The sequence below is a fragment of the Streptomyces sp. ISL-43 genome, from assembly GCF_018614195.1.
GTDB lineage: Bacteria > Actinomycetota > Actinomycetes > Streptomycetales > Streptomycetaceae > Streptomyces.
This window is the reverse complement of sequence record NZ_JAGGOT010000017.1, coordinates 1-57,671: the sequence shown is the minus strand read 5'-3', so window position 1 is coordinate 57,671 and position 57,671 is coordinate 1. Positions and strand designations below refer to the sequence as shown.

General features: G+C 72.3%; 49 protein-coding genes (1 of these 49 running past the window's edge). 31 read left to right on the top strand and 18 right to left on the bottom strand.

From position 1 onward, the window contains the following. The 6 genes from J7F03_RS10750 to J7F03_RS10725 all read left to right on the top strand — a co-directional run. Positions 1 to 690: the 3' portion of a formimidoylglutamate deiminase gene (locus tag J7F03_RS10750; protein WP_214948477.1), read on the top strand. Its footprint begins 651 nt before the window's first position; 690 of the gene's 1,341 nt are visible here — the last part of the coding sequence; the start codon falls outside the window, past its left edge; the stop codon is at positions 688 to 690. A gap of 31 nt (positions 691 to 721) precedes the next feature. Continuing rightward, entirely contained in the window at positions 722 to 1,900 is a 1,179-nt protein-coding gene (hutI, locus tag J7F03_RS10745) for an imidazolonepropionase (protein ID WP_214948476.1), read from the top strand. 163 nt (positions 1,901 to 2,063) lie between these two features. Further along, a complete protein-coding gene (locus tag J7F03_RS10740) occupies positions 2,064 to 2,741 on the top strand; it encodes an LPXTG cell wall anchor domain-containing protein (RefSeq protein ID WP_214948475.1) in 678 nt (225 codons plus the stop codon). A 17-nt stretch (positions 2,742 to 2,758) separates the two neighbouring features. After that, complete coding sequence (locus J7F03_RS10735; protein ID WP_214948474.1) at positions 2,759 to 3,838, top strand: DUF916 domain-containing protein; 1,080 nt, start codon at positions 2,759 to 2,761, stop codon at positions 3,836 to 3,838. Beyond that, the gene (locus J7F03_RS10730) at positions 3,835 to 5,034 is read left to right on the top strand and encodes a hypothetical protein (protein WP_308379344.1); all 1,200 of its coding nucleotides are present in this window, start codon (positions 3,835 to 3,837) and stop codon (positions 5,032 to 5,034) included. Before J7F03_RS10735 ends, J7F03_RS10730 begins: the two co-directional genes overlap by 4 nt. Before the next feature lie 14 nt (positions 5,035 to 5,048). Continuing rightward, positions 5,049 to 6,266 (top strand): hypothetical protein, encoded by a 1,218-nt coding sequence (locus J7F03_RS10725; protein WP_214948473.1) that lies wholly within the window; start codon positions 5,049 to 5,051, stop codon positions 6,264 to 6,266. Positions 6,267 to 6,340: 74 nt separating this feature from the next. Here the strand turns inward: J7F03_RS10725 and J7F03_RS10720 are convergent, their stop codons facing one another. Continuing rightward, positions 6,341 to 7,858, bottom strand: coding sequence for a peptide MFS transporter (locus tag J7F03_RS10720; RefSeq protein ID WP_214948472.1), 1,518 nt, complete (start codon positions 7,856 to 7,858; stop codon positions 6,341 to 6,343). Positions 7,859 to 8,347: 489 nt separating this feature from the next. On the opposite strand from J7F03_RS10720, the gene J7F03_RS10715 reads away from it, so the two are divergent. Continuing rightward, positions 8,348 to 9,025 (top strand): response regulator transcription factor, encoded by a 678-nt coding sequence (locus J7F03_RS10715; RefSeq protein WP_007264490.1) that lies wholly within the window; start codon positions 8,348 to 8,350, stop codon positions 9,023 to 9,025. A gap of 38 nt (positions 9,026 to 9,063) precedes the next feature. After that, the gene (locus J7F03_RS10710) at positions 9,064 to 10,329 is read left to right on the top strand and encodes an ATP-binding protein (RefSeq protein WP_214948471.1); all 1,266 of its coding nucleotides are present in this window, start codon (positions 9,064 to 9,066) and stop codon (positions 10,327 to 10,329) included. A gap of 9 nt (positions 10,330 to 10,338) precedes the next feature. Here the strand turns inward: J7F03_RS10710 and J7F03_RS10705 are convergent, their stop codons facing one another. Continuing rightward, the gene (locus tag J7F03_RS10705; RefSeq protein WP_214948470.1) at positions 10,339 to 10,869 is read right to left on the bottom strand and encodes a GtrA family protein; all 531 of its coding nucleotides are present in this window, start codon (positions 10,867 to 10,869) and stop codon (positions 10,339 to 10,341) included. Positions 10,870 to 11,084: 215 nt separating this feature from the next. On the opposite strand from J7F03_RS10705, the gene J7F03_RS10700 reads away from it, so the two are divergent. The 4 genes from J7F03_RS10700 to J7F03_RS10685 all read left to right on the top strand — a co-directional run bounded on the left by J7F03_RS10700 (position 11,085) and on the right by J7F03_RS10685 (position 15,196). Next, positions 11,085 to 12,224, top strand: a complete 1,140-nt coding sequence (locus J7F03_RS10700) for a 5-(carboxyamino)imidazole ribonucleotide synthase (RefSeq protein ID WP_214948469.1) — start codon at positions 11,085 to 11,087, stop codon at positions 12,222 to 12,224. Further along, entirely contained in the window at positions 12,221 to 12,757 is a 537-nt protein-coding gene (gene purE, locus J7F03_RS10695) for a 5-(carboxyamino)imidazole ribonucleotide mutase (protein ID WP_214948468.1), read from the top strand. The genes J7F03_RS10700 and purE overlap by 4 nt, the downstream gene beginning before the upstream one ends. Then, complete coding sequence (locus J7F03_RS10690) at positions 12,754 to 13,959, top strand: dipeptidase (protein ID WP_308379341.1); 1,206 nt, start codon at positions 12,754 to 12,756, stop codon at positions 13,957 to 13,959. The genes purE and J7F03_RS10690 overlap by 4 nt, the downstream gene beginning before the upstream one ends. Positions 13,960 to 14,107: 148 nt before the next feature. Beyond that, on the top strand, positions 14,108 to 15,196 hold the full coding sequence (locus J7F03_RS10685) for a membrane dipeptidase (RefSeq protein WP_214948467.1): 1,089 nt from the start codon (positions 14,108 to 14,110) through the stop codon (positions 15,194 to 15,196). Here J7F03_RS10685 and J7F03_RS10680 read toward each other — a convergent pair. Both J7F03_RS10680 and J7F03_RS10675 read right to left on the bottom strand, forming a co-directional pair. Beyond that, positions 15,193 to 16,527 carry a glycosyltransferase family 87 protein gene (locus tag J7F03_RS10680; protein WP_214948466.1) on the bottom strand — a complete coding sequence of 445 codons (1,335 nt, stop codon included), beginning with the start codon at positions 16,525 to 16,527 and terminating at the stop codon, positions 15,193 to 15,195. The genes J7F03_RS10685 and J7F03_RS10680 overlap by 4 nt on opposite strands. Positions 16,528 to 16,679: 152 nt before the next feature. Continuing rightward, positions 16,680 to 18,023, bottom strand: coding sequence for a UDP-glucose/GDP-mannose dehydrogenase family protein (locus tag J7F03_RS10675; protein WP_214948465.1), 1,344 nt, complete (start codon positions 18,021 to 18,023; stop codon positions 16,680 to 16,682). A 227-nt stretch (positions 18,024 to 18,250) separates the two neighbouring features. Here J7F03_RS10675 and J7F03_RS10670 point away from each other — a divergent pair, with 227 nt between their 5' ends. Both J7F03_RS10670 and J7F03_RS10665 read left to right on the top strand, forming a co-directional pair. Next, on the top strand, positions 18,251 to 19,423 hold the full coding sequence (locus J7F03_RS10670) for an acyl-CoA dehydrogenase family protein (RefSeq protein ID WP_214948464.1): 1,173 nt from the start codon (positions 18,251 to 18,253) through the stop codon (positions 19,421 to 19,423). A gap of 113 nt (positions 19,424 to 19,536) precedes the next feature. Beyond that, complete coding sequence (locus J7F03_RS10665; RefSeq protein ID WP_214948463.1) at positions 19,537 to 20,619, top strand: NDP-sugar synthase; 1,083 nt, start codon at positions 19,537 to 19,539, stop codon at positions 20,617 to 20,619. Positions 20,620 to 20,672: 53 nt separating this feature from the next. Here J7F03_RS10665 and J7F03_RS10660 read toward each other — a convergent pair whose 3' ends face one another. Continuing rightward, positions 20,673 to 22,049 (bottom strand): LCP family protein, encoded by a 1,377-nt coding sequence (locus J7F03_RS10660; protein WP_214948462.1) that lies wholly within the window; start codon positions 22,047 to 22,049, stop codon positions 20,673 to 20,675. Positions 22,050 to 22,155: 106 nt separating this feature from the next. On the opposite strand from J7F03_RS10660, the gene J7F03_RS10655 reads away from it, so the two are divergent. Continuing rightward, positions 22,156 to 22,695: an acyl-CoA thioesterase gene (locus tag J7F03_RS10655; protein WP_214948461.1), complete on the top strand. Its 540-nt coding sequence runs from the start codon at positions 22,156 to 22,158 to the stop codon at positions 22,693 to 22,695. A 38-nt stretch (positions 22,696 to 22,733) separates the two neighbouring features. On the opposite strand, the gene J7F03_RS10650 is transcribed toward J7F03_RS10655, so the two are convergent. Next, positions 22,734 to 24,236, bottom strand: a complete 1,503-nt coding sequence (locus J7F03_RS10650; RefSeq protein ID WP_214948460.1) for an LCP family protein — start codon at positions 24,234 to 24,236, stop codon at positions 22,734 to 22,736. A 176-nt stretch (positions 24,237 to 24,412) separates the two neighbouring features. On the opposite strand from J7F03_RS10650, the gene J7F03_RS10645 reads away from it, so the two are divergent. After that, entirely contained in the window at positions 24,413 to 25,438 is a 1,026-nt protein-coding gene (locus tag J7F03_RS10645) for a glycosyltransferase family 2 protein (RefSeq protein WP_214948459.1), read from the top strand. A 96-nt stretch (positions 25,439 to 25,534) separates the two neighbouring features. Here J7F03_RS10645 and J7F03_RS10640 read toward each other — a convergent pair whose 3' ends face one another. The 4 genes from J7F03_RS10640 to J7F03_RS10625 form a co-directional block, all read right to left on the bottom strand. Then, complete coding sequence (locus J7F03_RS10640; protein ID WP_374104302.1) at positions 25,535 to 27,202, bottom strand: LCP family protein; 1,668 nt, start codon at positions 27,200 to 27,202, stop codon at positions 25,535 to 25,537. 101 nt (positions 27,203 to 27,303) lie between these two features. After that, on the bottom strand, positions 27,304 to 29,034 hold the full coding sequence (locus J7F03_RS10635; protein WP_214948458.1) for an LCP family protein: 1,731 nt from the start codon (positions 29,032 to 29,034) through the stop codon (positions 27,304 to 27,306). Between the two features lie 221 nt (positions 29,035 to 29,255). Continuing rightward, a complete protein-coding gene (locus tag J7F03_RS10630; protein ID WP_214948457.1) occupies positions 29,256 to 30,518 on the bottom strand; it encodes an LCP family protein in 1,263 nt (420 codons plus the stop codon). A 177-nt stretch (positions 30,519 to 30,695) separates the two neighbouring features. Next, positions 30,696 to 31,445 carry a TIGR03089 family protein gene (locus J7F03_RS10625; RefSeq protein WP_214948456.1) on the bottom strand — a complete coding sequence of 250 codons (750 nt, stop codon included), beginning with the start codon at positions 31,443 to 31,445 and terminating at the stop codon, positions 30,696 to 30,698. A 138-nt stretch (positions 31,446 to 31,583) separates the two neighbouring features. Between J7F03_RS10625 and J7F03_RS10620 the strand changes: the two genes are divergently transcribed. Next, a complete protein-coding gene (locus tag J7F03_RS10620) occupies positions 31,584 to 32,978 on the top strand; it encodes a peptidoglycan recognition protein (protein ID WP_214948455.1) in 1,395 nt (464 codons plus the stop codon). Between the two features lie 138 nt (positions 32,979 to 33,116). Then, complete coding sequence (locus J7F03_RS10615) at positions 33,117 to 34,139, top strand: DNA-3-methyladenine glycosylase (protein ID WP_214948454.1); 1,023 nt, start codon at positions 33,117 to 33,119, stop codon at positions 34,137 to 34,139. Positions 34,140 to 34,172: 33 nt separating this feature from the next. Here J7F03_RS10615 and J7F03_RS10610 read toward each other — a convergent pair whose 3' ends face one another. The 3 genes from J7F03_RS10610 to J7F03_RS10600 are packed head-to-tail and all read right to left on the bottom strand — an operon-like array spanning position 34,173 to position 37,043. Beyond that, a complete protein-coding gene (locus tag J7F03_RS10610) occupies positions 34,173 to 35,492 on the bottom strand; it encodes a coenzyme F420-0:L-glutamate ligase (RefSeq protein WP_214948453.1) in 1,320 nt (439 codons plus the stop codon). After that, positions 35,489 to 36,460 carry a 2-phospho-L-lactate transferase gene (cofD, locus tag J7F03_RS10605; RefSeq protein WP_214948452.1) on the bottom strand — a complete coding sequence of 324 codons (972 nt, stop codon included), beginning with the start codon at positions 36,458 to 36,460 and terminating at the stop codon, positions 35,489 to 35,491. Before cofD ends, J7F03_RS10610 begins: the two co-directional genes overlap by 4 nt. Positions 36,461 to 36,503: 43 nt before the next feature. Further along, positions 36,504 to 37,043 carry a cysteine dioxygenase family protein gene (locus tag J7F03_RS10600; protein WP_251071720.1) on the bottom strand — a complete coding sequence of 180 codons (540 nt, stop codon included), beginning with the start codon at positions 37,041 to 37,043 and terminating at the stop codon, positions 36,504 to 36,506. A gap of 660 nt (positions 37,044 to 37,703) precedes the next feature. Here J7F03_RS10600 and J7F03_RS10595 point away from each other — a divergent pair. The 4 genes from J7F03_RS10595 (at position 37,704) to J7F03_RS10580 (ending at position 43,933) form a co-directional block, all read left to right on the top strand. Then, complete coding sequence (locus J7F03_RS10595) at positions 37,704 to 37,967, top strand: WhiB family transcriptional regulator (RefSeq protein ID WP_112450237.1); 264 nt, start codon at positions 37,704 to 37,706, stop codon at positions 37,965 to 37,967. A 289-nt stretch (positions 37,968 to 38,256) separates the two neighbouring features. Then, the gene (locus J7F03_RS10590) at positions 38,257 to 41,952 is read left to right on the top strand and encodes a glycosyltransferase family 2 protein (protein WP_214948451.1); all 3,696 of its coding nucleotides are present in this window, start codon (positions 38,257 to 38,259) and stop codon (positions 41,950 to 41,952) included. Beyond that, the gene (locus J7F03_RS10585; RefSeq protein ID WP_214948450.1) at positions 41,949 to 43,430 is read left to right on the top strand and encodes a DUF5719 family protein; all 1,482 of its coding nucleotides are present in this window, start codon (positions 41,949 to 41,951) and stop codon (positions 43,428 to 43,430) included. The genes J7F03_RS10590 and J7F03_RS10585 overlap by 4 nt, the downstream gene beginning before the upstream one ends. Positions 43,431 to 43,507: 77 nt before the next feature. Next, a complete protein-coding gene (locus tag J7F03_RS10580; RefSeq protein ID WP_214948449.1) occupies positions 43,508 to 43,933 on the top strand; it encodes a hypothetical protein in 426 nt (141 codons plus the stop codon). 18 nt (positions 43,934 to 43,951) lie between these two features. Here the strand turns inward: J7F03_RS10580 and J7F03_RS10575 are convergent, their stop codons facing one another. Then, complete coding sequence (locus J7F03_RS10575) at positions 43,952 to 44,449, bottom strand: metallopeptidase family protein (protein WP_374104301.1); 498 nt, start codon at positions 44,447 to 44,449, stop codon at positions 43,952 to 43,954. 112 nt (positions 44,450 to 44,561) lie between these two features. On the opposite strand from J7F03_RS10575, the gene J7F03_RS10570 reads away from it, so the two are divergent. From J7F03_RS10570 to J7F03_RS10545, 6 genes are all read left to right on the top strand, one after another. Continuing rightward, positions 44,562 to 44,942 carry a DUF3499 domain-containing protein gene (locus tag J7F03_RS10570; protein WP_214948483.1) on the top strand — a complete coding sequence of 127 codons (381 nt, stop codon included), beginning with the start codon at positions 44,562 to 44,564 and terminating at the stop codon, positions 44,940 to 44,942. Positions 44,943 to 45,020: 78 nt separating this feature from the next. Then, a complete protein-coding gene (locus J7F03_RS10565) occupies positions 45,021 to 46,391 on the top strand; it encodes a phosphomannomutase/phosphoglucomutase (protein ID WP_214948447.1) in 1,371 nt (456 codons plus the stop codon). Between the two features lie 127 nt (positions 46,392 to 46,518). Next, a complete protein-coding gene (locus tag J7F03_RS10560) occupies positions 46,519 to 46,707 on the top strand; it encodes a Trm112 family protein (RefSeq protein WP_214948446.1) in 189 nt (62 codons plus the stop codon). An 82-nt stretch (positions 46,708 to 46,789) separates the two neighbouring features. Next, positions 46,790 to 47,923, top strand: coding sequence for an SIS domain-containing protein (locus tag J7F03_RS10555; protein WP_214948445.1), 1,134 nt, complete (start codon positions 46,790 to 46,792; stop codon positions 47,921 to 47,923). Between the two features lie 39 nt (positions 47,924 to 47,962). Then, a complete protein-coding gene (gene manA, locus J7F03_RS10550; protein ID WP_214948444.1) occupies positions 47,963 to 49,135 on the top strand; it encodes a mannose-6-phosphate isomerase, class I in 1,173 nt (390 codons plus the stop codon). 93 nt (positions 49,136 to 49,228) lie between these two features. Then, positions 49,229 to 50,173 carry a cation diffusion facilitator family transporter gene (locus tag J7F03_RS10545; protein WP_214948443.1) on the top strand — a complete coding sequence of 315 codons (945 nt, stop codon included), beginning with the start codon at positions 49,229 to 49,231 and terminating at the stop codon, positions 50,171 to 50,173. A gap of 66 nt (positions 50,174 to 50,239) precedes the next feature. On the opposite strand, the gene J7F03_RS10540 is transcribed toward J7F03_RS10545, so the two are convergent. Continuing rightward, positions 50,240 to 50,533 carry a hypothetical protein gene (locus tag J7F03_RS10540; RefSeq protein WP_214948442.1) on the bottom strand — a complete coding sequence of 98 codons (294 nt, stop codon included), beginning with the start codon at positions 50,531 to 50,533 and terminating at the stop codon, positions 50,240 to 50,242. Between the two features lie 74 nt (positions 50,534 to 50,607). Further along, on the bottom strand, positions 50,608 to 52,677 hold the full coding sequence (locus J7F03_RS10535; protein WP_214948441.1) for a fructose-specific PTS transporter subunit EIIC: 2,070 nt from the start codon (positions 52,675 to 52,677) through the stop codon (positions 50,608 to 50,610). Between the two features lie 352 nt (positions 52,678 to 53,029). Between J7F03_RS10535 and ahcY the strand changes: the two genes are divergently transcribed. After that, entirely contained in the window at positions 53,030 to 54,481 is a 1,452-nt protein-coding gene (gene ahcY, locus J7F03_RS10530) for an adenosylhomocysteinase (protein WP_214948440.1), read from the top strand. 91 nt (positions 54,482 to 54,572) lie between these two features. Then, a complete protein-coding gene (locus J7F03_RS10525) occupies positions 54,573 to 55,196 on the top strand; it encodes a hypothetical protein (RefSeq protein WP_214948439.1) in 624 nt (207 codons plus the stop codon). On the opposite strand, the gene J7F03_RS10520 is transcribed toward J7F03_RS10525, so the two are convergent. Then, positions 55,197 to 56,168 carry an RDD family protein gene (locus J7F03_RS10520; protein WP_214948438.1) on the bottom strand — a complete coding sequence of 324 codons (972 nt, stop codon included), beginning with the start codon at positions 56,166 to 56,168 and terminating at the stop codon, positions 55,197 to 55,199. A gap of 125 nt (positions 56,169 to 56,293) precedes the next feature. Between J7F03_RS10520 and J7F03_RS10515 the strand changes: the two genes are divergently transcribed. Continuing rightward, complete coding sequence (locus tag J7F03_RS10515; RefSeq protein ID WP_214948437.1) at positions 56,294 to 57,301, top strand: stage II sporulation protein M; 1,008 nt, start codon at positions 56,294 to 56,296, stop codon at positions 57,299 to 57,301. Between the two features lie 178 nt (positions 57,302 to 57,479). Here J7F03_RS10515 and J7F03_RS10510 read toward each other — a convergent pair. Next, positions 57,480 to 57,671, bottom strand: a 192-nt coding sequence (locus tag J7F03_RS10510) for a hypothetical protein (RefSeq protein WP_214948436.1), incomplete at its 5' end; no start/stop codon positions are given.

The following is a 57,671-nucleotide window of genomic DNA, read 5'->3' as shown; positions in this document are numbered from 1 at the left end:
GCGGGCTGGGCCGAGGAGCGCCGGGCCCCGCTCCACGTCCACCTCTCGGAGCAGACCGCCGAGAACGACGCCTGCCAGGCCGCCCACGGGCGTACGCCGACACAGCTGCTCGCTGACCACGGCGTGCTCGGCCCCCGCACCACCGGCGTGCACAACACGCACCTCACCGACGCCGACATCGCCCTCCTCGGCGGCACCACCACCGGCACCTGCATGTGCCCCACCACCGAACGCGACCTCGCCGACGGCATCGGCCCGGCCACCCGCCTCCAGCGCGCGGGCAGCCCGCTCTCGCTCGGCAGCGACAGCCACGCCGTGATCGACCTGCTCGAAGAGGCCCGCGCGATGGAGCTGAACGAGCGGCTCAGCAGCCGTACGCGCGGCCACTGGACGGCGAACGCCCTGCTGACCGCCGCCACCGCCGACGGCCACGCGGCCCTCGGCCGGCCCGACGCGGGGCGGCTGGAGGCGGGCGCGCTCGCGGACTTCACCACCGTGGCGCTGGACTCCGTACGCACGGCGGGCCCGCTGCCGCGGCTCGGCGCGGAGACGGCCGTCTTCGCCGCCACGGCCGCGGACATCCGCCACACGGTGGTCGGCGGCCGCCACATCGTTCGCGACGGCCACCACACCCTGGTCGGCGACGTGGCCGCGGCACTGGCCGCGTCGATCGCAGCCGTCCGAGGCTGACGCCGTCGTTCCCCCCTCCGAGAGGAACCCCGTGACCACCACCGTCATCACCAACATCGGCAGCCTCGTCACCAACGACCCCGCCCTCGGCGACGGCACCCCCCTCGGCCTCATCGAGAACGCGGCGGTCGTCATCGACGGCGACCGCATCGCCTGGGTCGGCCCCGCCGACAAGGCGCCGGCGGCGGACGAGACGTACGACGCCGACGGCCGCGCCGCGATCCCCGGCTTCGTCGACTCCCACTCCCACCTGGTCTTCGCGGGCGACCGCACCGCCGAGTTCAACGCCCGCATGTCCGGCCGCGCCTACTCCGCCGGAGGCATCCGCACCACCGTCGCCGCCACCCGCGCCGCCTCCGACGCGGAGTTGGAGGCCAACCTGGTGCGCCACCTCGACGAGGCCCGCCGCCAGGGCACCACCACCTTCGAGACCAAGTCGGGCTACGGCCTCACCGTCGCCGACGAGGCCCGCGCCCTGCGCATCGCCGCCGCGCACACCGAGGAGGTCACCTACCTCGGTGCGCACATCGTCTCCCCGGACTACGCGGACGACCCGGCCGGCTACGTGGACCTCGTCACCGGCGAGATGCTGACCGCCTGTGCCCCGTACGCCCGCTGGGTGGACGTCTTCTGCGAGAAGGGCGCCTTCGACGGGGAGCAGGCCCGCGCGATCCTGACCGCCGGCGCGGCCGCCGGGCTGATCCCGCGCGTCCACGCCAACCAGCTCTCCCACGGCCCCGGCGTACAGCTCGCCGTGGAGCTGGAGGCCGCCTCCGCCGACCACTGCACCCATCTCACGGACGCCGACGTGGACGCCCTCGCGCAGGCCGCGGCGACCACGGTGGCCACCCTGCTGCCGGGCGCCGAGTTCTCCACGCGCGCCCAGTGGCCCGACGCCCGCAGGCTCATCGACGCGGGCGCCACCGTCGCCCTGTCCACGGACTGCAACCCGGGATCCTCCTACACGAGTTCGATGCCGTTCTGCATCGCCCTCGCCGTCCGCGACATGCGGATGACCCCGGGCGAGGCCCTGTGGTCCGCCACCGCCGGCGGCGCCCGCGCGCTGCGCCGGAGCGACATCGGCGCCGTCACCCCGGGGGCCCGCGCGGACCTGGTCCTGCTCGACGCCCCCAGCCACGTCCACCTGGCCTACCGCCCCGGTGTCCCGCTGGTCTCCGCCGTCTGGCAGAAGGGCCGCAAAGCGGTCTGAACCGTACTGAATCAGGACAGCGTCGGAGCGAACCGCGCCCCCTGGGCGGGTCGTTGATCCGGCGCTGTCCTTTGTCTTCCCTCCGTAAGGCCCCGGGCGTACCTTGCACCAATCTGATGTGCCGTCAGTAACTTGTGGCCCAAGGTTCGAGGGGAAGACGAAGGTGTCCGACCGGAAACGCTCCACCGCGCTCGCGCTGGCCTCCGCGCTGGCGGGAACGGCGGTACTGCTGGCCGCCCCCGCAGCCCAAGCCGCCGTGATCGACGTCCAGTACGACTGCAAGACCCCCATCGGGGACAAGTCCGCGGTCTCGCCCATCGACATCAAGGCCGTGAAGGAAGGCAGCGGCTACAAGCTGACGATGACCTTCCAGAAGGGCGTCTCCTCCAGCCCCATCGAACTCGGCAAGGGCGCGATGGCCCCCAGCGCCGTCATCCTCGTCGACGGCGCGGAGAAGGCCTCCGTCCCGGTCTCCGGCCCGCCCAACCCCGAGGCCGTGCCCGCCGAGACGCCCATCAAGATCACCGACCTCTCGGGCACCTACACGCCCAAGAAGAGCGGCAAGGTCACCTTCACCGCGGGTGTCCTCACGATCAAGGCGATGGGCACCACCACCACCTGCACCCCGGGCAACAGCCCCAAGGCGTCCCTCGAAATGGACGTGGAGGGCCCCGCGGGCACCACCGCGCAGTCCGGCTCCGCCCCCACCGACGGCACGCTCCCGCAGACCGGTCCCGAGGACTCCGCCATCGCGCTCGGCACCCTCGGCGCCACCGTGCTGCTCTCCGGCGCCGCCGGTGTGCTCTGGCTGACCCGGCGCGGCCAGCGGGCCCGGTCCTGAACGGAGCACCCCCGGTCATGCCCGCGCTCAACGCTTCCGGCGCCTTCAGCCGGCTCACCCGCCGCGACCCCGGCACGCCCGGCCGCCCCGGCAGCCGCGGGCGGCTCGGCGCGCTCCTGCTCGCCGCCGCCGCTGCCGCCCTGCTCCACGGCGCGGCGGCCTCCCCGGCCGCGGCCGACGAGCCCGGCTGGACGGCCGAGCCCGTCGCCGGCGGCGCGCCCGCCGCGGCGCCCAAGCCCGGGGCCCGCCCGTACTTCTACCTCGCGGGGACCTCCGGCACGGTGCTGGAGGACCGCCTCGCCCTGGACAACACCAGCGACCAGGAGCACACCGTCACTCTGCGCGGGGCCGACGCCTACAACACGGCGGGCGGCGCCTTCGCGGTGCGCTCCGCCAAGGAGTCCACCGGCGCGGGCCTGTGGATCAGCTTCGGTTCGGGCACCACCGTCAAGGTCCCGGCGCACACCCGCGCGGTGGTCCCCTTCACCGTCACCGTGCCGCCCGGCTCGCCGCCCGGAGACCACCCGGCCGCCGTCGTCGCCACCGAGGCCGGCCGCGAGGTGGGCGTACGGGTCCACCTGCGGGTCGGCGGCCCGGCGCTGGCGGCGCTCACGGTCGAGGACGTCTCCGTACACGGCAAGGGTGCGTCCGCGCGCGTGGCCTACACCCTGGTCAACCGGGGCAACGTGGCCCTCGCGCCCGAGCTGTCCATCCGCGCCGAGGGCACCTTCGGCGAGGTCGCGGGCCGCGGCGCCCGCACCCTGCCCGTCGAGGTGCTGCCCGGCCAGCGGGTGGAGCTGAGCGAACCCTGGCCCGGCGCCCCGGTCTTCGACCGGGTCGCACTGACCCTCACGGTCACCGCCCCCGGCGGGGCCCGCGCCACGGGGAGCGCCTCGGCGTGGTTCGTGCCCTGGGGGATCGCGGGCCGGACCGGGCTGGGACTGGTCGGCCTCGGCGGGACCGCGGGGGCCGCGCTGCTGCTCGTACGCAAACGGCGGACCCGGGCCGACGACCGGCACGGGCCGCCGCCGCACGGAAACGCCGGACCCGAACAAGCCCCAGCACCGGACCACGAGTTGACGGGAGCATCCAGGTGAGCGCCAAGGCCGGACGCGGCGGCAGGTTCAGGGCCCTCGTCGCGGCGGGATGCGCGGGGCTGGCGGGGCTCGCGGTGTGCGGGCTGGCGCTGTTCCCGGCGGCCCCGGCCGCCGCGGACGACGGGGCCAAGCCCGCCGTGGCGCTCTCGCTCAAGGAGGCCGTCAAGGGCACCGAACTGTCCGTCACCGGCACCGGCTGGCGGCCCAAGACCATGGTGATGCTGCTGGTCTGCGGGCAGAACATGATCGGCGGCACCAACAGCTGCGCCAACGCCGACGGCATCGCCGTCTCGGTCGCCGACGACGGGCACTTCTCCGCCCAGCTCCCGGTGGTCGCCCCGCCCAAGCCCTGCCCCTGCGTCGTCAACGTCACCTCCGTCAACGGGGACCAGTCCACCGTCGCGGCCCCGCTGAAGATCACCGACCACCCGGTGGCCGAGCTGCCCGCCGAGGGCGGCACCGCCCGCCTCGCGATGCTGACCGGGGTCCGCCTCAAGGGTGAGGACGGGGTGCTGACCTGGTTCGGCGCCCCGCCCGGCCGCAAGTTCACGGTGACCGTCGGCAATCTCGGCTCCGCGCCGGTCAAGGACCCGGTCTTCCAGCTCGGCACCGCCCACGGGGTGTTCGCGCCGATCTGGGAGGAGGTCCGCTGGAAGGGCACGATCCCGCCCGGCGGCAAGGCGGAGATCGCCCTCGACGCGGCGCTGTCCGCGGGCGCCCACGGCGACTACACGCTCTCCCTCAAGTACGGCGAGACGGTCGTGGCCACGCAGCCCTGGGGCGTGGACCGCCCGTACGGGGTGCTGCTGTTCTGGTGCCTGCTGCTCGTGGTGATCCCGGCCGCGATCTTCCGGATCGGCATGGCCGTCGTCGACAAGGTCCGCCCGCGCGAGCCGGCGGGCGGCCGCCACCGGGGCCCCCGGATGCCCGACGCGGCGGCGGCGGTGACCGCCCGGCTGCCGAGGATCGCGGCCGTACGGGGACCCGCGCGGGGCCCCGTACGAGGTCCCGCGCCGGCCCGACCCGTACCGGCGGCCGAACCCCCTCAGACCACCACGGCGGTACTGCCGTGGTTCACCCCGGACAGCGCGCCGGGGACACCAGCACCATCCGAATCACCAGCACCACAGGCACCACCGGCACCACAGACGTCCGCACCGTCTGAGAACAGTCCGACGACGAAGGGACAATCGTGAGGACCCAACGGAGGGTGAGCGTGGCCGCGGTCGCGCTGCTGTTCGGCGGCGCGGGCATCCTGCTGGCGGCTAGCCCCGCCCAGGCGGCCGATGTCTCCTACAAGGTGAAGTGCGTTCCGCCGGCGGGCGGTGGCGGCCCGGTCGAGGGCACGACCACGGCCTCGGTCACCGCCCCCGCCACCGCCAAGGTGGGCGACGAGGTCGAGGTGGTCTGGAAGACCGTCAAGCCGGCCTCGAACAACACCGACCTGATGGACCTGCCCAAGGACAGCATCAAGCCGATCGGCTACGCGAAGATCGGCGGGGCGCAGGCCGGCGAGCTGAAGATGGAGGGGACGCGGACCAACCCGCCGATCCCCAAGAAGTCGCCGATGACCATCTCCGACATGAAGGCCAAGCTCAAGCTGACCAAGGCCGGGGACGTCACCATCTCGCCCGGCAAGTACGACGTGGACTTCAGCGGCCTGCTCACCCACTGCACTCCGCAGGAGGAGGTCGGGGTCGGCGTCACCATCAAGGTCACCGAGGGCGGCGGCGGGACCACCGGGAACACCACCGGTACCCCGGCCACCACCGGTAACACCACCAGCGGGAGCGGCGGTCAGACCGACTTCCCGGGCAAGGCCGTCGAGGTCGCCTACGACTGCGGCGCCTTCCTCCCCGGGGGCATCAAGACCCCGGTGACGATCAACGCCAAGAAGAACGGCGGCAACTACGACCTGACCGTCAAGACCGCCAAGGGGGCGATGAAGAGCCCGGCGGCCCTGCCGGCGGGGGCCCTCAAGCCCTCGATGAACATCAAGATCGGCGGCGGTGACAGCGGCACGGTCAAGGTCACCGGTCCCGCCAACGCCGCGGCGATCGGCGCGGGCGACCCGGTCACGCTGAGCGATATGACCGGCACCTACAAGCCGGGCAAGACCGGCAAGGCGACGCTGAGCCCCGACCAGATGACGATCGACGTCGTCATGGCCCCGGGGGCCACCCCGATCGTGGTGCCCTGCACCGCGACCAGCACCGGGGTTTCCCTGGAGCTGGACACCACCGCTCAGGAGGGCGGCGCCGGCTCGCCCGGAGCCACGGGCAACACCTCCTCGGGCAACCTCGCCGAGACCGGAGCGGAGGACGAGGGCGGCATCAAGGCCCTGGCCCTGGTCGCCGGCACGGTGATCCTGCTCGGCGCGGCGGTGTTCACCTTCACCCCGTGGCGCCGCCTGCGCGGCACGAGGTAACGGGTAGGCACGGAGAAACGGAACGGCCCGGCACACCTTGCGGTGTGCCGGGCCGTTCCACGAGGCCGGACGCGTCAGTGGACGTCGCCCATCAGCGTCTGGACCTTCTTGCGGTACATGTAGATCGCGAAGCCGGCCAGCGCCGCCAGCGCGGCCTGCGCGGCGATGATGGTGGTCCCGTTCAGGTCCACCCCGGCGATCGAGAGCAGACCGGTGGTGCAGTCACCGGCGGTGACGGCCAGGAACCAGACACCCATCATCTGGCTCGCGTACTTCTGCGGAGCCATCTTGGTGGTGACGGACAGACCCACCGGGGACAGGCAGAGCTCGGCGATCGTCTGGATCATGTAGATCGAGACGAGCCACATCGGGCTGACCTTGCCGCCGTCGCCCGACATGCCCATCGGCACGACGAAGACGAAGAACGAGCCGCCGACCAGGACCAGCGCCATCGCGAACTTCACGATGGTCGACGGCTCCTGGTTCTTGCGCGCCAGCCAGACCCACAGCCAGGCGAAGACCGGGGCGAGGGACATCACGAAGAGCGGGTTCAGCGACTGGAACCAGGTCGACGGGAAGCCGAAGCCGAGCAGGGTGTTCGCGGAGTTGGTCTCGGCGAACGCGGACAGGGTGGAACCACCCTGGTCGTAGATCATCCAGAAGACCGCGGCGGCCACGAAGAACCAGATGTAGCCGGTCATCTTCGACTGCTCGACGGTGCTCAGGTCCTTGTCGCGCTTGATGCGGACGAGGACACCGATCGGGATGAGCAGACCGGCGACGGTCAGCGGGACCATGGCCCAGTTCAGCGTGAACAGACCGGCGAAGGCGACGACCGCGTAGAAGAGGGCGATGATGCCGACGGCCGCGGCCACCTTGACGATGATCGCGCTGCGCTCCTGGGCGGAGAGCGGGTTCGGGACCTCGCTGCTCTTCGCGCTCAGGTGCTTGGTTCCCAGCAGGAACTGCGTCAGACCCAGCGCCATGCCCACACCGGCCATGGCGAAGCCCAGGTGCCAGTTGACCTGCTGGCCGACCGTGCCGATCGCGAGCGGCGCGACGAAGGCACCGAGGTTGATGCCCACGTAGAAGAGCGTGAAGCCGCCGTCACGGCGCGGGTCCGTCGGGCCGTCGTAGAGGTGGCCGACCATCGTGGAGATGTTGGCCTTCAGCAGGCCGGAGCCGACCGCCACGAGCGCCAGACCGACGAAGAACATCGCCTGGCCGGGGATGGCGAGCGCGAAGTGGCCCGCCATGATCACGCCACCGGCGACGGTGACCGTCTTGCGGGCACCCCAGACGCGGTCGCCGAACCAGCCGCCGGGCAGGGCCATGAGGTAGACCATGGCCACGTAGACGGAGTAGATCGCCGTCGCGACGGCGGTCCGCATGGCCAGGCCGCCGGCCTGGCTGCCTTCCGCCGCGTCGGGGCCGCCCGACAGGATGTACACGACGAGAAGGGCGCGCATGCCGTAGTAGGAGAAGCGCTCCCACATCTCGGTCATGAACAGAGTGGCCAGGCCACGGGGGTGTCCGAAGAAGGTCTTTTCGGTGGACGGATCCGCCGAGTCCCTCGTCAGGCTGGAAGCCATGGTCGATCCTTGCTTGCTCGGGACGCGTGGCTTCGTGAGCTCAACGGCGCCCGGGACGAGTGGCCGGTACCGGCTGCGGGTGTCCCGACCCCACGCCCGGGGGTCTCGCTCCGTCGAAGCGGAGGCGAAGGAACATCCGTAACCGGGATCCACGCCCTGCCGCGCTTCTTCGCGCGAAGGGCCCGGCCCATAGGTCATTCACTGTCATCAGGCCCGGAACGGGCGTGCGACAACAATGCCCGTCCGATCAGGACAGAAATAGAGACTTTCGGCTTGTTTTGGCTCGAAAGTCTCTGAGGTAGTGCATGAGGCGTCTCGACACCATACGACACGACAGTGCCGCATATGAAAGTACTTGAGAGATGGATCACAGGCTACCGTGGAACCATCTGGGTACATTCGAAGGCGCTTAGTAGTTCATAAGCCCAGTTCGGCAGGGGTCTGCGGGCGGGCCTCTCCTTTCCCCTCCTGCGGACTACCATCACCCACATGACGCGTGTACTGCTCGCCGAGGACGACGCATCCATCTCGGAACCCCTGGCCCGCGCCCTGCGCCGGGAAGGGTACGAGGTCGAGGTCCGGGAGGACGGCCCCACGGCCCTGGACGCGGGACTGCAGGGCGGCGTCGACCTCGTCGTCCTGGACCTCGGCCTGCCGGGCATGGACGGCCTGGAGGTCGCCCGCCGGCTGCGCGCCGAGGGCCACGGCTTCCCGATCCTGGTCCTGACCGCCCGAGCCGACGAGGTCGACACGGTCGTCGGCCTGGACGCCGGCGCCGACGACTATGTGACCAAGCCCTTCCGCCTCGCCGAACTGCTCGCCCGGGTCCGGGCCCTGCTGCGGCGCGGCGCCACCGAGGCCTCCCAGGCCCCCGCCACCCACGGGGTGCGGATCGACGTCGAGTCGCACCGCGCGTGGATGGGCGAGGAGGAGCTCCAGCTCACGGCCAAGGAGTTCGACCTGCTGCGGGTCCTCGTCCGCGACGCGGGCCGGGTCGTCACCCGCGACCAGCTGATGCGCGAGGTCTGGGACACCACCTGGTGGTCCTCCACCAAGACCCTCGACATGCACATCTCCTGGCTGCGCAAGAAGCTCGGCGACGACGCGGCCAACCCCCGCTACATCGCCACCGTCCGGGGCGTCGGCTTCCGCTTCGAGAAGAGCTGAGCCGCTTTCCCCGCCCCCTTTGGGGCATTCTCTAAGCCATGCGCCGCCGTCTGATCAACTCCACGCTCGCCGTGGTGCTCGTCGTCATCGCCGTCTTCGGCGTCTCCCTCGTCATCGTGGAGACCCGCACCATCACCAGCAGCGCCCAGGACCGCATCGAGTCCGAGGCGCTGCGGCTGGTGGGCATCGTCGAGGGCAGCGTCCTGGAGAAGCGGCCCGTCGACGCCGGGGCACTGGCCGAGCAGCTCGACAGCGGCCGGTACGCGCGGATCACGATCCCCGGCCGTCCGACGATCGAGATCGGCCGGCAGATCGAGGACAGCGTCATCCGGGGCACGGCGCGCGGTGAACAGGGCGAGGTCGCGGTCGTCGAGGAGCCCCGCTCCACCGTCACCAAGGAGGTCGGGCGGACCCTGGCCGTGGTCGGCGCCGTCGCACTGCTCGCCGTCGTGGCGGCCGTCCTGCTCGCCGTACGCCAGGCCAACCGGCTGGCCTCCCCGCTCACCGACCTCGCCGAGACGGCCGAGCGCCTGGGATCGGGCGACCCGCGGCCCCGGCACAAGCGGTACGGGGTCCCCGAGCTGGACCGGGTCGCGGACGTACTGGACTCCAGCGCCGAGCGGATCGGGCGCATGCTCACCGCCGAGCGGCGCCTGGCCGCGGACGCCTCGCACCAGCTGCGGACCCCGCTGGCGGCCCTGTCGATGCGGCTGGAGGAGATCACCGTCACCGACGACCTGGAGACCGTACGGGAGGAGGCCACGATCGCCCTCACCCAGGTGGAGCGGCTCACCGACGTCGTGGAGCGGCTGCTGACGAACTCCCGGGACCCCCGCACGGGCTCGGCGGTCCCCTTCGACCTGGACGAGGTCGTCAAACAGCAGCTGGAGGAGTGGCGGCCCGCCTACCGCAGCGCGGGCCGGGCCGTCGTGCGCTCGGGGAAGACCGGCATCCGCGCCGTGGGCACCCCGGGCGCGGTCTCGCAGGTGCTGGCGACCCTGGTGGAGAACTCCCTCATGCACGGGGGCGGCACCGTGGCGCTACGGACCCGCGTGATCGGCAACCAGGCCGTACTGGAGGTCACGGACGAGGGGCCGGGGGTCCCGGCGGACCTCGGCAACCGGATCTTCGAGCGGGCCATCAGCGGCCGCAACTCCACCGGCATCGGCCTCGCGGTGGCCCGGGACCTCGCCGAGGCGGACGGCGGCCGCCTGGAGCTGCTCCAGACGCAGCCGCCGGTGTTCGCGCTGTTCCTCAGCCGGACCGCGCCGGACCGCACCGAGCCGGAGCAGACGGTCCGCTGACCGGCCGGGTCAGTTCGCGGCGGTTTCCGGGGTCCGGGCCGGCGCGGTCTGGCTGTCGCGCTGCTCGACGACCAGCGAGGCCGCGGCCGGCGCGGGCAGGGCCTTGAAGACCCAGGTCCGGTAGGACCAGAAGCGGAAGACGGTGGCGATGGCGATGCCCGAGAACTTGAAGAAGTTCGAGGCCAGCGGGCCGTCCCAGTGGAAGCCGTAGGTGGCCGTGAACAGGATGCCGTTCTCGATGACCAGCCCGATCGCGCTGAAGGCGACGAACAGGGACAGCTCGCGGGTGCGGCCCGCCCCGGTCCGGTCGGCGCGGTCCCGGTAGGCGAAGTAGCGGAAGCCCAGGTAGTTCGTGGTGATGGCCACCAGGGTGGCTATCACGCTCGCGCGCACCACCTGCAGGTCCGTGACGTGGCGGATCAGGTTGAAGACGCCCAGGTTGACCAGGACGCCCAGCCCGCCGACGGCACCGAACCTCGCGACCTCGCGTGCGAGCGCGCGCACGCGGTCGAGGACAGATCCGTTCTCCGGGTTGCTCATATGAGGCTCAGTCCTGTCCTTCGGGCCCCCCGTATGAGGCGTCACGCGTTCTTCTGCGGTCCGCCCATGCTAAGTGTCGCCCCGTTGATACGTCTGCGCCTTCGGACACCGTGCGACACACGGCACACCCGCCACGCCCGCCGCCGGGTACCGGGTACCGGGTACCGGCCAGGGTCGTGTCCGGATGGCGGAATACCGCCGGATACTCTGGTGGAGTGACGTTCCCGGTAGTCGGCATGGTCGGCGGCGGACAGCTCGCCCGCATGACCCACGAGGCGGGTATCCCCCTCGGTATCAGATTCAAGCTCCTCAGTGACACCCCACAGGACTCGGCGGCCCAGGTCGTGAGCGACGTCGTCATCGGCGACTATCGCGACCTGGAGACCCTGCGCGCCTTCGCGCGCGGCTGTGACGTGATCACCTTCGACCACGAGCATGTACCCATCGAACACCTGCGGGCCCTGGAAGCCGACGGCATCCCCGTCCGTCCGGGGCCCGACGCGTTGATGCATGCCGCCGACAAGGGGGTGATGCGCGCCAAGCTCGACGAGATCGGCGCGCCCAGCCCCCGCCACCGGATCGTGAGCGATCCGGCGGACGCGGCGGCCTTCGCGCAGGAGGTCGGCGGCTTCCCCGTCATCCTCAAGACGGTGCGCGGCGGGTACGACGGCAAGGGCGTGTGGTTCGTCCGCACGCAGGAGGACGCCGAGGCCCCCTTCAGGGCGGGTGTCCCGGTCCTGGCCGAGGAGAAGGTGGACTACGTCCGCGAGCTCGCGGCCAACATCGTGCGCTCCCCGCACGGCCAGGCGGTGGCCTACCCGGTCGTGGAGTCCGTCCAGGTGGACGGCGTCTGCGACACGGTGATCGCCCCCGCGCCGGACCTCTCCGAGGAGCTGGCGGGCGAGGCCCAGGCACTGGCCCTGCGCATCGCCAAGGAACTCGGGGTCACCGGCCACCTGGCCGTGGAGCTCTTCGAGACCACCGACGGCCGGATCCTGGTCAACGAACTGGCCATGCGCCCGCACAACAGCGGCCACTGGACCCAGGACGGTGCCATCACCTCCCAGTTCGCCAACCACGTGCGCGCCGTCCTGGACCTCCCCCTCGGCGACCCGCGCCCCCGCGCCCGCTGGACGGTCATGGCGAACGTACTGGGCGGGGACTACCCCGACATGTACGCGGCGTACCTGCACTGCATGGCCCACGACCCCCAGCTGAAGATCCACATGTACGGCAAGGACGTGAAACACGGCCGCAAGGTCGGCCACGTCAACACCTACGGCGACGACCTGGACGATGTGCTGGAGCGAGCACGTCACGCAGCCGGCTACCTCAGAGGAACCATCACCACATGAGCACCTCCGCAGCAGCTCCCGTCATCGGCATCGTCATGGGCTCGGACTCCGACTGGCCCGTCATGGAGGCCGCCGCCCAGGCCCTCGACGAGTTCGAGATCCCCTACGAGGTCGACGTGGTCTCCGCCCACCGGATGCCGCGCGAGATGATCGCGTACGGGGAGCGGGCCGACGGGCGCGGGCTGAAGGCGATCATCGCGGGCGCGGGCGGTGCCGCCCACCTGCCCGGCATGCTCGCCTCCGTCACCCCGCTGCCGGTCATCGGCGTACCGGTCCCGCTGAAGTACCTCGACGGCATGGACTCGCTCATGTCGATCGTCCAGATGCCCGCCGGGGTTCCCGTCGCCACCGTCTCGGTCGCCGGAGCCCGCAACGCCGGGCTGCTCGCCGTACGGATGCTGGCCGCGCACGACCCGGAGCTGCTGGGCCGCATGCGCGAGTTCCAGCAGGACCTGAACGACCAGGCCACCGAGAAGGGCAAGCGGCTGCGTACGAAGGTCGCCGGCCAGGAGTCCTTCGGGTTCGGCAAGTGAGCGCGGTGGGCTCGGCGAGCGCCGCCCGCCACCTGGACGAGGCGCGCGAGCTGCTCTGCGAGTACCCGGTCGTCGACGGACACAACGACCTGCCGTGGGCGCTGCGCGAGACCGTGCGCTACGACCTGGACCGGCGGGACATCGGCCGCGACCAGAAGGGCCACCTGCACACCGACATCCCCCGGCTGCGCGCCGGCGGGGTCGGCGCGCAGTTCTGGTCGGTCTACGTGCGCTCCGACTACGCGGGCGACGAGGCGGTCAGCGCCACCCTGGAGCAGATCGACATCGTCGCCCAGCTGATCGAGCGTTACCCGCGCGACCTGGTGCGGGCGCTGACGGCCGATGACATGGAGGCGGCCCGCGCGGACGGCCGGATCGCCTCCCTGATGGGCGCCGAGGGCGGGCACTCCATCAACAACTCGCTCGCCACCCTGCGCGCCCTGCACCAGCTGGGCGTGCGGTACATGACGCTCACGCACAACGACACCATCGACTGGGCGGACTCGGCGACCGACGAGCCCCGGCACGGCGGCCTGAGCGATTTCGGCCGCGAGGTCGTCCGCGAGATGAACCGCGTCGGCATGCTCGTCGACCTCTCGCACGTCGCCGCGACGACGATGCGCGACGCGCTCGCCGTCTCGGCCGCGCCGGTGGTCTTCTCGCACTCCTCCGCCCGGGCGGTCTGCGACCACGTGCGCAACGTCCCCGACGACGTGCTGGCGCTGCTGCCCGCCAACGGCGGGGTCGCGATGGCCACCTTCGTGCCGAAGTTCATCCTCCCGGCGGCCGTCGAGTGGACCCTGGCCGCCGACGAGAACCTGCGGGCGCACGGCCACCACCACCTCGACACCACCCCCGCGGCGATGGGCCTGCACCGGGCCTTCGAGGCACGGCGCCCGCGCCCGGTGGCCACGGCCGCCACGGTCGCCGACCACCTGGACCACATGCGCGAGGTGGCCGGCGTCGACCACATCGGCATCGGCGGGGACTACGACGGCACCGCCTTCACCCCGGCCGGGCTCGACGACGTGGCCGGGTACCCGAACCTGGTCGCCGAGCTGCTGGCCCGCCGCTGGTCGAAGGCCGACCTGGCCAAGCTGACCTGGTCGAACGCCGTACGGGTACTGCGCGACGCCGAAGCGGTGGCGCGCGAGCAGTCGGCCGCCCGGGGCCCGTCCAACGCGGTGCTACCGGCCTCCTGACCGGCCCGCCCGGCGGCTGTGGCGACCCGGCGACCTGCCGGTTACACCCGAACGCCACATCCGCCGGGCGCCTCCGGCGTCCCACGTGTCACGGTGGCCACATCTCCCTGCTTCTCTCCCCGCTTGCGCCGAGACCGGAGCGAACGTCATGGCCGACCTGCAGGATGAACCGCAAACGAGCCCGGCGACCCCCGTGGGCCCGGGCTCCCTCGGAGCCGAGGACAATCCCGCCACCCTGATGCCGGGCGCCCTGGACCGGGCCGCCGCACTGCTGTCCGTCCATCCCGTCGCGGACGGCTGCAACACCCTCGTCTGGACCTTGCGCCAGAGCCCGTACCACGACATCGACACCCCCGACACGGGCGTCGACACCGACATCCCGCGGCTGCGCGCCGGGGGAGTGGGCGCCCAGTTCTGGTCCCTGCTCATGCCGTCCGGTCCGGCCCGCGAGGCCGCGGCCTGCGACCAGGTGGTGTCCGACACCCTCGAACAGATCGACGTGGCGCTGGCCCTGATGCGCCGCTACCCCGACAGCCTCTGCCTCGCGCTGAACGCCGACGACCTGGCCGACGCCCGCAACCGGGGCCGCATCGCCTCGTTCCTGGGCCCCGTAACCGGCCGTACGCTGACGGACTCGCTCGGCACGCTGCGCGCCTTCCACGCACTGGGCGTACGGATCCTCGCGCCGGCCGGAGCCGCGTGGGCCATGGACGGCCTGACGGCCTTCGGCCACGAGGTGGTGCGCGAGACGAACCGGCTGGCGATGCTGCTCGACCTCACCGGCTGCCCGCCGGCGGCGGCCTGCCAGCTCGCCGCGGCCTCCAAGGCGCCGGTGATCATCTCGCACACGGCGGCGGCCGCGCTCAACCCGCACCCGGACAACGTCACCGACGAGGTGCTGCTCGCGCTGCGCGAGGCGGACGGCCTGGCGATGGTCACCTTCGACACCGCGCTGACCGGGGACTCCCTGCACGCGGTGGCCGACCACGTGGACCACGTACGGGCCGTCGCGGGCTCGCACTGCGTGGGCCTGGGCGCCGGCTTCGGCGCCGAGCCGGGCATCCCCCGGCCGGCGGGCCTGACCGACCCCTCGGGCTATCCGCGACTGATCGCCGAACTGCTGGAGCGGGGCTGGACGGAGACCGACCTGGCCCTGCTGACCTGGGGCAACGCCCAGCGGGTGGTGCGCGACGCGGAGTTCACCGCGCGCGCCGCGCAGCACCGTAAAACGGTCTAGACGCGCGCCCGGACCCCGGCCCCGGCCGCGACCGCCGAGGCGGGCGCGGCCTCGGCCACGGGGGAGACGCTCGCCTTCCACAGGCGCACGCACGACAAGACGGCCGCGTAGCCCAGCAGGCCGTTGCGCACGCACAGCAGGAAGGTGCCGAGGACCGTGCCCGGGAGGATCTGCGAGCCGTAGGTCAGCGGGTAGATCGCCGTGCTCAGCGCCGTGGCGGCGACGATCAGCCAGGCCACCGGCCGCTGCGTGGTGTGCCGGCAGGTCAGGCATACGGCGGCCAGGCCGACCAGCCAGATCAGGTACTGCGGGCTCAGCACGCGGCTGGTGATGGTGAAGACGAGGATCGCGCACAGCGCCGCGTCCAGCGGGGTCGCGGTCGACCAGCGTCTGGCCTTCACGCGCCACAGCAGCAGCCATCCGAAGCCGACGACCGTGAGCGCGACGGAGAGCACGGCGACGCTGGAGACGTAGGGGCCCAGGTACTCGTAGGCGCCGTAACGGACTTCGATCTTCCCCGACCAGGCGCCCACGAGCTTGCCGAGCATCAGGGCCGAGCCGCCCAGCGACTCGACCTGGATCCCGCGGTTGCCCTGGTTGCCGAGGAAGCCGAGGGTGTCGCGGAAGAACAGCGCGAGGACCGCGAGGAGCACGGCCGCGGCCGCCACGGCCGAGAGGACCGCGTCGCGGGTGGTCCGGCCGCGCGGGGTGCCGATCAGCGTCAGCAGCGGCCACACCTTGACCAGGGCGCCGACGCCGGCGAGGACGCCGCCGAGCTTGCGGCGGAAGCGCAGGCACAGCAGCGAGCCCACGGCGAGCAGGGTGACCTGGAGGTCGTAGCGCCCGAAGGGCAGGGACAGCAGCAGCGGCAGCGTGGTCAGCCACAGCACGGCGCCGGCCATGCTGCCGTCGCTGCGGCGGGCGGCGCGGACCAGTCCCACGGCGATGAGCGCGTCGCAGACCACGGTCAGGGCGACGAAGGCCTGGAAGTAGCTGAGGAACGGCAGCAGATCGGGCGACAGGAAGATCGCCGCGGCAGCCGGCGGGTACTGCCACATGACGTCGTCGTGCGGCATCGTCCCCGTCACGAGGACGTCGTACCAGTTGTTGTACGTCTGGGTGATCTCCACGCGCACGGAGGACGTGCCGTGCAGGTTCACCACGAGGAGGACCACCATCAGGGTCCTGGTGGCCAGCCAGAAGCCCGCCATGGCCAAGTGGCCGGCGCGCCCCCGGAGGGCCGAGTCGATGGGTCCCCGCCCGGCACGCGGGGCCGGCCCCGGCGCGCCTGCGGTGGGGCGGACAGGGCTGCTCGTGCTCGTACTGGTCATCGGCCGTGAGTCTAGCGATCCCTCGCGCACGGCCCGCGTGGCTATGGCCAACAATCCGGTGACGACATCCGGGGCAGGGCATTCCGCAACGATGCGGACAGTGCGGGCGTACGGCGCGGGCGGGGTCGGGCGGGGTCCGGCGGGCGGGACGGTCAGGCGCGGGGGCGGCCCATGGCCCGGTAGGTCCAGCCGGCGGCGCGCCAGCGGGCCGGGTCCAGGGCGTTGCGGCCGTCGAGGAGGAGCCGGTCGGTGACGACCTCGCCGAGGGTGGCGGGGTCGAGGTCGCGGAACTCGCGCCATTCGGTGAGGTGCAGGACGACCTCGGCGCCGCGGGCGGCTTCGAGGGCGGAGCCGGCGTAGCCGAGGGTGGGGAAGACGCGGCGGGCGTTGTCCATGCCCTTGGGGTCGTAGACGGTGACCTGGCCGCCCTGGAGGTGGATCTGGCCGGCGACGTTCAGGGCGGGGGAGTCGCGGACGTCGTCGGAGTCCGGCTTGAAGGTGGCTCCCAGCACCGCTACGCGCTTGCCGAGGAACGAGCCGCCGACCGCGTCGCGGGCCAGCTCGACCATGTGGCCGCGGCGGCGCATGTTGATGGAGTCGACCTCGCGCAGGAAGGTCAGGGCCTGGTCGGCGCCGAGCTCACCCGCCCGCGCCATGAACGCGCGGATGTCCTTGGGGAGGCAGCCGCCGCCGAAGCCGATGCCGGCGCGCAGGAACTTCGCGCCGATGCGCTCGTCGTAGCCGATGGCCTCGGCCAGCTTCACGACGTCGCCGCCGGCGGCCTCGCAGACCTCGGCCATCGCGTTGATGAAGGAGATCTTCGTGGCGAGGAAGGAGTTGGCTGCGGTCTTGACGAGCTCGGCGGTGGGGAAGTCGGTGACGACCAGCGGGGTGCCCTCGCCCATGGGGGTCGCGTAGACCTCCCGCAGGACCTTCTCGGCGCGCTCGCCGTCGACGCCGATGACGATCCGGTCCGGGTGCAGGGTGTCCTGGACGGCGAAGCCCTCGCGCAGGAACTCCGGGTTCCAGGCGAGCTCGATCTCCTCGCCGGCCGGGGCGAGCGCGGTCAGCCTGGCGGCGAGGCGCTCGGCGGACCCGACGGGCACCGTGGACTTGCCGACGACCAGGGCGGGCCGGGTCAGGTGCGGGGCGAGCGATTCCATGGCGGAGTCGACGTACGACATGTCGCAGGCGTACTCGCCGTGCTTCTGCGGGGTGTTCACGCAGACGAAGTGGACGTCGCCGAAGGCGCCGACCTCCTCCCACGAGGTGGTGAAGCGCAGCCGGCCCGTGGAGCCCGGCAGCCCGGCCACGTGCGCGCCGAGCAGCTCCTCCAGCCCCGGTTCGTACATGGGCACGCGGCCGGCGGCCAGCATCGCGATCTTCTCCGGCACCACGTCCAGCCCGAGCACCTCGAACCCCAGCTCGGCCATGGCCGCGGCGTGCGTCGCGCCGAGGTATCCGGTGCCGATCACAGTGATCTTGAGGGGGGCCATGGGTGCTCCTGGAGGTGCGGGGCCGTTTGCGGCAACCGAGCATAGTCGCGCGCGGGGCCGGGGATGCATTCCGGCGACGGCCCCCGGCGCGGGCCGGGTCGCCGGCCCGACGTCCCAGCTGTCACGCAACTCACGTGCGACGCCCGTGTCGCGCTCGGCGGCCGGACACTAAGCTTGGGTTACTTAACGGTAGTTAGCATCACGCACCACCTGGGGAGTGAGAAATCTTGGCGGGTTCTGCCGACTTCGACCTGTACCGCCCGGCCGAGGAGCACGACATGCTCCGCGAGTCCGTCCGCGCGCTCGCCGAGGCGAAGATCATGCCCTTCGCCGCCGCGGTCGACGAGGAGTCCCGCTTCCCGCAGGAGGCACTCGACGCCCTGGTCGCCAGCGACCTGCACGCCGTCCACGTGCCGGAGACCTACGGCGGCGCGGGCGCCGACGCCCTCGCCACCGTGATCGTGATCGAGGAGGTGGCCCGCGTCTGCGCCTCCTCCTCCCTGATCCCGGCCGTCAACAAGCTCGGCTCGCTCCCGGTGATCCTCTCCGGCTCCGAGGAGCTCAAGGCCAAGTACCTCGGCCCCCTCGCCAAGGGCGACGCGATGTTCTCGTACGCGCTCTCCGAGCCGGAGGCGGGCTCCGACGCCGCGGGCATGAAGACCCGCGCCGTGCGCGACGGGGACTTCTGGGTGCTCAACGGCGTCAAGCGCTGGATCACCAACGCGGGCGTCTCCGAGTACTACACGGTCATGGCCGTCACCGACCCGGAGAAGCGCTCCAAGGGCATCTCCGCGTTCGTGGTCGAGAAGTCGGACGAGGGCGTCTCCTTCGGCGCGCCCGAGAAGAAGCTCGGCATCAAGGGCTCCCCGACGCGCGAGGTCTACCTCGACAACGTCCGGATCCCCGCCGACCGCATGATCGGCGCCGAGGGCACCGGATTCGCCACCGCGATGAAGACCCTCGACCACACCCGCATCACGATCGCCGCCCAGGCGCTCGGCATCGCCCAGGGCGCCCTGGACTACGCCAAGGGCTACGTCCAGGAGCGCAAGCAGTTCGGCAAGCCGATCGGCGACTTCCAGGGCGTGCAGTTCATGCTCGCGGACATGGCCATGAAGATCGAGGCCGCCCGCCAGCTGACCTACGCGGCGGCCGCCAAGTCGGAGCGCGTCTCCGCCGGCGGCGAGAAGGAGGACCTCACCTTCTTCGGCGCGGCGGCCAAGTGCTTCGCCTCGGACGTGGCCATGGAGGTCACCACCGACGCGGTCCAGCTGCTCGGCGGCTACGGCTACACGCGGGACTACCCGGTGGAGCGAATGATGCGCGATGCGAAGATCACGCAGATTTATGAAGGAACGAACCAGGTTCAGCGGATCGTGATGGCGCGGAACCTGCCGTAACGGGCAGTGTCGCCCGGGGTGGCCCCGACAAGGGCCGCCTCGGGCCCTTGGGGGTCCCCCGGATGGGCTAGCTTTGGACCTCGTACGCCCGGAACCGGTTGGGGAGAAAGCTCATGACGGAAGCGATCCTGCTGGTCGGCGGGCAGGGGACGCGTCTGCGCCCCGTCACCGTGAACACCCCCAAGCCGATGGTTCCGGCGGCCGGTGTTCCCTTCCTCGCGCACCAGATAGCCAGGGCCGCCGCCGCCGGTGTGACACACATCGTGATGGCCACCTGCTACCTCGCCGAGGTCTTCGAGCCCTACTTCGGGGACGGCGCCGCCTTCGGCCTCACCCTCGAATACGTCGTAGAGGACGAGCCCCTGGGCACCGGAGGTGCCATCCGCAACGCCGCCGAGCGCCTCACGGGCGGCCCGGACGACCCGGTCCTCGTCTTCAACGGCGACATCCTCACCGGCCTGGACATCGCCGGCCTGGTCGAGTCCCACAAGGCGGCCGACGCGGACGTCTCCCTGCACCTGGTGCGGGTCGAGGACCCGCGCGCCTTCGGCCTGGTCCCCACCGACTCCCAGGGGCGGGTGCTGGCCTTCACCGAGAAGCCGCAGACCCCCGAAGAGATCACCACCGACCAGATCAACGCCGGCTGCTACGTGTTCCGCCGCAGCGTGATCGACTCCATCCCGGCCGGCCGCTCCGTCTCCGTCGAGCGCGAGACCTTCCCCGGACTGCTCGCCTCCGGCGCCAGGCTGCAGGGCGTCACCGAGAACACCTACTGGCTGGACCTCGGCAAGCCCGAGTCCTTCGTCCAGGCCTCCGCCGACCTCGTACGCGGCGTCGTCTCCTCCCCGGCCGTCCCCGGCCCCCGCGGCGAGGCCCTGGTCCTCCCGGGCGCCGAGGTGGCCGAATGCGCGGTGCTCTCGGGCGGGACCGTCGTGGGAGCCGGCGCCCGCATCGGAGCGGGCGCGGTCGTCAAGGGCTCCATCGTGCTCGACGGCGCGAGCGTGGGCCCCGACACCCGGGTGACCGCCAGCCTGATCGGCGAGGGTGCCTCGGTCGGCCCGCGCACCGTACTGGACTGCGCGGTCATCGGCGACGGAGCCGTGGTCGGGGCCGACAACGAGCTGCGCGCCGGAGTGCGGGTGTGGTGCGAGGCCGAGGTGCCCGCCGCCTCGGTCCGCTTCTCCTCGGACCGCTGACGGCCGCTCCGGCCGACCACTGACGGCCGGCGCCCCCCTCCACCGGGCCGCGGTCAGTTACCGCGGACGGTGACCTCTTCGTCCTTCTGGATCTGCTGGACCAGCTGCTGCACCTTCGCCTTGTCCCAGACGAGGTTGCCGCCGCGCTGCCCGGAGATCGGCATGTTCATCGAGACGCCGTCACCGCCGCTGATGCCCTTCATCGCGAAGAACATCTGGCCCATGTCCCACAGCGACATGTCCTTGTCCACGATCAGCGTGTCCAGGCCCGCGCCCAGCACCGGATACAGCGAGAACGGGTTCATGATCGTCGACGGGGTCGCCGCCTGGCTCGCCAGCGCCGACAGGAACTTCTGCTGGTTCTTGGTCCGCTGCAGGTCCGACTCGGCGAAGGCGTAGCGCGTGCGTACGTAGGCGAGCGACTGCTCGCCGTTCAGCGTCTGCGTGCCCTCCTTGAAGTCGGCCCCGGACTTCTCGTCCTTGAACCCCTTCTCGATGTTCAGCTCCACCCCGCCCAGCGCGTCCACGATGTTCGCGAAGCCGGCGAAGCCGATCTCGGCGTAGTGGTCGATGCGCAGGCCGGTGTTGAACTCCACGGTCCGCACCAGCAGCTCCGGGCCGTCCTCGGCGTACGCCGCGTTCAGCTTGGTCCGCTTGCCCGTGCCCGCGAACCTCTTGCCCGACTCCGAGCCGACGAAGGAGGGGATCTCCACGTCCGAGTCGCGCGGCAGGGAGATCATCGTGTTCCCGCTGGAGCACTTGGCCAGGATCATCATCGAGTCGGTCCGCTTGCCCTCGGCCGAGCCCGTGTGGAGCTTCTTCTTCTCCTCGTCGGACATGCCCTCGCGGCTGTCCGAGCCCACGATCAGGTACGTCGTGCAGTCGCCCTCCTTCGGGCGCTCGATGACCTTGGAGAGGTCCACCTCGCGGCGCACGTTGGAGTCGGCCCAGAAGTAGGTGCCGATGCCCGTCACGAGCAGGCCCGAGACCAGCACGATCGAGCCGATCTCGATCCGCTTGCGCCAGTCCGGGGCCCCTCCCGCCGGGCCGCCCGGCCCGCCCGGTCCACGCCTGCGCGGCCCCGCCGGCGGCTGCGGCGGACCGCCCTGGCCGCCGCCGGGGGTCCCGTAGACCTGGCCGGTGTTGTAACCGCTGTCGTAGCCGCCGCTGCCGGTGTACGAGCCGTCCTGCTGCGGGGGCACGTACGCGGGCTGAGCGCCCGGGCCGGGAGCGACCGGCGGCCGCGCCGGCCTGCGCGGGGGCTGGGCGGACTGCGGGGGCTGCTGCCGGGACGCCTGCGGGCCGGGCCGCTGGACGTGTCGCATCCGCCGCGCGCCCTCCGGCTGCCCCTGGCCGCTGCCGCGTCCGTACCCGTCATCGCGGCGGCCGCGCTCGCCCTGCTCGCCGCTCAACCCGTCCCAGTCACTCATGTGCCCAAGAATGCCTGGCCGGGCGGGCCGCGGAACAGCCCGGGAGGGGGTTCGTACCGGTGCTGTTGCAGAGCTGATGCCCCGGCGCCGCCTTTAAGGTGGCTGTATGACACAGATACCGGGCGGGCCGGCGGGGAAGAAGATCTCGGCTTCCCGCACCACCCTCAGCCACATCATGACCGCCAACGACACCAACCTCCTCGGCACCGTGCACGGCGGCGTGATCATGAAGCTGGTGGACGACGCGGCCGGTGCCGTGGCCGGCCGCCACTCCGGCGGCCCGGCCGTCACCGCCTCCATGGACGAGATGGCCTTCCTCGCCCCGGTCCGGGTCGGCGACCTCGTGCACGTGAAGGCCCAGTGCAACTGGACCGGCCGCTCCTCCATGGAGATCGGCGTACGCGTCCTCGCGGAGCGGTGGAACGAGTCCACCCCCGCCACCCAGGTCGGCAGCGCCTACCTCGTCTTCACCGCCGTCGATGCCGACGGCAAGCCCCGCCAGGTCCCGCCGGTGCTGCCGGAGACCGAGCAGGACGAGCGGCGCTACCAGGAGGCCCAGATCCGCCGCACCCACCGCCTCGCCCGGCGGCGCGCGATCATGGAGCTGCGCGAGCAGCGGGCCGCCCAGGGCTTCGACGAGCTCTGAGCGCCCGGCGGTCCACGGCCCGCGGCCCACGCCCGCGGCTACTTCGCGCAGACCACCTGGTCGCCGGTGACCACACCGAATTCGCCCTGGTACGGGTCCTCCGCGCGCACCGGCACCACCTTGCGGTAGTCGGCGCCCGCGATCACCACGACGGTCCGCCCCTGCCTCGGCACGGCACGCAGCTCGCTGCCGGGCAGCGCGGTGGACACCGTACGGGCCGAGCGGTCCCAGCGCGGGTCGTACGTGATCACCGTGCGCTTGACGTCACGGCTCGCGCCGTTGCCCGGAGCCCGGGTGGTGTCGAAACCGGTGGCGCGCAGCGCCGAGTCCACCCGGGTGCCCAGCCCGTCGATCCTGGTGCCGTTCTCCACCTGCACCCGGACCTGCTGCGGGGCCACGTCCACCGGCACCGCCGGCTGCGAGCGCACCGGCCGGCCGGGGCCGGGCGCCGGGGCCAGCGGGCGGTCGTCGCGCAGCGCCTCGAAGAGCTTCGCGGCCTTCGCCTCGTCCCACTTCACGGTGGAGCCGATGCCCTTGACCGGGTAGGAGGCGTTGCCGATGGGCACGGAGGCGAACTCCGAGGAGGAGGGGGTGAAGTCGCGCATCGCCTGCCCGAGCGCCAGCATCTGCTGCGAGCCGAAGCCCTTGTCGGCCCGGACCGAGCCGAGGAGGGTGGAGCTGACCTCCTTGAACTTGACCGGGTTGAGCAGCACCCCGCCGCCGGTGGCCTGCTTGATCAGGGCGGCGATGAACCGCTGCTGACGCTGCATCCGGCCGAGGTCCGAGGCTCCGTCGACATGGCGCGAGCGCACGTACTGCAGGGCCTGGCCGCCGCTCAGCCGGTGGGTGCCGGGGAGCAGGTCGAGGCCGGTGTTGGGGTCGTGCATGGTCTTGGCGGTGCAGATGTCGACGCCGCCCATCGCGTCGACCGTCTTCATGAAGCTGGTGAAGTCGACCTCCAGGTAGTGGTCGATCTTCACGCGGGTCATGTTCTCGACGGTGCGCACGGTCAGGTTCGGCCCGCCCTCGGCGTAGGCGGCGTTGAGTTTCACGGGGTGGGCCCCGTGCTGCTTGCCGCCGGCCTCGTCCAGGTGCGCGGGCAGTTCCACGTAGCTGTCGCGGGGCAGGCTGACCACGCTCGCCCGTGTCCGGTCCGCCGAGAGGTGCACGAGCATGACGGTGTCGGTGCAGCGGCAGGGGGCCCCGCCGAGGCGGTACTCGCGCTTCTCCTCGGCGGTGATCTTGTCGCGGCCGTCGGTGCCGACGAGCAGGAAGTTCACCCCGTGCCCGGCCTGCGGGCGGTTCTTCATGTCCTTGAAGGGGTCCACCCGCTGGATGCCGGTGTCCAGGCCGGTCATCACGGCGTGCCCCAGGGCCCCGGAGCCCAGTACGACCACCGCCAGCCCGGCCGCGAGCCGGACCCCCCAGCGGGGCCTGTCCGCCCGGCGTCTGACCGGACCACCGGCCCGAGGCGCGCGCTGCGACGGCCGGGCGGGCCGGGCGGGCCGGGCGGGACGGGTGGGACGGTGCGGCTGGGGCACGGGGGACACCTCCGCGGGGCAGCAGGGCAGCGGGTCGGGAAGTCATTGCGCATTCGGCTGATTCGTCAGAACAGTAGGTCCATACGATCAGCCTCTGTCCGTACCGCTCATCCGCCGCGCACCCGGTTCCCCCGTACGCGGTAACGTGACACCGATACCCGACCTTGAAGGACCACATGCCCACCCAGCAGCCCGCAGTCTCGGTGATCATGCCGGTACTCAACGAAGAGCGCCATCTGCGCGACTCGGTCCGCCACATCCTCGGACAGGAGTACGGGGGTGAGATGGAGGTGGTGATCGCGCTCGGGCCGTCCACGGACCGTACCGACGAGATCGCCGCCGAGCTGGTACGCGAAGACCCCCGGGTCCACACCGTGCCGAATCCCACCGGCCGCACGCCCGCCGCCCTCAACGCGGCCATCGAAGCCTCGCGCCATCCGATCGTGGTGCGCGTGGACGGCCACGGCATGCTCTCCCAGAACTACATCGCCACCGCGGTCCGCCTCCTGGAGGAGACCGGGGCCCAGAACGTCGGCGGCATCATGCACGCCGAGGGCGAGAACCCCTGGGAGGACGCCGTCGCGGCCGCGATGACCTCGCGGATCGGCGTCGGCAACGCGGCCTTCCACACCGGCGGCAAGGCCGGCCCCGCCGACACCGTGTACCTCGGCGTGTTCCGCCGCGAGGCCCTGGAGCGCGCGGGCGGCTACAACGTGGAGTTCGTCCGCGCCCAGGACTGGGAGCTGAACTTCCGCATCCGCGAGGCCGGCGGGCTCATCTGGTTCTCGCCCGAGCTGAAGGTCCAGTACCGCCCGCGGCCCTCCGTGCGGGCGCTCGCCAAGCAGTACAAGGACTACGGGCGCTGGCGCCACGTGGTGGCCCGGTACCACTCGGGCTCCATCAACCTGCGCTACCTCGCGGCGCCCGCCGCCGTCTGCGCGATCGCGGCCGGCGTGGTCGTCGGCGCGGCCGTCACCCCGTGGGCCTTCGTCCTCCCGGCCGGCTACCTCGCGGCGATCACCGTCGGTTCCGTCCCGGCCGGCAAGGGCCTCTCGCTCGGGGCCCGGCTGCGGATCCCGGTCGCCCTGGCGACCATGCACGTGTGCTGGGGCTACGGCTTCCTGACCAGCCCGCGCTCGCTCGCCGCCAAGGTGATCGCGAGCCGCCGTCCGTCGGCGCGCCGCGATCCCAGCGAGGTCTGAGTCCCGTTCTCACCCGAAAGGGGTGACCCGGTCCGTCGAGGACCGGGTCACCCCTTTCGGGTGAGCGGACCACCGGCGGACCGGCGGCCCCGCCGACTACTTGCGGTACGGCGCGTACACGTCCATGCAGGAGGTGTCCGATCCGTTGAGCACGTCGGCCGACTCCGGGACGGAGCCCGCCTCGGGCGGCGCCTGCTGGGGGAAGACGTTGCCCTCCCGCCAGTCCGCGCCCACCACGACCGTGATCTTGGCCGCGCCGGCCGACTTCTGCACGGAGGCGGCCGGAATCCCGAGCGCCGCCGCCACGGTCTGCGCCTCGGCCGTCTGGGCGTCCGTGGCGTACCGGACGACCGTCAGCTTCTCCGGGGTGAGCGAGGAGTCCGCCTTGGCCAGCGTGAAGCCCTTGGAGACCAGTTGGCCCGCGATGGCCGTGGCCCGCTTGCCGACCGGCGGGGCGCCGACTCCGGTGCCGTTGACCACCTGCACGGCGATCTTCGACGGATCGGCGGCCGGCGGCTGGGACGGCGCCGCCGACGTTCCGGTCGCGGGCGCGCTCGGCTCGGCGGAGGCTTCGGGCTTCGCCGCTTCGCCGTTGGCGTCGAGGGCGACGTCCTTGCGGAGCATCGTCCACATCTTCTCGGCGTCCGGCGGGTTCACGACCAGCCGGTCCTTGTCCTGGGGGTCCTGCAGCACCGGAATCGTGGCCATGGTGATGCGGTTGACCGGGACGTCCTTGAGCTGCATGGAGAGGTCGAAGAGCTTCTTGACCGACCCGATCTCCTCGGACACCTCCAACGCGTTCGTCGCCGCCTCGGCGAGACCCGTCAGACGGGGGACGTCGGTGAAGGCGTTCTGGCTCTTGAGGCTGCGGATCATCGAGTTCATGTACATGTGCTGGGCCTTCGCCCGGCCGAGGTCGCTCCCGAAGGCGTGCCGGGTGCGCAGCCACTGGAGCGCCTGCTCGCCCTTGACCTTGGTGGTGCCGGCCTTGAGATGCAGACCCGAGCCGCCCGAATCGCTCCCGGGCGTGGACGTGTCCCAGACTTTCTGGTTGACGCAGACGTCCACGCCGCCGATCGCGTCGGCCATCGACACCACACCGGAAAAGTCGATCATCATCCAGTGGTCGATGTAGACGTTGGTCAGCTTCTCCCAGGTGGCCAGGGTGCAGCCGGCGCCACCGCGTCCGAGGGACTCGTTGATCATGGCGCGGGTCGCCTTGAACTTCTTGCCCGTCTTGGGATTCGTGCACTCGGGGATGTCCACGCGCGTGTCGCGCGGGACGGAGGTCACCGAGGCGTTCTTCCGGTCGGCCGAGACGTGGATCAGCATCTGCACGTCGGCCAGCGGGTCGGAGCCTACGGCGTCCCAGTTGCCGCCGAGGGAGGCGTTCTCCGGCTTGTTGCGGCTGTCGGAGCCGATCATCAGGATGTTCAGCGGGCGCCGGCCGGCGGCGTCGGCCTCGGTCTTGGCCACTCCGCTGTCACCGCTCAGGCGCTGGCCGCTGCGGATGTTGGCGTTGAGGTGGCGGTAGTAGAGGTAACCGGCCGCCGCCGTCCCGAGTATGAGCAGCGCCATGGCGAAGGCGATCCGGCGCAGTACGCGCCGCCGCCTGCTCCGGGTCGGGCGCTTGCCGCCGCGGCGGCGGTGGCCGGAGCCGGACCGCGGCGCGGGCACGGCGGTTCCCGTGCCCGGACGGCCGTCGGGTATCGGGTCGCCGGACTCGACCGGCGCTCCCTCCCCTTGCACGCTACTGTGCCTCACACGTACCCCCCTCAAGATCACTTCGTGTCCGTATTGTGCCGGTCCGGCGCATCCGGAACGTCATTGCGCGGCCGCGGGCGCCAAAATGGCCGCCCCGCACGTCACTTGGCGCAGATCGCCTTGTCCGCCTCGACCCGCTGCACGCCCTCGGGCGCCTTCAGCGGAGCCGTCAGCGAAACCCCCGCCCCCTTGAAGTCCGCGCCGAGCGTCAGCTTCATCGGGGTCTTCGGCGCGGCGTCGGCCGTGCCCATCTTCAGCGCCGTCGCCGGCAGCCCCATCATGTCCGCCAGCGCCCGTGCCTGGTCCGCCTGGTTGGGCGCGTACTCCAGCTGTGTGGTCTCCACCTTGGCGGGCGCGTTGCCCAGGTTGCTGGACTTCGGCACCCCCTTGGTGTTCTGGAGCCAGTTCAGTGTGCCGGAGGCCGAACCGGCGGGCCCGCCGCCGTTGTAGACGTCCACCCGGACGTCCTTGGCCGGCGCGCGGGCACCCTGCATCAGCGCGTCCAGGTTGGCCTGTGTGTCGGCGGCGGCCGCGTCCTTCGCGGCCTGCTCCTTCTGCTCGACCTCCGTGAGCGAGACGTCCCCCCTGATCATCTGCAGCAGCGGATCGGCCTGCGCAGGATTGACCACGACGGTGGCCTTGACCTTCTCCGCCGGATTGTCGAGCACCGGAAGCGTGGTGAAGGTGATGTTCTTGAGGTCGATGTCCTTCAACTCACCCGCGAGCTCGGTGAGTTTGTCGATCGACCCTATGCCGGAGTCCACGCTCAGCGATTTCGTGGCGGCCTCGGCGAGGGAGAAGAACTTCTGCGGACTCGTCAGCGTCTGCTTCGACTTCATCTCGCGCATCATCGAGCTCAGGAACTGCTGCTGGGTCTTGATGCGGTCGAGGTCGCTCTCGTTGCCGAAGGCGTGCCGCGTCCGTACGAAGGCCAGCGCCTGCTCGCCCTCCAGCCGGTGCTCGCCCGGGGACAGCTTGAGCTGGGAGTCCTTGTCGTCGACGGCCTTCTCCACGCAGACCGGCACCCCGCCGACCGCCGTGCTCAGGTTCTTCACCGCGTTGAAGTCGGCCATCATGAAGTGGTCGACCTGGACCCCGGTGAGCTCCTTGACCGTGCGCATCGTGCAGCCGGGGTCGCGGCCCCCCTGCCCGAGGCTGGTGTTGAAGCGGACGCCGCGCTCGGCGGCGACGGTCTTCATCGAGCCGTCCGGCTGCTTCGTCGGACAGGCCGGCACGCTGGTGATCAGGTCGCGCGGGATCGACAGCGCGGTGGCGTTGGAGCGGTCCTTGGCGACGTGGAAGAGGATCGTGGTGTCGGCGTGGCCGACGCTGCCCGCGTCCCCGTACCCCTCGTTGCCCGCACCGCTGCGCTTGTCGGTGCCGATGACCAGGATGTTGATGGCCTGGTCCTTCTTGAAGCCGCCGCTCGTACCGGCGTCGCCGACGTCGGTGACCGTGAGGTTGCCGTTCAGGTGGTCGTAGTAGAGGTACGCCGCCACCGAGCCGCCGACCAGCAGGAACGCCAGGGTTCCGCCGGTCACGACCAGGATCTTCTTGCGGCGTCCGCCGCCCTTGCGCGAACGGCCGCCGCGCCGGCCGCCGCCGGGAGGGCCCTCGCCGCGGCGCGGTCCCGGAACGGCCGGGGACGGGGAGGCGGGGGATCCGGGAGCGGCGGGGGCCCTGCGGGGCGTGGCGCGCGGCGCGGGACGCTGCGGCGGTGCTTGCGCAGCGGAATGGTCCAGTCGCAGTTCGTAGTTGCCGGTGCGGGGGTTGAGCACCCACTGGTCTGCGGGGTCGATCTCGTCGGCCCGTCCACGGCTTTGCGCATCCACGGTTTGCTCGAATCCTCCGTCGGTGCTTCGCGACGCGCCTCCCCCGGGCGCCCGGTCAACGATCCGGCTGCTGGCGCGCGGCCTCTGTGCTGGCCGGGCGCCGGATCGCTCACCTTATCCGGACAGCTCCGTCGCAAACCATGCTGGTGATGAATTCCACGCCCTTACAACGGGGCAATCGCCCCAACAAGCTCGGCTCGGTCACCGGCTTTGGGATTGCTTTACCGGCAATCGGCTACACCCGCCGTGGTACCGGTAAAGGTGGGGACGGGTGTGGGGCCGTCCGCGGTTCCCCGGCCGGCCCCGGTCTCCGGGGCCCTGCCGTCCACCGCGCCGTCCCCCTCGCCGTCCGCTTCGCCGCCGTCGTCGCCCTGCGCCGCCCGGTCGCTCTGGGGCTGGGACCGGGGCGTGGGCGCCGGCGGGGCTATGGTCAGCGGCTCGTCCGCCCGCAGCCGCCGGAACAGCTGGCCCGCGTCCGGCTCCCGCAGCTCGTCCCGGTTCGGGTTGGCGGCGTACGGCCTGCGCGGCACCGTGAGGAACTTGACCTGGTCGGTCGGGATGTCGCGCACGCCCCGTACGAGCTCGTACAGCCCCCGCAGCGAGGCCAGCCCCGGGTCCGTGGTCACCGAGGAGGTCGCCGCGTCCAGCAGCGGATACAGCCGCCCCGGATTCAGCAGCACCCCGTTGCTCTGCACCTTCTTCACGAGTGACCCGAGGAAGAGCTGCTGGCGCTCCATCCGCTCGGTGTCGCTGCCGTTGCCCAGGCTGTAGCGGGCCCGTACGAAGCCCAGAGCCTGCTCGCCCTGCAGGGTCTGCCGGCCGGCCGGCAGCCTCAGCTTGGCCTCCGCGTCGTCCACCGGCCGCTTGAGGCAGACCTCCACCCCGCCGATGGCGTCCACCATCTTCTTGAACCCGCTGAAGTCCAGCACCATGTGGTGATCGAGCCGGATCCCGGTCAGCTTCTCCACCGTACGGATCGTGCAGGCGGTCCCACCCCACTGGAACGCCCAGTTGAACTGGGCGGACTGCTCCCTGGTGCGGCTGCCGTCCTGCGTCAGGCACGCCGGTACCTCCACCATCAGGTCCCGGGGTATCGACACCGCCGTCGCGCTCTTCCGGTCCGCCGGCAGGTGCAGCAGGATCGTGGTGTCCGAGCGCTGCGTGCCCTCGTCCTGCCCGTAGCGGGCATTGCCCGCGCCGGAGCGCGAGTCCGAGCCGATCAGCAGGATGTTCTGCGCCCCGCCCGCCAGGTGGGCCGGGCGCTCCTTGTCGTAGCGCCGCAGCTCGGCGGCGGCGGAGGTGTCCTCGAGGATGTTCCCGTCGAGCTTGGAGTAGACCCACCACCCGGCGGCCGCTCCGGCGAGGACCAGCAGGACCGTCCCGAGCCCGATCCAGCGCAGCAGGCGGCGCCGGCGGCTCTTCGGAGGCTTGGGGGTGCCTCCGGCCGCTTCGGTGCCGCCCGGTATGCCCGCGCTGTCCCTCACTCGTGTCCGTCCCCTCACCCGTTCCGGCAGGCCGTACGGGTGAGTACGGCCTGTGCCGATCCTGCCCCCGGGTGCTCGCGGCGGCCCGGGGGCACGGCCCTGTACAGGGCCATGTGGGTGACAAATCGCCCGTATCCGCCGTTGGGCGGAGTGGGTGACGGCCGGGCTAGGCGTGGGCTAGGCGGTGTGGGTGACGCGCTCACTCTCGATCCGCTGGGCCAGCGCCCCGGCCGACAGCCGGTCCGCATTGCGGCACAGCACCACGGAGCCGCCGGTCGCGAGGGCCGCGTACAGCCCCGCCGAGAGCCCCTCCCAGCGGTCGTAGCCGAGCGAGGACAGCACGCGCGAGCCCTCGCCGAGGCCGCGCTCGACCGCGTCCTCGCGGGCCTGCTCCACGATCCCCGCGTACGAGAGCTCCTCGCCGCCGACCACCAGCCCCGGGCCGTCCGCGTCCACCGGCTGGAAGGGCGCGAACCGGTCGCCCTGCCCCGGGACCTCCACGGCGTAGTCGGCGAACCCGGCCGGCGGCTGCGGGAAGCGCCCGCCCAGCGGCCGCAGCGCGAGCGCGACCCGCTCGCCGGAGCACGCGGCGGCCTCCTGGAGGGTGTCGGGCCCGCTCACCACGAGGTCGGCACGGGCAGGGTCCCCGCCCACCTCGGCGACGACCCCGACCGAGGCGCAGGCGAGCAGCCAGACGGCGCTCTGCCAGTGCGCCGGGAGCAGCAGGGCGAGCCGGTCGCCGGGCTCGGCGCCCAGATCGCCCTGGAGCAGATTGGCGGTCTTGGCCACCCAATTGGCGAAGGTGGCGACGGACAATTCGACCCGCTCGCCCGTGGCGTCGTCGTAGAAGGTGACGAGCGGGCGGCCGGGATCGCCGGCGAGCGCGGATCGCAGCAGGTCGGCAGGGGTGCGGTCAGTGGCGTTCACGGACCAGAGCCTACGCGGGCCCTTCCGCCGTACGGCGGAAGCGCGATCCCCCGTACGGCGCAGGGGTATCGCCCGCCAAGCGGACGGTGCGTCAGTTCTCGAATGGCGGCCGCTTCCGGGAGTCCTCAGCATCCTTTCATGCGTGGATTCCTTGCTTCCTCGATCGGCGTCGCGACGGCTGCCGCACTGGCCCTGCCCCTCGCGCTCCCCACTACGGCCCTGGCCACTCCGTCGATGGGCTCGGCCCCCGTGACCCCCGCCGGGTCCACCCAGTCGCTGCCGCTCGTCCCCGTGGGACCCGCGGCGGCCCGCTCCCCAGGGGTCCCCGGCATGAGCACCTCGCCCCGGCTGCCCGATACGCGGGGCCTGGCCGCGCGCGGGGTCGACACCTTCTCGCTCGTCGGCGTCGTCTGGGACGACGCGGGCACCCAGCTCCACGGCCGGGTCCAGGTCCGCACCCGCTCCGCGGCCACCGCGGACTGGTCCGGCTGGCAGGACGTCGAAACCCACAACAGCGAACACGGCTCCGACCCGGACACGAGCGAACGCGGCTCCGGCCGGGTCCGGGGCAGCACGGCCCCGCTGTGGGTCGGGGAGTCCGACGGCGTCGAGGTCCGAGTCCAGGCCGAACGGGAGGGCCGCTCGGAGGGCGGCAAGCTCCCGACGGGCCTGCGGATCGAACTCGTCGACCCGGGCAGCTCCGGCCGGGCCGCGACGGACGGCAAGAACGGCACGTCACAGCCGGTCGACGACAAGGGCGAGATGATCCTGCTCCCCGGCATGACGATGGAGATGGCGCAGTCCTCCTCCGCCAACCTCCCGATGGCGCCCCTCGGCGCCGACGAGATCGCCCCGCTCGACAAGGCCGACTCCACCGCCGACGCGATCCTCGCCGACGGCTCGCTCGAGGCCGCCGCCCGCCCGTACATCGGCCCGCGCCCCGGGATCGTCACCCGGAAGGGCTGGGGCGCCGACGAGAGCCTGCGCGAGAAGGCCTTCGTCTACACGAACACGGTCAAGGCGGCCTTCGTCCACCACACCGCCTCCGGCAACAACTACGCCTGCAAGGACGCACCGGCGGTACTGCGCAGCCTGTACCGCTACCACGTCGTCAGCAGCGGCTGGCGGGACATCGGGTACAACTTCGCCGTCGACAAGTGCGGCACGGTGTACGAGGGCCGGGCGGGCGGAGTCGCCAAGCCGGTGCTCGGCGCGCACACCATGGGCTTCAACACGGACAGCATGGGCATCGCGGTGATCGGCACGTTCGCTTCGGCGGCCCCGCCGAAGGCGGCGGTCGACGCGGTGGCCCGCCTCACGGCCTGGAAGCTGGGCCTCTTCGGAGCGGACCCCCGCGCGAAGACCACGCTCCGCTCGGGCGGCGGCAACCTCTACGCCAAGGGCAGCAACGTCCGCCTGAACGTCATCTCGGGCCACCGCGACGGCTTCGCCACCGAATGCCCGGGCCGCCGCCTCTACGGCCAGCTCCCCCCCACCCGCGTCACCTCGGCCAAACTCCAGGGCCGTCCATAATCCGACCCCCGGCGGGGCTGATCCAGCCCCGCCGGGCAATTCCAGCTCCGCCGGCGTTCGAGGCGCGGGTCCGGGCAGAGCCCGGGGAACGGTGGAAGGGAGGGGAGGGGCGAGCCCCGCAGGGCTACGCTCGAAGGCATGGCCGGCCGCTTCGACCCCCTCACCCGCACCGCGATCCGCGGCGGCCGCACAGCCGTGCCCCCGGACCCGCGCCCCGGCGCGGATGCCGGCCCCGGCAAGGGCACCCAGGCCCACCCCGCCAAAACCCGTACATGGACCCCACCCGGCCCGGTGGACCTGGGCCTCACCCTGGGCCCCCTCAGACGCGGCCCCGCCGACCCCACCTTCCGCACCACCCCGGGCGCGGTCTGGCGCGCCACCCGCACCCCGGCCGGCCCCGCCACCCTCCGCGTCGCGAACCAGGGCAGCGGTGAGGTGGGCGCGGACGCCTGGGGCCCCGGCGCCGACTGGATCCTCGACCGGCTGCCCGAACTGCTCGGTGCCGCCGACGACCCGGCCGCCTTCGTCCCCCGCCACAGACTCCTGCACGCCAGCCACCGCCGCCGCCCCGGCCTGCGCCTGACCCGTACCGGCCTGGTCCTGGAGTCCCTGATCCCGGTGGTCCTGGAACAGAAGGTCACCGCCGACGAGGCCTACCGCGCCTGGCGCCGCCTCGTACGGCAGTACGGCGAGCCCGCCCCCGGCCCGGACCAGGGCCTCTACGTCATGCCCGACGCCCGCACCTGGGCGATGGTCCCCTCCTGGGACTGGCACAAGGCCGGCGTCGACTCCAAACGCTCCGCCACCATCGTCCGGGCCGCCCGCGTGGCCGCCCGCCTCGAAGAGGCCGCCGCCATGGACCTGCCGGCGGCCACCGCCCGGCTGGAGTTGATCCCCGGCATCGGCCCGTGGACCTCCGCCGAGACCCTGCAGCGCAGCAACGGCGCCGCCGACGCCGTGACCACGGGCGACCTGCACCTGCCGGGCATCGTCGGCTTCGCCCTGGCCGGGGACCGGGACGCCGACGACGCCGCCATGCTGGAGCTCCTGGCCCCGTACGCCGGCCAGCGCCACCGCGCGGCCCGCCTCATCCTCCTGGCGGGCGCCGCCCCGCCCCGCCGCACCCCCCGGATGCCGCGGGGCGACATCGGCAGGCTCTGAGCGGCTCGCCCGTCCACGGCCCGCGCCGGTGGTTCAGCGGACCTCGATGAAGTCCTCCGCCGACCGGACCGCCCGCTCCGCCGGAGCGGCCGCCGCGTGCCCCACGGCCACCGCGCCCATCGGATCCCAGTCCTCCGGCAGTCCGAGCACCTTGCGCACCACGTCCCGGCAGAACATCGTCGAGGACACCCACGCCGATCCCAGCCGTTCCCCGGCCAGCGCGACCAGCAGGTTCTGCACGCCCGCGCCCATGGAGACCACGAACATCTCCCGCTCCGCCGCGTCCCGCCGCGCGTGCCCGTAGTCGTGCGCGCCGTCCGTGACCAGGCACGGCACGACCAGGTACGGGGCGTCGCGCAGGACGTCGCCCCGCCGGACCCGCTTCGCGACGGACTCCTCGGACTTGCCGTCGCGCCGCAGGTCCGCGATCCACGCGTCCCGCATCGCGTCCAGCAGCTCCAGCCGCGCGCCCTCGGACTCCAGCAGCACGAACCGCCACGGCGTCGTGTGGTGCGGCGCGGGGGCCGTCACGGCCGCCGCCACCGCCCGGCGGACCGCGCCGGGGTCCACCGGCTCGGACGTGAAGGCCCGTACGGTACGCCGCTGCGTCACGGCTTCCCGTACCGCCTCCGAGGTGCCCAGCCGGAACATGTCGTCGGCCGGCGACCGGACCAGGTCCGCCGCCGAGGATCCCTCGCCCAGTACGTGCGCCAGCCCGCGCACGACCGCTACCGGAAGCCCCTCCGCCTTGCCCTTGACCAGGTCGCCGGCGGCGGCCAGCTCGTCGGCGGTCGCGACGACAGTGGCGCTCAGCGGGTTGCCCTGGGCGTCGGTGCCGCCCCGCAGGTCCGCCAGGACCCGTACGCCGGCCGAACCGATCGCCACGTCCGTGAGCCCGGTGCGCCAGGGCCGCCCGAAGGTGTCCGTCACGATCACGCCCACGTCCACGGAGAGCAGCTCCCGCAGCCCGGCCCGGATCGCGGCGGCCGAGGCGTCGGGGTCCTCGGGCAGCAGCAGGACGGTGCCGGCGGCGGTGTTCGAGGCGTCGACGCCCGCCGCCGCCATGACCAGGCCCTGCCGGTTCTCCACGATCCGCAGTGGCCCCCGGCGCGCGACGACCCGCACGGTCTCGGCGTCTATGGCCTCCTCGCGCGAATCGGCGTGGACGATCCGGCCCTCCGCCTTGGAGACGATCTTCGAGGTGACGAGCAGGACGTCGCCGTCCCGCAGCGCCGGACCGGCGGCCGCGATCAGCGCCGCCAGGTCGTCGCCCGGCCGCACCTCCGGGATCCCGCCGACGGCCCGCACCTCGTAGGAGGGGCTGTGCCCGTGAGGAGCGTGCGGGGCGGTCACCGGGAGGCCTCCGCCAGTTCCAGCGCGGCCCGGGCCATGTCCGCCGTGGCGGCCAGGTCGGTCATCATCAGGGGCACCGCCCGGCAGGTGATGCCGGCGGCCTCCACCTCGGCGACGGCGTCCGCGTCGGCGGTGTCGACGAGCCAGCCGTCGAGCAGCCCGGTGCCGTAGTGCAGGGCCACGGCGGCGGCGGTGGACTCGACGCCGACGGCGGCCAGCACCTTGTCGGCCATGCCGCGCACGGGCGCGCCCCCGACGATGGGGGAGAGGCCCACGACGGGCGCACCGGCGGCGGCCACGGCCTCGCGGATGCCGGGCACGGCGAGGATGGTGCCCACCGAGACCACCGGGTTCGACGGCGGGAAGAGGATCACGTCGGCGGCCGCGATGGCCTCCAGGACGCCGGGAGCGGGCTTGGCCTGCTCGGCGCCCACGGGGACGACGGCCTCGGCGTCCACCGAGGCGCGCATCCGCACCCAGTACTCCTGGAAGTGGATGACCTTGCGCTGGGTGGTACCGGGCTGGCCGGTGTCTTCGGTGATCGCGACGTGGGTCTCGACCCGGTCGTCGGACATGGGGAGCAGCCGGACGCCGGGCTGCCAGCGCTCGCAGAGGGCCTCGGTGACGGCGCTGAGCGGGTAGCCCGCACCGAGCATCTGGGTACGGACGATGTGGGTGGCGAAGTCGCGGTCGCCGAGGCCGAACCAGGTGGGTCCGACCCCGTACGCCGCGAGTTCCTCCTTGACGGTGAAGGACTCGTCGGTGCGGCCCCAGCCCTGGTCCTCGTTGATGCCACCGCCGAGGGTGTACATCACCGTGTCCAGATCGGGGCACACCTTGAGCCCGAACAGGTGAATGTCGTCACCGGTGTTGCCGATGACCGTGATGTCCGCGTCGGGAACCGCGGCCTTGAGTCCGCGGAGGAAGCGGGCGCCGCCGATACCGCCGGCCAGAACAACAATGCGCATGCTGCGCAGTCTGTCAGGCCGCCCCGAGCGGGCTGCGCTCCGGTCAGACCGACAGGGCCTCGGCCCCGGCCGGGGAGCAGTTGTGCATCGGCATCTCGGTCAGGCCGGGGAAGTACACGTGCAGGCTGACGGCTCCGTCGAGGGTGTCGTTGACGACCTCGTGGGCGTAGCCGGGGGCGAAGACGCGCTGGGAGCCGGCGCCGAGGGAGAGCGGACCGCGGGCGGTGTGCTCGGTGAGCTCGCCGTCCAGGACGGTCAGCACGCCGGAGGAGGCGCCGTGGTCGTGGAGGCCGCTGCCCTGGCCGGGGACCCAGCTGAGCAGCCAGACCTCGTAGCCGGGGCCGGTGCGCAGCCGGTGGTACCAGCGGGTGGTGGCGTCGTACCGGACCAGGTGCTCCCACTCGGAGCGGTCCTCGGCGATGGAGCGGGCGAGGCCGACGAACTCGGCGACGGTGGCCGGGTGCTCGGGGGCGGGCTGCAGGAGGTGCTGGACGGAGAGGATGTCGCCGGCGATCTGGAGGTCGCTCTCGACCATCGCGGGGGCGGTGGCGGGGGTGGCGTTCAGGGTGCTGGTGCTGTTCATCGGGGGGTTCCTCGACGGATGTCAGTCGTGCGGCGGTTGCTGTGGGGGCCGGGCTGGAGCTCAGAGGAGCCGAAGCTCCGGAGGCATCAACAGCTGCAACAGCAACAGCGAACCTGGGCAGCGCGCAGGAACCCACGAATGGGGGTCCGAGTGGCGGCTGAGGGCGCTGACATGGCAACAAGGAGACCGGTTGGGGGGCCCGGCTGTCAACCCAATGTCCGATTTGGTGGAAAAGTTTCACCTCATCCGGTTAACGTGCCCGGAGAAAGGTTTGTGCAGTCGATGTCAGGGGATGTGGCGCTGCAAGTCGCGCCGCAACCCGGTGCGGCCGCTCTCAAACCCGTCAAGACGTGTGATGTCGCCCTGTGGCCGAAATGTGATCTACGCCGCTTCTTAGGCCGGATCGGAACCACACCACAGAGTGACGCGTCGACTACGGGGGAGGGGTAGCCAAACGTGATACCTGTGGCATGTGTCACGATTTTTGGCGATATGAACACTTTCTGCATAGCCTTGGTTCCGCAGAGTGAATAAGGGGCCCAATAGCAGATCTCGGCTTGACTGCGCCGAAGCCCCGCACTTGTAATTTCACTCGTGTCGTTACGTAGCGACGAGTAACGGCAACACCACGGGGACGCACAGACAAAGCGAGGGGCGCACATGACCGAGCTGGTTCAGGAACTGCTGGTCGAGGAGGCGGACGAAGAGCTCGGATGGCAGGAGCGAGCTCTCTGCGCCCAGACCGACCCCGAGTCCTTCTTTCCCGAGAAGGGCGGCTCGACCCGCGAGGCCAAGAAGGTCTGCCTCGCCTGCGAAGTCCGCTCCGAATGCCTTGAGTACGCCCTCGCCAACGACGAGCGATTCGGCATCTGGGGCGGCCTGTCCGAACGCGAGCGCCGACGCCTGAAGAAGGCCGCCGTCTGAAGCGCCCTCGGCGCGCACCGACCGGCGCCCGCGGCACGACGCACGGCACGACCCATGACATATCCGGCGGCATAGCCGACGGCATAACCGCCCGTGCACCCCGCAGTGCACACAGCGGCACAAATCGCAGTACAACGAACAGCACGACGAGCAGAGCAGACGGTCCGCCTCCCGCACCTTCCCCGCAGGAGGCGGACCGCTGTGTTCCCAGCCGTTAGTGTGGGGCGCTGTCCAGCAGCCTCCGAGGGCACACCACCCCCGGACCCCCGGCCGGAGGGCCCGTACCGCGATGTCCCTGCACAGCCAGTCGAGCGCCTCCTACCAGGCTGCCGCCGCCCCAGAGTTCCCCCGGCACGTCGTCACCGCGGTCCTCGTCGCCCACGACGGCTCCCGCTGGCTGCCCCGGACCCTCGCCGGTCTCCTCGGCCAGGAACGCCCCGCCCAGAGCCACATCGCCGCCGACACCGGCAGCGCCGACGACTCCGCGCGCCTGCTCGGCGAGGCCCTGGGCGAAGACCGCGTCCTGCACCTCGCCCGCCGCACCGGCTTCGGCGCCGCCGTCGACGAGGCCGCCCGCACCGCCGGCACCCTGACCCCCGAGGAACTCCCGTACCTCAAGCGCCCCTCCGGCTGGGATCCCGTCAGCCGCACCTGGCGCGACGACACGTACGACCTCCCCGACCTGCCCCACGGCGAACCCGTCCAGTGGCTCTGGCTGCTCCACGACGACTGCGCCCCCGAGCCCGACGCCCTCGCCGAACTGCTGCGCGTCGCCGAGGACAACCCCGACGCCGCCGTCATCGGCCCCAAGCTGCGCGGCTGGTACGACAAGAAGCAGCTCCTCGAGGTCGGCGTCACCATCGCCCGCAGCGGCCGCCGCTGGACCGGCCTCGACCGCCGCGAACAGGACCAGGGCCAGCACGACCAGGTCCAGCCCGTCCTGTCCGTCTCCACCGCCGGCATGCTGGTGCGCCGCGACGTCTACGACGCCCTCGGCGGCTTCGACAGACGCCTGCCCCTCATGCGCGACGACGTCGACCTGTGCTGGCGGGCCCAGAGCGCCGGCCACGCCGTCCTCATCGCCCCCGACGCCGTCCTGCGGCACGCCGAGGCCTCCGCCCGCGAACGCCGCACCGTCGACTGCGCCGGCCGTACGAGCGCCAGCCCGCACCGCGTCGACAAGGCCGGCGCCGTCTACGCGATGCTGGCCAACAGCTCCGGCCGCGCACTGCCGTACGTCATGCTGCGCGTCCTGGTCGGCACCGTCCTGCGCACCCTCGCCTACCTCGTCGGCAAGGCCCCCGGACAAGCCGTCGACGAGATCACCGGCCTCCTCGCCACCCTGCTCCGCCCCGGCCGCGTCCTCGCCGCCCGCAAGGCCCGCCGCCGGCCCGCCGTCCCCGCCAGGGAACTGCGCCCGCTCTTCCCGCCGCCCGGCGCCACCCTGCGCGCCAACGCCGAACAGCTCGCCGGCTACTTCGGCTCCGCCGGCGACACCGACACCAGCAACGCGGGCCGGCACGGCGGAGCCGTCGAATCGGGACCCGGCGGCGACGACGCCGACTACCTGCACATCGAGCAGTTCGCGCGGATCAAGCGGATCGCCCGCAAGCCCGCCCCCGTCCTGTTCGCCCTCCTCCTGCTCGTCTCCGTCATCGCCTGCCGCTCCCTGCTCGGCGGCGGCTCCCTCATGGGCGGCGCCCTGCTGCCCGCCCCCGGCGGCGGACTCGACCTCTGGCACGCCTACGCCGACGACTGGCAGCCCGTCGGCACCGGCTCCACCACCGGCGCACCGCCCTACCTCGCCGTCCTCGGAGCCCTCTCCACCCTGCTCCTCGGCTCCACCAACGCCGCCCTGACCCTGCTGCTCGTCTGCTCGGTCCCGCTCGCCGGACTCACCGCCTACTTCGCCTCCCGGCCGCTGGTGGAATCCCGGCTGCTGCGCGCCTGGGCCGCCGTCGCCTACGCCTTCCTCCCCGCCGTCACCGGAGCCCTCGCCGGCGGCCGCCTGGGCACCGCGGTCCTCGCGATCCTGCTCCCGCTCATCGCCCGCTCCGCCGTCGCCGCCTTCGGATTCGGCGGGCCGGGCGGCCCGACAGGCACAGGGGGCAGCTGGCGCGCGACCTGGACCCACACCCTCCTGCTCACCCTGGCCACCGCCTTCACCCCCGTCGTCTGGCCGCTCGCCGCCGTCCTCGGAGCCGCCGCGCTCGTCCTGCGCCGCGCGCACTGGAAGACGTACGGCCCCCGCCTCCTCGCGACGCTCGCCGTCCCGCTCCTCGTCCTCGCCCCCTGGTCGCTCGGGCTGCTCACGCACCCCGCCCGCTTCCTGCGCGAGGCCGGACTGGCCTACGGGGCCGGCTCGGCCGGCGCCCTGGACCTGCTCGGCATCAGCCCCGGCGGACCCCGGACCGCCGGCGGGCTGATCCTCATCGGCATCGTCCTCGCCGCCCTGGCCGCACTGCTGCGCACCGACCGGAAGTTCGCCGTCCGCACCGCCTGGGCCGCCGCGCTCGCCGCGCTCCTCCTCGCCGTCGTCGTCAACCGCACCGAATGGGCCGGCCCCGCCACCCTCGTCTACGGACTCGCCCTGCTGGCCGCCGCCACCCTCGGCGCCGACGGAGCCAAGGAACGCGTCGCCGCCCGCAGCTTCGGCTGGCGCCAGCCGCTCGCCGCCCTGATCGCGCTCGCCGCGGCCGTCGGCCCGGTGATCGGCGCCGTCGCCTGGATGCTCAGCGGAGCCGCCGGACCGCTGGAGCGCCGCGACCCCGTCCAGGTCCCCGCCTTCGTCGCCGAGGAGAGCGGCACCCGCGACCAGGCCCGCACCCTCGTCATCGGTGCCACCTCGCCGGCCGCCCTCTCCTACAGCCTCGTCCGGGGCTCCGGCGGCCGCCTCGGCGACGCCGAACTCGCCGCCCAGGCCGGCAGCGACACCCGCCTCGACAAGGTCGTCTCCAGCCTCGTCGCCGGCTCCGGCGCCGACCAGACCGACCAGCTCGGCGGCTTCGCCATCCGCTACGTCCTGGTCCGCGACGGAGCCCCGCCGCAGATCGGCCGCGTCCTCGACGCCACCCCCGGCCTCAGCCGCCTCAGCAAGCTCGAAGGCAGCGCCCTGTGGCGCGTCGACCGGCAGGTCGCCCGCGTCGTCATCGTCCCCGCCAAGCCCGGCGAAGCCCCCATCCCCGTCGCCTCCGGACCCGTCGAGGCCCACACCAAGATCCCGGCGGGCGAGGCGGATCGCGTCCTGCGCATCGCCGACAAGGCAGCCCCCGGCTGGCAGGCCACCCTCGACGGCAAGCCGCTCAAGGCGAAGACGCTGGACGGCTGGGCCCAGGGCTTCGAGCTCCCCGCCGCAGGCGGCCGCCTCGACCTCGTCCACGAGGACGCCCTCACCCGCACCGCCTGGCACTGGGCGCAGGGCCTGCTCGCGCTCGTCCTGCTCGTGATGGCCCTGCCGGGCCGCCGCACCAGCCTCGACGACGACATGCCCGAGGAGGAGGCCGCGCCCGCCGAGGAGGCCGGCGAGGGCCGCCGCGCCCGCCGGCTGCGCGAGCAGGCCGAGGCGGAGGCCGAGGCCCCCGCCGAGGCGGCCGTCGCCGCCGACCCGTACGCGCAGATCCCGGCGCAGCAGTCGTACGGGGAGCAGGCGTACGGGCAGGACGAGTACGCCTACCGGCAGGCCTACGGGGACCAGGGCGGCTACGCCTACGGGCAGCAGGAAGCCCAGCCCGGCGGGCACCAGCAGCCCCAGTCCCCGGACCACCCGTACGAGCAGCAGCCGCAGCAGTACGACCAGCAGCCGTACCAGGACGAGCAGCCGTACCAGGAGCAGCAGCAGTACCCGTACCCGTACCCGCCGTACGAGCCGCCGCGGCCGTCGCACGAGCCGTACGAGTCCTACGAGCCATACGACACCTACGGACAGCACGACGGACAGCAGGGCGGGCAGCACGCCCCGCGTCCGGACGGGAGCCCCCAGCAGTGAAGCAGCGCGTACCCCTGACGCTCGCCGCCGTCACGGCGGCGCTGGCCGCCGTCACCGGCCTCGCCGCCCTCACCGCACCCGCCGCCCCGGCGGCCGGGGCCCCGGCCGCCGGGGCGGCCCGGATGCCGGTCGAGCGGTCCCTGCTGGTGTGCCCCGCGCCCAGCGTCTCCGACATCGCCGAGACCCTGTACACGGCGCTCACCCCGGGCGCGGCCGCCGCCGGCGGCAAGGGCTCGGCCCGGCTGCTGGGCGCGACCAAGGAGGCCAAGCCGGTACTGGAGCTCAAGGAGCCCGGCAAGCCCGTCGGCGCCAAGGCCTCCGGCGCCGAGGCCCCGGCGCTCACCGGCAGCGCCGACGGATTCCTCGCCCCCGGCTGGAGCGCGCAGCAGACCACGGTGGTCTCGGTCGGCCGCACCCGCGGTGTGCTCGGCGTCGGCTGCACCGCGCCCGGCACCGACTTCTGGTTCCCCGGCGTGAGCACCGCCAAGGGGCGCGAGGACTACGTCCACGTCACCAACCCCGACGACACGGCCGCGGTCGTGGACATCAAGCTGTTCGGCCCCGACGGCGCGGTCAAGGCCGAGGCGGGCACCAGCGAGAACATCCGGATCGACCCCAAGTCCAGCAAGGCCATCTCCCTGTCCTCTCTGGCCCCCGGCGTGCAGCTCGCGGACGTCACCGCCCACGTGACGACCCGCGCGGGCCGCGTCGGAGCCACCGCCCAGGCGGGCGAGGAGGGCGTCGGCTCCGACTGGCTGCCCGCCTCCGTCGACCCGACGGGCACGCTGGTCCTGCCCGGCATCCCGGCGGACGCCACCTCCGTGCGTCTGGTCGCCTTCGCGCCCGGCGAGGAGGACGCGGACCTCAAGATCCTGCTGGCCGGACCGAACGCCTCGATCAGCCCGGCGGGCAACGAGCAGCTGCACGTCAAGGCGGGCATGACCGCGAGCGCCGACCTCAAGGACGTCACCCGCGGCGAGCCGGGCTCCCTGGTGCTGTCCCCGGCCGACGGCAAGCAGGCCGTACCGGTGGTCGCGGCGGTACGGATCGCCCGCGGCGGCGGCGCCAAGCAGGACATCGGCTTCATCCCGGCGGCCGCCCCGGTGGGCGCGCGGGCGACCGTCGCCGACAACCGCACCGACGAGAACGCGACGGTGCTCTCCCTGACGGTGGCGTCCGGAGCCGACGCGAAGGTCAAGGTGACGGCTTCACCGGGCACCGACGGCGGCGAGGCGGCCTCCCAGGAGGTCACGGTCAAGGCGGGCACCACCCAGAACCTGACGCTGGCCCCGGCGGGCGGCAAGGGCGCCTACGCCCTGACGGTGGAAACCCTCTCCGGCGGCCCGGTCCACGCGGCCCGCACCCTGACGCTGCCGCGCGACGGCATCCCGATGTTCACGGTCCAGACCCTCTCGGACGACCACTCGACGGTCTCGGTCCCCAAGGCCACCCAAGACCTCTCGGTCCTCACGGACTAGCCGCTCCAGACCCCGCCGGGCAGCCGGCCACGACTCGTCCGGACATGGGCCCCGCACACCGCGCGTACCGTGTCCGGATGAGCTTCGAAGACATATGGGCCGAAGCCATGGCCACCGCCACCCGCTTCGGCCACCGCCGGCACGTCCACCTCACCTGGCTCGCCGTCCGCCGCCACGGCGTCCCCGCCGCGACCACCCTCGTCGCCGAAGGCATCCAGCGCACGGCCACCGCCGCCGGCGCCCCGCAGAAGTACCACGCGACGATGACCCGCGCCTGGGTCGAACTGGTCGGCGACCACGTGGAGCGGGACAAGGCGCGGGACGAGGAGCGCGACAAGGACGCCGGCGACTTCGACGCCTTCGCCGACCGCCACCCGGACCTGCTCGACAAGGACCTGCTGTCCCGCTTCTACCGCCCGGGGACCCTGGACACGGCCACGGCCCGCACCACCTGGGTCGAGCCCGACCTCGCGCCCTTCCCCCGCCAGGAGGAGCCGGCCTAGTCCTGCCCTACCGCCGGCCTAGTCCTGCCCGTACCGGGGATCCACGGTCTCCGGCGACAGCCCCAGCAGCTCCGCCACCTGCTCCACCACGATCTCGTGCACGAGCAGCGCCTTCTCGTCCCGCGACTTCGTCCTGATCTCCACCGGCCGGCGGAACACCACGATCCGGGCCGGCCGCCCGTCCCCCGCCTCGCTGAGGGCACCCAGCGGCACCGCCTCGTCGTTCCACCCGGCGTCCGCCCCGCCCGGCGGGCCGGGCACGTCGCCGATGAGGAACTCCACCTCCGCCAGCTGCGGCCAGCGCCGCTCCAGCCGCTCCACGGAGTCCCGTACGAGGTCGCCGAAGAGCTCCGACCGGCTCGCCGACAGCGGCACCTGCGGCGGGGCCACCGGCCCGCGCATCCCCCGTCCGTGGCGGTCGCGCCGCCGCACCCTCGGCTCACCGGCCCCGGAGGCGCCGGGAAGGGAAGCGGAGGGCAGGGATGGGGGAGGGGGAGGCAGAGTGCTGTCCGTCACCCCCGCAGCGTAGCCCGCACACCCCCGCCGGGGCGGGGGCGATCGGCCGACACGGGAGAGTGCCTGGCGGGAGAGTCGTCGCGGCCCGGTCAAGAGTGCGGTACCGTCCAACATCGTGAGCCTTGTACGTCGCTGTTCGCGCACCGCGTGCGGCCGCCCTGCCGTCGCGACTCTGACGTACGTCTACGCCGATTCGACCGCAGTTCTCGGCCCGCTCGCCACCTACGCCGAACCCCATTGCTACGACCTGTGCGCCGAGCACTCGGAGCGCCTGACCGCCCCGCGCGGCTGGGACGTCGTACGCCTCACGGATGGTTCCGCACCCTCCCGCCCCACGGGCGACGACCTCGAAGCCCTCGCCAACGCCGTACGGGAGGCCGCCCGGCCCCCCGAGCGCGCGGCCGGGGCCGGCGGCGGCGCAGGTCAGGGCGGTTACAGCGGCGGCGAGACCCGCCGCGGACACCTGCGCGTCCTGCGCTCGCCGGACTCCTGACACTCAGATCGTCCGATAAGAGACTCTGCGCCCACGGTAGGTTTGCCTCACCGCACATCACCTTCAGGAGGGCAGGCAGTGGCCATCGATCTTTCGAACATCGTCAAGGCTTACGACGTACGAGGTGTCGTACCGGACGAGTGGGACGAGCCGCTGGCCGAACTGTTCGGTGCCGCGTTCGTCGAGGTCACCGGTGCGACCGCGATCGTCATCGGTCACGACATGCGCCCCTCCTCGCCCGCCCTGTCCGCCGCCTTCGCGCGCGGCGCGTCCGCCCGCGGCGTCGACGTCACCCTGATCGGGCTGTGCTCCACCGACCAGCTGTACTACGCCTCCGGCAAGCTGAACCTGCCCGGAGCGATGTTCACGGCCTCGCACAACCCGGCCCGGTACAACGGCATCAAGCTCTGCCGGGCCGGCGCCGCCCCCGTGGGCCAGGACACCGGCCTCTCCGCCATCCGCGAGCTCGTCGAGCGCTGGAGCGAGGACGGCGCCCCCGAGGTCCCCGCCGGCACCACCCCGGGCACCGTCACCGAGCAGGACACCCTCACCGGCTACGCCGACCACCTCAAGGGCTTGGTGGACCTCACCGCCATCCGCCCCCTCAAGGTCGTCGTCGACGCGGGCAACGGCATGGGCGGCCACACCGTCCCCACCGTCTTCGAGGGCCTCCCGCTGGACCTCGTCCCGATGTACTTCGAACTGGACGGGACCTTCCCCAACCACGAGGCCAACCCCCTCGACCCGAAGAACATCGTCGACCTCCAGGCCCGCGTGAAGGCCGAGGGCGCCGACCTCGGCGTCGCCTTCGACGGCGACGCCGACCGCTGCTTCATCGTCGACGAGCGCGGCGAAGGCGTCTCCCCGTCCGCCATCACCGCCCTGGTCGCCGCCCGCGAGCTCGCCCGCAACGGCGGCACCGGCACCGTGATCCACAACCTGATCACCTCCTGGTCCGTCCCCGAGGTCGTCCGCGAGAACGGCGGCACCCCCGTCCGCACCCGCGTCGGCCACTCCTTCATCAAGGAGGAGATGGCCAAGTCCGGCGCCATCTTCGGCGGCGAGCACTCGGCGCACTACTACTTCAAGGACTTCTGGAACGCGGACACCGGCATGCTCGCCGCGCTCCACGTCCTCGCGGCCCTCGGCGGCCAGGACGGCACCCTCTCCGCCCTGGTCTCCTCCTACGACCGCTACGCGGGCTCGGGCGAGATCAACTCCACGGTCGCCGACCAGGCGGGCCGCCTCGCCGCCGTCAAGGCCGCCTACGGCTCCGCCCCGGGCGTCACCCTCGACGAGCTCGACGGCCTGACCGCGACGGGCGACGACTGGTGGTTCAACCTGCGCGCCTCCAACACCGAGCCGCTGCTGCGCCTCAACGTCGAGGCCCGCGACTCCGCGACCCTCGAAAAGGTCCGCGACGAGGTCCTGGCGCTCGTCCGCGCGTAGTCCAGCGAGGTGGTGCGCCGTCGCCAGGGCTCCGCCCCGGCGACGGCGCACCACCTCCGACCCGCACCGCAGGCGACTCGGCGGTACGCTGACCTGGCCCAATCCGCATCCCGAAGGGAACCGCCCCATGCCGCTCGAAGCCGGCCTTCTGGAGATCCTCGCCTGCCCCGCCTGCCACTCGCCCCTCGAGGACAAGTCGGCCGACGCGGAGAACCCCGAGCTGATCTGCACCGGAGGCCAGGACTGCGGTCTCGCCTACCCGGTCCGCGACGGCATCCCGGTGCTCCTCGTCGACGAGGCGCGCCGCCCCGCCTGAGCCTGCCACCGCCACCCCGCGCAAAAGCTGAGACTGGTTCCCGACACAGGTCCCGTCACCGACACAGCCCGGAGGCCGCCACATGCTCGACGAGTCGCTCCTCGACGCACCTGACGATCTCGCCCGCGCCGACCGCCGCGGCCTGCTCCGCGGCGCCGCCGAGGCCGGAGCCCGGGTGCGCACCGCCGCCCGGCACGCCGTCGAGGCGGGCCTCGGGGACCTGCGGCCCGAGGGCCGTCCCCGCGCGGTCCTCATCGCCGGGCCCGGTACGGCCGCCACCGGGGTCGCCGACCTGCTCGGAGCGCTCGCCGGCGCCTCGGCGCCCGTGATCCGGCTGCACCCGACCGGCGTCGCACACGCCTCCGGCGCACTGCGCTGGACGCTGCCCGGCTGGGCCGGCCCCGTCGACCTGCTGCTCATCGCCACCACCGACGGCACCGAGCCCGGCCTCGCCGTCCTCGCCGAGCAGGCCTACCGGCGCGGCTCCACCGTCGTCGCCGTCGCACCCGAGCGCTCACCGCTGAGCGAGGCGATCGACGGCGCGCACGGGCTCCTCGTACCGATGGCGAAGGCCCCGTACCAGGAGTACGACGAATCGGCCGCTGCCGGCCCCGGCGCCCTGTGGGCCCTGCTCACCCCGCTGCTGGTGCTCCTCGACAGGGTCGGCCTGATCACCGCCGCCCCCGACACCCTCCAGCTCGTCGCCGACCGGCTCGACCGCACCGCCGAGCGCTGCGGCCCCGCCGTCGCCACCTACTCCAACCCGGCCAAGACCCTCGCGTCCGAGCTCGCCGACTCCCTCCCCCTCATCTGGAGCGAGGGAGCCGCCGCCGGACCCGCCGGCCGCCGCTTCGCCGCCACCCTCGCGGAGCTCGCCGGCCGGCCCGCACTCGCCGCCGACCTCCCCGAGGCACTGCCGGCCCACGGAGTCCTGCTCGCCGGCGATTTCGCCGCCGGCGCCGACCCCGACGACTTCTTCCGCGACCGAGTGGAAGAACCGCAGGCCCTTCGCGCACGCGTCGTACTGCTGCGCGACCGGCCCGCAGGCGGACTGACAGCCGCCCCTGCCGCACGAGAGCTCGCCCTCAGCCACGACACGGCCATCAGCGAGCTCGAACCGGAGGAGGGCACGGAGCTGGAGCAGCTCGCGGAACTCCTCGCCGTCACGGATTTCGCCACCGCCTACCTGGCGCTGGCCTCCGGGGGACACAGCTGAGACGCATACCCGCATCTCTCTCACCCAGGAAGACGACCGATGGACCGCCTCACTAACACGATCCGCCCCTACGCCTGGGGCTCCACCACGGCGATCCCCGAGCTCCTCGGAGTCGCCCCCACCGGTGAACCCCAGGCCGAGCTGTGGATGGGCGCCCACCCCGGCGCCCCTTCCCGCCTCGACCGCGGAGCGGGCGAGACCGCCCTTTCGGACGTCATCGACGCCGACCCCGAGGCCGAACTCGGAGTCGCCGCCGTCGCCAAGTTCGGCCCCCGGCTCCCCTTCCTCTTCAAGATCCTCGCCGCCGGCGCCCCGCTCTCCCTCCAGGTCCACCCCGACCTCGCCCAGGCGAAGGCCGGGTTCGAGGACGAGGAGCGGCGCGGCGTCCCGATCGACGCGCCGCAGCGCAACTACAAGGACGCCAACCACAAGCCCGAGCTGGTCTGCGCCCTCACCCCCTTCGACGGCCTGTGCGGATTCCGCCCGCCGCTGGAGGCCGCCGAACTCCTCGAAGGCCTCGGCGTCGACTCCCTCAAGCCCTACGCCGACCTCCTGCGGGCCCACCCCGAGGACCAGGCCCTGCGCGAGGTGCTCACCGCCGTCCTGACCGCCGACCGCGCCGAGATGGCCCGTACGGTCACCGAGGCCGCGGCCGCCGCCCAGCGGCTCGGGGGCCCGTACGCCCCGTACACCGGACTCGTCCACCACTACCCGGGCGACCCGGGCGTCATCGCGGCCATGCTCCTCAACCACGTGCAACTCCAGCCGGGCGAAGCCATGTTCCTCGGAGCCGGCATCCCGCACGCCTACATCGACGGACTCGGCGTCGAGCTCATGGCCAACTCCGACAACGTCCTGCGCTGCGGACTCACCCCCAAGCACATCGACGTTCCGGAGCTGCTGAAGGTCACCCTCTTCGAGCCGGGCGACCCGGGCGTCCTGCGCCCCGAGGGCAACGGCGAGGAGGTCTACGAGACCCCCATCGACGAATTCCGGCTCTCCCGCTTCGTCCTGGCCCCCGGCGCCGCACCCCGGGTCCTGCCGGACGCCACCCCGCAGATCCTGCTGTGCACCGCGGGCTCCCCGAAGGCGGCCTCCCCCAAGTCCGGCGAACTGACGCTGGCACCTGGCGAGTCGGTCTTCGTGCCGGCGGGCGAGAAGGCCGAACTGTCCGGTTCCGGCACCGTCTTCCGTGCCACCGTGGTGGTCTGACGTACCGTCCCTACCGGTGGCTGTGAGAATCTGCGGCCGTGACGCGGCGCCCCGGACAGGGGCGCCGCACCGAGGAAGGGACACATCGCAACCATGAGCGCGTCGGGCGGTACCAAGGCGATCGTGGCGGCACTCGCCGCCAATCTGGCCATCGCTGTAGCCAAGTTCGTGGCCTTCGTCTTCAGCGGCTCCTCGTCGATGCTCGCGGAAAGCGTCCACTCGCTGGCCGACTCCGGGAACCAGGGCCTGCTGCTGCTCGGCGGCAAGAAGGCCCAGCGCGAGGCGACGCCGCAGCACCCCTTCGGGTACGGGCGCGAGCGCTACATCTACGCGTTCCTCGTCTCCATCGTGCTGTTCACCGTCGGTGGCATGTTCGCCATCTACGAGGGCTACGCGAAGATCAAGGAACCGCACGAGATCTCGCACTGGTACTGGCCGGTCGGCGTCCTCGTCTTCGCGATCATCGCGGAGTCCTTCTCCTTCCGCACCGCGATCAAGGAGTCGAACGAGATCCGCGGCAGCCTCACATGGGGCCAGTTCATCAAGCGCGCCAAGGCACCCGAGCTCCCCGTCGTCCTCCTGGAGGACCTCGGCGCCCTCATCGGCCTGGTCCTCGCCCTCGCGGGCGTCGGCATCGCCCTGCTGACCGGCGACGGAGTCTGGGACGGCATCGGCACCCTGTGCATCGGCGTCCTGCTCATCATCATCGCCGTCATCCTCGCTGCCGAGACCAAGTCCCTGCTGCTCGGCGAGGCCGCCGGCACCGAGGACGTCGAGAAGATCAAGGCCGCCGTCGTCGACGGTGACGTCGTGACCGGCGTCATCCACATGCGCACCCTGCACCTCGGCCCCGAGGAGCTGCTGGTCGCCGCGAAGATCGCCGTCCAGAGCGACGACACGGCGACCGAGGTGGCCAATGCCATCAACGCCGCCGAGGCCCGCATCCGCGCGGCCGTCCCCATCGCCCGGGTGATCTACCTCGAGCCGGACATCTACAACGCCGAGGCCGCCGCGAAGGGCACCAACCCGGGCCACTGATCCGGCGCCCGACGCACCGGGGCCCCTGCGCGTGCGCAGGGGGCCCCGTCGTATCGAACGGCCGGGTCAGTCGCTCGCCGCGGCCTCGTACGACCACGCCATGTGGCCGGGGCCGGCGGCCGCCGCGTTCCGCGCGGCCTCGGCCGCCCGCCGCCGCGCCACCAGCCAGGCGATGCCGAGCCCGCCGCCGGCGAGGAAGACCGGTATGCCCAGCGAGCCCAGCGCCGCGAGGACCAGCACGTCGGCCGGCATGGAGATCGGGACCCCCCGAACGGCCGACAGCGGCAGGGTCCCGTCGTTCCCGTCGTTGACCGCCATCACGAGGGAGTCGAGGAAGTCCAACCGGTCGTCGCCCAACATGTACATCCGCCCCTCGGGCCCCGTACCACCGAGGTGGGGTACGGGGCCCGAGGTGCGTACGAGGGGGCTCGCGGCTACTGGATCTCGCGCAGCACGTCCAAGATCGCCGGCTCGTCCGGGGCGGCCTGCAGCCGCTCCCGGAAGCCCGTGTCCATCAGCTTGCGCGACAGCAGTGCCAGGATCCGCAGGTGCTCGTCCCCGGCGGCGGCCTCCGGTACGGAGATCATGAAGACGAGCCGGGCCTTCGTCCCGTCCAGGGCGCCCCACTCGATGCCCTCGTCGGACCGGGCGAAGCCCACCGTCGGGCGGGTCACGGCGTCCGTCTTGGCGTGCGGGATCGCTATGGACTCGCCGAGACCGGTCGTGCCCTGCGCCTCCCGGGCGAGGGCGACCCGTACGAGCTCGTCCACGTCGCTGACGTTGCCGGTGGTGGCCAGCATTTCCGCCATCTCGCGGATGGCCGCCTCCTTGGAATCCGAGGCCAGCTCCGTCTTCACGGTCCGCTCGGTCAGGTATCCCGACAGCACCTCCGGCTGCCCGCCGTCGCCGGCGAGCCCGGCCGCCCCGGCGGTGGAGGCCGTACGCGCGGCCGCACCGGCGGTCGCGGCCGTACCCGCGCCGGCCGTCACCAGGGCGCCGACGGGCACCGGCTCGCGGACCGGGGAGGCCGCGGCAGCGGCGGCTCCGCCGTTCTTGCGCTGCTTGATCTCGATGAGCACGTTGGTGGTGAGGGCCGTGACGGCCGAACCGACCGCCATGGCCACGAAGAACATCGCGACACCGCTGACGGCACCGAAGAGCGCCACGACCGGACCGCCGTGCGGCACGGAGTTCTCGACCCCGGCGACACCGGCGATCGCACCGGCCACGGCGCCACCGAGCATGTTCGCCGGGATGACCTGGGCGGGCCTCGCGGCGGCGAAGGGGATCGCGCCCTCGGAGATGCCGAAGAAGCCCATGAACAGTGCGGCGATGCCCGTCTCCCGCTCCTGGTCGCTGTAGAGCTTGCGGCGCAGCAGCGTGGCCAGGCCCTGGCCGAGCGGCATGACCGGGATGGCGGCGGCGGCCATGCCCATGACGTGGTTGTTGGTGCCGATGAGGCCGACGGCGACGAGGAACGCGGTCTTGTTGACCGGACCGCCCATGTCGAAGGCGATCATCAGGCCGATGATGGCGCCGAGCACGATCGCGCTGGAGCCGGTCATCCCGTTCAGCCAGTCGGTCAGGTGCGTGAACAGCCAGGAGATCGGCTGACCGATGACGTAGATGTAGGCAAGGCCAAGGGCCACCGTCGAAACGATCGGAATCACGATGATCGGCATGATCGGCTGGACGAACTTGGGGACCTTGAGCTTCTTGATCCCCACGACCAGATAGCCGGCCAGGAAGCCCGTCGCGATGGCTCCCAGGAAGCCCGCGTTGGCCTCGGCCCCGTAGATGTTGACGGCGTCGGCGGCGAGGAAACCGCCGATCATGCCGGGTACGAGGGCCGGCCGGTCACCGAGCGCGTAGGCGATGTATCCGGAGAAGATCGGCAGCATCAGCTTGAAGCCGAGCCCGCCGAGGGTGTTGACGTAGAACCAGAACGAGTCCTTGTCGAACTCGATGCCCTTCGGCGTGGTGTGACCGCCCAGCGCGATCGAGATGGCGAGCAGCAGACCGCCCACGACCACGAACGGGATCATGTGGGAGACGCCGTTCATCAGCGCCTTGTACGCCTGACTGCGCTCCCTGCCGCCGCCGCCACCGGCCCCGCCGCCGCCCGGCCCCGCGGCGCTCCCGGTCTGCACCGGCGCGCTCCGCGCCCGCTGGATCAGCTCCTCCGGCCTGTGGATGCCGTCCGCGACACCCGTGGACAGGACCCGCTTGCCGGCGAAGCGCTCGCGGTCGACTTCCTTGTCGGCGGCGATGATGACGCCGTCCGCCTCCCTGACATCGTTGTCAGAGAGCACGTTCTCGGCCCCGATCGAGCCTTGGGTCTCCACCTTCATCTGCACACCGAGACGGTCGGCGGCCTGCTGGAGCTTCTCCGCCGCCATGTAGGTGTGGGCGATCCCCGTGGGGCACGCGGTGACGGCCACCAACTTCACGGGCCTCTGCGCGCTCGTGCCTCCGCTGCCAGGAGGGCCTGCCGGACTGGTCACTGGAATCTCCTCACGCCTTCGGTCCTGCGGGATCGCGCGATAGACCCGATCCACAGGCATCCTGCGACATGCAGGGGGTGCATCAAAAGTCCGAAAGGCCCTGAAGTGTTCCGCCGGACGGCCCCAACCCGAGACGTGACTCGTCCTTCAGCCGTCCGAGACCCGCTCCGCCGATCGGTGTAGATTCGTCATCAGTGTCAGGCGTCGCTGCTGATGGCGGTCGGGCGGTCCACAGGACCGGCCGAGGGGAGAGAGGACCCCCGACGGACTGAGCGCCATGTGCGCCGCCCGCACGGACGGTGCGCGGCTCAGCCGTACCCAAACCTCTCGACCCACGAGGAGCAGCATCCACATGACTGCCGCATTCACCGACTTCAAGGTCGCGGACCTCTCCCTCGCCGTCTTCGGCCGCAAGGAGATCACCCTCGCCGAGCACGAGATGCCCGGCCTGATGTCGATCCGCCGGGAGTACGCGGCCACCCAGCCGCTGGCCGGTGCCCGCGTCACCGGCTCCCTGCACATGACCGTGCAGACCGCCGTCCTCATCGAGACCCTCGTCGCCCTCGGCGCCGACGTCCGCTGGGCCTCCTGCAACATCTTCTCCACCCAGGACCACGCGGCCGCCGCCATCGCGGTCGGCCCGAACGGCACCGCGGACGACCCGCAGGGCGTCCCCGTCTTCGCCTGGAAGGGCGAGACGCTGGAGGAGTACTGGTGGTGCACCGAGCAGGCGCTGACCTGGCCGAACACCCCCACCGGCGGCCCGAACATGATCCTCGACGACGGCGGCGACGCCACCCTCCTCGTCCACAAGGGCGTCGAGTTCGAGAAGGTCGGCGCGGCCCCGGACCCCTCCACGGCGGACTCCGAGGAGTACGGCTACATCCTGACCCTCCTCAACCGCACCCTGGGCGAGGCCCCGCAGAAGTGGACGCAGCTCGCGTCCGAGATCCGCGGCGTCACCGAGGAGACCACCACCGGCGTCCACCGCCTCTACGAGATGATGGCCGAGGGCACCCTGCTCTTCCCGGCGATCAACGTGAACGACGCCGTCACCAAGTCGAAGTTCGACAACAAGTACGGCTGCCGCCACTCCCTGATCGACGGCATCAACCGCGCCACCGACGTCCTGATCGGCGGCAAGGTCGCCGTCGTCTGCGGCTACGGCGACGTCGGCAAGGGCTCCGCCGAGTCGCTCCGCGGCCAGGGCGCGCGCGTCATCATCACCGAGATCGACCCGATCTGCGCGCTCCAGGCGGCCATGGACGGCTACCAGGTCGCCACGCTCGACGACGTCGTGGAGATCGCGGACATCTTCATCACGACCACGGGCAACAAGGACATCATCATGGCCTCGGACATGGCCAAGATGAAGCACCAGGCCATCGTCGGCAACATCGGCCACTTCGACAACGAGATCGACATGGCCGGTCTCGCCAAGATCGAGGGCATCGTCAAGGACGAGGTCAAGCCCCAGGTCCACACCTGGAAGTTCCCCGACGGCAAGGTCCTGATCGTCCTCTCCGAGGGCCGCCTGCTGAACCTCGGCAACGCCACCGGGCACCCGTCCTTCGTGATGTCGAACTCCTTCGCGGACCAGACCCTGGCCCAGATCGAGCTCTTCACCAAGCCGGCCGAGTACCCCACCGACGTCTACGTGCTCCCCAAGCACCTCGACGAGAAGGTCGCCCGCCTGCACCTCGACGCCCTCGGCGTCCGCCTGACCACGCTCCGCCAGGAGCAGGCCGACTACATCGGCGTCAAGGTCGAGGGCCCGTACAAGCCGGACCACTACCGCTACTGATCCCCACGGATCCGCAGCACCCGCGAGCAGGCCCCCGGCACCCGTGCCGGGGGCCTGCCCCGTACCCGCCCGAGACCCAGGAAGACGCCCCATGCCCCGCGGCCGCTACTCGCTCCACGACCCGCACGACCACACCCCGCTCGGCGAGGAGCACTTCCACTGCGCCCCGGGCCCCTCCGGCTGGCGCTACGTCTCCCAGCTCACCGCCCCCGACGGCGAGCACCGCGGCTCCGTCGACCTGGCCGTCGACGAACTGGGCCGCCCCATCCGCCTGGAGGTCAACGCCTCCAGCTGGCAGGTCCGCGGCGCCGCCATCGACGGAGTCACCTGGGTCCGCGCCGACCCCACCGGAGCCGAAGCCACCGAGGGCAACGTCCGCGGGGCCGCCGGCTTCACCGGCACCTCCCCGGCCTTCCTCGTCGCCACGTCCCGCCTGCTCCGCCTCACCCCCGGGGCCCCCGCGACCCGCGTCCGCCTCGTCGCCCTGACCGACCCCGTCCTGGCGGCCCGTACGGTCGACCAGGCCTGGGCCCTCCTGCGCCGCGCGGAACACCCCACCGACAGCGGCCCGCTCCTGGTCGACGAATACCAGGTCAGCGCCCTGGACACCGGCGAGGTCCATACGATCCACATCGCCGGAGACGTGGTCCTCGCGGCCCCCGGCATCGAACTCGAACACCTGGAAACCCCGCCGTCGTCCTTCGAGACGACCTAGCTAGGCGGGCGGAGCGAACCCGGTGGCACGCGGCGGCTGATCGGCCACGGGCACGGGCACGGGCGCAGGTACGGGTACGTACGCCGCGGGCGCGGGAGCCACCGGCGCGGGCGGCACGACGGGAGCCACGGCCGGCATCACGACGGGAGCGGGCTGCCCGTAGGGGACAGGAGCCACGGGAGCGGGCTGCCCGTACGGGACAGGTCCCGCCCCGGGAGCGGGCTGCTGCCGGAAGGCGCGGGCGGCGTCCCGCGACTGGCGCTCGTGCACCACCGCCATCAGGAACGCGGCAGCCGGCACCCCGACCGGCGGCGGAGCCCCCGTACGCGCCACCAGATCGTCCGCGAGCCGCACCGCCATCGCGGCGCCCACCTGCGGATCGAGCTGGTTCATCCGGGTCAGGTACTGGCGTATCGCGAGCCACAGGCCGTCCGGCACCGCCGACAGGTCCAGCCCCCCGAACCGCCCGGCCAGCCACGGCGGCGGCGGAGGCACCGGCATCACCCGCGCCCCCGGCACCCGCTCCCGGATGACGAGAGTCCCCGCGAAGACGTCCCCGAGGCGCCGCCCCCGCTCCGACACCAGCGAGGCGATGCACGCGACGGACCCGAAGAACATCAGCAGCTCGACGACCCCGAAGGCCCCGCGCACCAGCGCGTGCCGGAAGCGGATCGGCCCGCCGTCATCGCGGACCACGCGCAGCCCGCAGGCGAGCTTGCCCAGCGAGCGCCCGTGGCTCAGCGTCTCCACCGCGATCGGCACACCGACCAGGATCAGGAGGAACGCGGCCACCGACACGGCCGCCTGCGCCGCCCCGTCCAGCGAGGCGATCGAGAAGGCCAGCCCGACCGAAACGATCAGATAGCCGGCCACGTACACGACCAGGTCGAGCAGGATCGCCAGCGCCCGGCTCGGCAGCCTCGCCGGCCGTAGCCCCAGGACGACCGCGTCTCCCGTCACCAGATCGCTCACCGATGCACTCACCCTTCACGTGACCTGCCCCGCCCCTTTGGCAACCAGTCTGCCAAGCTGACCACAGAAGAAGCAGAAAAAATCAGGGGACCAGCAGGAACCAGGGGCAGGGGAGCGCCAACCACATGGATCTCGACGTCTTCGTGGCAGCCCACCAGGCCGAGTGGGCCCGGCTGGAACAGCTCCTCGGCCGGGGCAGGCGCCTCACGGGAGCCGAGGCCGACGAGCTCGTCGCGCTCTACCAGCGCACCGCCACCCACCTCTCCCTCATCCAGTCCAGCACCCCCGACCCGATGCTCACGGGCCGCCTGACCCAGCTGGTCGCCCGGGCCCGCGCCACGGTGACGGGAGCCCGCCGGGGCGGCTGGCGCGACGCGGTGCGCTTCTTCACGACCGGCTTCCCGGCCGCCGTCTACGTCAGCCGCCGCTGGTGGATCCCCGCCGCGCTGCTCTCCACGGCGGTCGCCGTGCTCATGGGCTGGTGGATAGCCACCCACCCCGAGGTCCAGGCCTCCATCGCGGCCCCCGAGGACCTCAAGGCGATGACGAAGCCGGGCGGCGGGTACGAGACGTACTACTCCAGCCACCCCGCGGCCTCCTTCGCGGCCCAGGTCTGGACGAACAACGCCCAGGCGGCCGCGATCTGCCTGGTCCTGGGCGGCTTCCTGGGCCTGCCGGTGCTGTACATCCTGTGGATCAACATGCAGAACCTGGGAGTCGGCATCGGTCTGATGGCCTCCGCCGACCGCCTCGACGTCTTCCTCGGCCTGATCCTCCCGCACGGCCTGCTCGAACTGACGGCGGTCTTCGTCGCCGCCGGCACGGGCCTGCGCCTGGGCTGGACGGTCATCGACCCCGGCCTGCGCACCCGCCGAGTGGCCCTGGCCGAACAGGGCCGCGCGGCCCTCGGCATGGCCATCGGCCTGGCGGCGGTCCTCTTCGTCTCGGGCCTGATCGAAGGCTTCGTCACCCCCTCCGGCCTGCCCACTTGGGCCCGCATCGCCATCGGCGTGGCCGCCGAGACCCTCTTCCTCCTCTACGTCTACGTCCTGGGCGGCCGCGCGGCCCGGGCGGGCGAGGTGGGCGACGTAGAGGTCGCCGACCAGACGGCGACGCTCCCCACTGCGGCCTGATGTGCGTACAAGCAGCCTGAGCTGCTAGTCTCCTCGTCGTCCCGCAAACACCGTTGACACGGCCGATGCGGGGAGGTAGATTCGAACGGTTGCCTCGAACTGGACAAGTTCGGCAGCGATGGTTTAACATCTCTCTCGCCCCCCAGGAATTGAATTCCAAGTGGGCACACTCGACTCTTCATTCAGGAAAGAAGCCGGGAAATCCGGTGGAAAGCTTCTGATAGAGTCGGCCTCGCCGGAAAGGGAAACGCGAAAGCGAAGAACTGGAAAGCGAAACCCGCTTCGACCGGGAATCGGACACGAAAGAGTCTGATAAAGTCGGAAACACAAGAACGAAGGAAGCGCCCGGAGGAAAGCCCGAGAGGGTGAG

Bases quoted from the DNA above. Each gene is read 5' to 3' on its own strand.
- J7F03_RS10715 (WP_007264490.1), top strand. From the start codon at position 8,348: ATGACGCGTGTACTGCTCGCCGAGGACGACGCATCCATCTCGGAACCC.
- cofD (WP_214948452.1), bottom strand. From the start codon at position 36,460: ATGCGCATTGTTGTTCTGGCCGGCGGTATCGGCGGCGCCCGCTTCCTC.
- J7F03_RS10645 (WP_214948459.1), top strand. From the start codon at position 24,413: ATGCCCACCCAGCAGCCCGCAGTCTCGGTGATCATGCCGGTACTCAAC.
- purE (WP_214948468.1), top strand. From the start codon at position 12,221: ATGAGCACCTCCGCAGCAGCTCCCGTCATCGGCATCGTCATGGGCTCG.
- manA (WP_214948444.1), top strand. From the start codon at position 47,963: ATGGACCGCCTCACTAACACGATCCGCCCCTACGCCTGGGGCTCCACC.
- J7F03_RS10680 (WP_214948466.1), bottom strand. From the start codon at position 16,527: ATGACCAGTACGAGCACGAGCAGCCCTGTCCGCCCCACCGCAGGCGCG.
- J7F03_RS10655 (WP_214948461.1), top strand. From the start codon at position 22,156: ATGACACAGATACCGGGCGGGCCGGCGGGGAAGAAGATCTCGGCTTCC.
- J7F03_RS10555 (WP_214948445.1), top strand. From the start codon at position 46,790: ATGCTCGACGAGTCGCTCCTCGACGCACCTGACGATCTCGCCCGCGCC.
- J7F03_RS10735 (WP_214948474.1), top strand. From the start codon at position 2,759: ATGCCCGCGCTCAACGCTTCCGGCGCCTTCAGCCGGCTCACCCGCCGC.
- J7F03_RS10615 (WP_214948454.1), top strand. From the start codon at position 33,117: ATGGCCGGCCGCTTCGACCCCCTCACCCGCACCGCGATCCGCGGCGGC.
- J7F03_RS10705 (WP_214948470.1), bottom strand. From the start codon at position 10,869: ATGAGCAACCCGGAGAACGGATCTGTCCTCGACCGCGTGCGCGCGCTC.
- J7F03_RS10710 (WP_214948471.1), top strand. From the start codon at position 9,064: ATGCGCCGCCGTCTGATCAACTCCACGCTCGCCGTGGTGCTCGTCGTC.
- J7F03_RS10540 (WP_214948442.1), bottom strand. From the start codon at position 50,533: ATGTTGGGCGACGACCGGTTGGACTTCCTCGACTCCCTCGTGATGGCG.
- J7F03_RS10545 (WP_214948443.1), top strand. From the start codon at position 49,229: ATGAGCGCGTCGGGCGGTACCAAGGCGATCGTGGCGGCACTCGCCGCC.
- ahcY (WP_214948440.1), top strand. From the start codon at position 53,030: ATGACTGCCGCATTCACCGACTTCAAGGTCGCGGACCTCTCCCTCGCC.
- J7F03_RS10685 (WP_214948467.1), top strand. From the start codon at position 14,108: ATGGCCGACCTGCAGGATGAACCGCAAACGAGCCCGGCGACCCCCGTG.
- J7F03_RS10595 (WP_112450237.1), top strand. From the start codon at position 37,704: ATGACCGAGCTGGTTCAGGAACTGCTGGTCGAGGAGGCGGACGAAGAG.
- J7F03_RS10665 (WP_214948463.1), top strand. From the start codon at position 19,537: ATGACGGAAGCGATCCTGCTGGTCGGCGGGCAGGGGACGCGTCTGCGC.
- J7F03_RS10525 (WP_214948439.1), top strand. From the start codon at position 54,573: ATGCCCCGCGGCCGCTACTCGCTCCACGACCCGCACGACCACACCCCG.
- J7F03_RS10660 (WP_214948462.1), bottom strand. From the start codon at position 22,049: ATGAGTGACTGGGACGGGTTGAGCGGCGAGCAGGGCGAGCGCGGCCGC.
- J7F03_RS10515 (WP_214948437.1), top strand. From the start codon at position 56,294: ATGGATCTCGACGTCTTCGTGGCAGCCCACCAGGCCGAGTGGGCCCGG.
- J7F03_RS10620 (WP_214948455.1), top strand. From the start codon at position 31,584: ATGCGTGGATTCCTTGCTTCCTCGATCGGCGTCGCGACGGCTGCCGCA.
- J7F03_RS10560 (WP_214948446.1), top strand. From the start codon at position 46,519: ATGCCGCTCGAAGCCGGCCTTCTGGAGATCCTCGCCTGCCCCGCCTGC.
- J7F03_RS10720 (WP_214948472.1), bottom strand. From the start codon at position 7,858: ATGGCTTCCAGCCTGACGAGGGACTCGGCGGATCCGTCCACCGAAAAG.
- J7F03_RS10675 (WP_214948465.1), bottom strand. From the start codon at position 18,023: ATGGCCCCCCTCAAGATCACTGTGATCGGCACCGGATACCTCGGCGCG.
- J7F03_RS10600 (WP_251071720.1), bottom strand. From the start codon at position 37,043: ATGAACAGCACCAGCACCCTGAACGCCACCCCCGCCACCGCCCCCGCG.
- J7F03_RS10580 (WP_214948449.1), top strand. From the start codon at position 43,508: ATGAGCTTCGAAGACATATGGGCCGAAGCCATGGCCACCGCCACCCGC.
- J7F03_RS10590 (WP_214948451.1), top strand. From the start codon at position 38,257: ATGTCCCTGCACAGCCAGTCGAGCGCCTCCTACCAGGCTGCCGCCGCC.